General features: G+C 41.9%; 45 protein-coding genes (1 of these 45 running past the window's edge). 39 read left to right on the top strand and 6 right to left on the bottom strand.

All coding sequences use genetic code 11. From position 1 onward, the window contains the following. Window positions 1-1508 carry the 5' portion of a cation-translocating P-type ATPase gene (locus M1G14_RS05905; RefSeq protein ID WP_049523143.1) on the bottom strand. It extends 832 nt beyond the left edge of the window, so only the first 1508 of its 2340 coding nucleotides appear in the window; it begins with the start codon at window positions 1506-1508; its stop codon lies beyond the left edge, outside the window. Between the two features lie 175 nt (window positions 1509-1683). Between M1G14_RS05905 and M1G14_RS05900 the strand changes: the two genes are divergently transcribed. The 14 genes from M1G14_RS05900 to M1G14_RS05835 all read left to right on the top strand — a co-directional run bounded on the left by M1G14_RS05900 (window position 1684) and on the right by M1G14_RS05835 (window position 18106). Next, entirely contained in the window at window positions 1684-2430 is a 747-nt protein-coding gene (locus tag M1G14_RS05900; protein WP_003006324.1) for a lysophospholipid acyltransferase family protein, read from the top strand. Between the two features lie 66 nt (window positions 2431-2496). Next, window positions 2497-3165, top strand: a complete 669-nt coding sequence (locus M1G14_RS05895) for a helix-hairpin-helix domain-containing protein (protein WP_049523142.1) — start codon at window positions 2497-2499, stop codon at window positions 3163-3165. Then, window positions 3146-5392, top strand: a complete 2247-nt coding sequence (locus M1G14_RS05890; protein WP_024056298.1) for a DNA internalization-related competence protein ComEC/Rec2 — start codon at window positions 3146-3148, stop codon at window positions 5390-5392. Before M1G14_RS05895 ends, M1G14_RS05890 begins: the two co-directional genes overlap by 20 nt. 75 nt (window positions 5393-5467) lie before the next feature. Next, window positions 5468-6070 (top strand): DUF805 domain-containing protein, encoded by a 603-nt coding sequence (locus tag M1G14_RS05885; protein WP_024056299.1) that lies wholly within the window; start codon window positions 5468-5470, stop codon window positions 6068-6070. 23 nt (window positions 6071-6093) lie between these two features. Further along, the gene (holA, locus tag M1G14_RS05880) at window positions 6094-7128 is read left to right on the top strand and encodes a DNA polymerase III subunit delta (RefSeq protein WP_247926390.1); all 1035 of its coding nucleotides are present in this window, start codon (window positions 6094-6096) and stop codon (window positions 7126-7128) included. 88 nt (window positions 7129-7216) lie between these two features. Next, on the top strand, window positions 7217-7822 hold the full coding sequence (sodA, locus tag M1G14_RS05875) for a superoxide dismutase SodA (protein ID WP_061455362.1): 606 nt from the start codon (window positions 7217-7219) through the stop codon (window positions 7820-7822). A gap of 210 nt (window positions 7823-8032) precedes the next feature. Next, complete coding sequence (locus tag M1G14_RS05870) at window positions 8033-9505, top strand: helicase HerA-like domain-containing protein (protein WP_061455363.1); 1473 nt, start codon at window positions 8033-8035, stop codon at window positions 9503-9505. Between the two features lie 98 nt (window positions 9506-9603). After that, complete coding sequence (locus M1G14_RS05865; protein WP_061591110.1) at window positions 9604-10671, top strand: serine hydrolase; 1068 nt, start codon at window positions 9604-9606, stop codon at window positions 10669-10671. A gap of 159 nt (window positions 10672-10830) precedes the next feature. Further along, window positions 10831-11520: a Crp/Fnr family transcriptional regulator gene (locus M1G14_RS05860; RefSeq protein WP_024056304.1), complete on the top strand. Its 690-nt coding sequence runs from the start codon at window positions 10831-10833 to the stop codon at window positions 11518-11520. Window positions 11521-11757: 237 nt separating this feature from the next. Then, window positions 11758-12987 carry an arginine deiminase gene (gene arcA / locus M1G14_RS05855; RefSeq protein WP_049486411.1) on the top strand — a complete coding sequence of 410 codons (1230 nt, stop codon included), beginning with the start codon at window positions 11758-11760 and terminating at the stop codon, window positions 12985-12987. 84 nt (window positions 12988-13071) lie between these two features. Then, window positions 13072-14088 (top strand): ornithine carbamoyltransferase, encoded by a 1017-nt coding sequence (gene argF, locus M1G14_RS05850; RefSeq protein WP_049486412.1) that lies wholly within the window; start codon window positions 13072-13074, stop codon window positions 14086-14088. A gap of 85 nt (window positions 14089-14173) precedes the next feature. Next, window positions 14174-15118, top strand: coding sequence for a carbamate kinase (gene arcC / locus M1G14_RS05845; RefSeq protein ID WP_061591112.1), 945 nt, complete (start codon window positions 14174-14176; stop codon window positions 15116-15118). Between the two features lie 124 nt (window positions 15119-15242). Further along, complete coding sequence (locus M1G14_RS05840; RefSeq protein WP_049486413.1) at window positions 15243-16754, top strand: YfcC family protein; 1512 nt, start codon at window positions 15243-15245, stop codon at window positions 16752-16754. 17 nt (window positions 16755-16771) lie between these two features. After that, window positions 16772-18106 carry a dipeptidase gene (locus tag M1G14_RS05835; RefSeq protein WP_061591113.1) on the top strand — a complete coding sequence of 445 codons (1335 nt, stop codon included), beginning with the start codon at window positions 16772-16774 and terminating at the stop codon, window positions 18104-18106. A 479-nt stretch (window positions 18107-18585) separates the two neighbouring features. Here M1G14_RS05835 and M1G14_RS05830 read toward each other — a convergent pair whose 3' ends face one another. Together M1G14_RS05830 and queA are read right to left on the bottom strand one after the other, a co-directional pair. Next, complete coding sequence (locus tag M1G14_RS05830) at window positions 18586-19056, bottom strand: arginine repressor (protein ID WP_061591114.1); 471 nt, start codon at window positions 19054-19056, stop codon at window positions 18586-18588. A gap of 11 nt (window positions 19057-19067) precedes the next feature. Then, the gene (gene queA, locus M1G14_RS05825) at window positions 19068-20096 is read right to left on the bottom strand and encodes a tRNA preQ1(34) S-adenosylmethionine ribosyltransferase-isomerase QueA (protein ID WP_003006367.1); all 1029 of its coding nucleotides are present in this window, start codon (window positions 20094-20096) and stop codon (window positions 19068-19070) included. 307 nt (window positions 20097-20403) lie between these two features. On the opposite strand from queA, the gene M1G14_RS05820 reads away from it, so the two are divergent. From M1G14_RS05820 to alaS, 10 genes are all read left to right on the top strand, one after another. Beyond that, a complete protein-coding gene (locus M1G14_RS05820) occupies window positions 20404-21111 on the top strand; it encodes a glucosamine-6-phosphate deaminase (protein ID WP_045759243.1) in 708 nt (235 codons plus the stop codon). Between the two features lie 188 nt (window positions 21112-21299). Continuing rightward, entirely contained in the window at window positions 21300-22646 is a 1347-nt protein-coding gene (locus M1G14_RS05815; RefSeq protein ID WP_049490513.1) for a DUF1958 domain-containing protein, read from the top strand. 70 nt (window positions 22647-22716) lie between these two features. After that, entirely contained in the window at window positions 22717-23889 is a 1173-nt protein-coding gene (locus M1G14_RS05810) for an MFS transporter (RefSeq protein ID WP_061591115.1), read from the top strand. 175 nt (window positions 23890-24064) lie between these two features. After that, on the top strand, window positions 24065-24637 hold the full coding sequence (locus M1G14_RS05805; RefSeq protein WP_049523685.1) for a hypothetical protein: 573 nt from the start codon (window positions 24065-24067) through the stop codon (window positions 24635-24637). A gap of 73 nt (window positions 24638-24710) precedes the next feature. Beyond that, window positions 24711-25661, top strand: coding sequence for a competence protein CoiA family protein (locus M1G14_RS05800; RefSeq protein WP_049523684.1), 951 nt, complete (start codon window positions 24711-24713; stop codon window positions 25659-25661). A 72-nt stretch (window positions 25662-25733) separates the two neighbouring features. Then, complete coding sequence (gene pepF / locus M1G14_RS05795) at window positions 25734-27536, top strand: oligoendopeptidase F (protein WP_049496751.1); 1803 nt, start codon at window positions 25734-25736, stop codon at window positions 27534-27536. A gap of 1 nt (window position 27537) precedes the next feature. Further along, window positions 27538-28257 carry an O-methyltransferase gene (locus M1G14_RS05790; protein ID WP_049496750.1) on the top strand — a complete coding sequence of 240 codons (720 nt, stop codon included), beginning with the start codon at window positions 27538-27540 and terminating at the stop codon, window positions 28255-28257. Window positions 28258-28329: 72 nt separating this feature from the next. Next, window positions 28330-29274, top strand: a complete 945-nt coding sequence (gene prsA / locus M1G14_RS05785) for a peptidylprolyl isomerase PrsA (protein WP_049496749.1) — start codon at window positions 28330-28332, stop codon at window positions 29272-29274. 253 nt (window positions 29275-29527) lie between these two features. Continuing rightward, a complete protein-coding gene (locus tag M1G14_RS05780) occupies window positions 29528-30013 on the top strand; it encodes an LURP-one-related/scramblase family protein (RefSeq protein WP_247926389.1) in 486 nt (161 codons plus the stop codon). A gap of 24 nt (window positions 30014-30037) precedes the next feature. Then, window positions 30038-32656 carry an alanine--tRNA ligase gene (gene alaS, locus M1G14_RS05775; protein ID WP_247926388.1) on the top strand — a complete coding sequence of 873 codons (2619 nt, stop codon included), beginning with the start codon at window positions 30038-30040 and terminating at the stop codon, window positions 32654-32656. Between the two features lie 110 nt (window positions 32657-32766). Here the strand turns inward: alaS and nrdF are convergent, their stop codons facing one another. The 3 genes from nrdF to nrdH all read right to left on the bottom strand — a co-directional run bounded on the left by nrdF (window position 32767) and on the right by nrdH (window position 36332). After that, window positions 32767-33726: a class 1b ribonucleoside-diphosphate reductase subunit beta gene (gene nrdF, locus M1G14_RS05770; RefSeq protein WP_037608336.1), complete on the bottom strand. Its 960-nt coding sequence runs from the start codon at window positions 33724-33726 to the stop codon at window positions 32767-32769. A 113-nt stretch (window positions 33727-33839) separates the two neighbouring features. Further along, entirely contained in the window at window positions 33840-35999 is a 2160-nt protein-coding gene (gene nrdE / locus M1G14_RS05765) for a class 1b ribonucleoside-diphosphate reductase subunit alpha (protein ID WP_031573442.1), read from the bottom strand. A 114-nt stretch (window positions 36000-36113) separates the two neighbouring features. Then, window positions 36114-36332 (bottom strand): glutaredoxin-like protein NrdH, encoded by a 219-nt coding sequence (gene nrdH, locus M1G14_RS05760; protein ID WP_003006408.1) that lies wholly within the window; start codon window positions 36330-36332, stop codon window positions 36114-36116. A 476-nt stretch (window positions 36333-36808) separates the two neighbouring features. Here nrdH and M1G14_RS05755 point away from each other — a divergent pair, with 476 nt between their 5' ends. The 15 genes from M1G14_RS05755 to M1G14_RS05685 all read left to right on the top strand — a co-directional run bounded on the left by M1G14_RS05755 (window position 36809) and on the right by M1G14_RS05685 (window position 57550). Further along, a complete protein-coding gene (locus tag M1G14_RS05755; RefSeq protein WP_003006411.1) occupies window positions 36809-37072 on the top strand; it encodes a phosphocarrier protein HPr in 264 nt (87 codons plus the stop codon). A 4-nt stretch (window positions 37073-37076) separates the two neighbouring features. Further along, window positions 37077-38810: a phosphoenolpyruvate--protein phosphotransferase gene (gene ptsP, locus M1G14_RS05750; protein ID WP_003006414.1), complete on the top strand. Its 1734-nt coding sequence runs from the start codon at window positions 37077-37079 to the stop codon at window positions 38808-38810. A gap of 328 nt (window positions 38811-39138) precedes the next feature. Next, window positions 39139-41046 (top strand): 1,4-alpha-glucan branching protein GlgB, encoded by a 1908-nt coding sequence (glgB, locus tag M1G14_RS05745; RefSeq protein ID WP_247926387.1) that lies wholly within the window; start codon window positions 39139-39141, stop codon window positions 41044-41046. Between the two features lie 50 nt (window positions 41047-41096). Continuing rightward, on the top strand, window positions 41097-42239 hold the full coding sequence (locus M1G14_RS05740) for a glucose-1-phosphate adenylyltransferase (protein ID WP_049523676.1): 1143 nt from the start codon (window positions 41097-41099) through the stop codon (window positions 42237-42239). Next, window positions 42229-43365, top strand: coding sequence for a glucose-1-phosphate adenylyltransferase subunit GlgD (gene glgD, locus M1G14_RS05735; protein WP_247926386.1), 1137 nt, complete (start codon window positions 42229-42231; stop codon window positions 43363-43365). Before M1G14_RS05740 ends, glgD begins: the two co-directional genes overlap by 11 nt. Continuing rightward, window positions 43365-44792 carry a glycogen synthase GlgA gene (gene glgA / locus M1G14_RS05730; protein WP_003006424.1) on the top strand — a complete coding sequence of 476 codons (1428 nt, stop codon included), beginning with the start codon at window positions 43365-43367 and terminating at the stop codon, window positions 44790-44792. The genes glgD and glgA overlap by 1 nt, the downstream gene beginning before the upstream one ends. Before the next feature lie 233 nt (window positions 44793-45025). After that, complete coding sequence (locus M1G14_RS05725; protein WP_247926385.1) at window positions 45026-50980, top strand: ZmpA/ZmpB/ZmpC family metallo-endopeptidase; 5955 nt, start codon at window positions 45026-45028, stop codon at window positions 50978-50980. Between the two features lie 229 nt (window positions 50981-51209). Beyond that, entirely contained in the window at window positions 51210-51410 is a 201-nt protein-coding gene (locus M1G14_RS05720) for a F0F1 ATP synthase subunit C (protein ID WP_003006433.1), read from the top strand. A gap of 33 nt (window positions 51411-51443) precedes the next feature. Then, on the top strand, window positions 51444-52157 hold the full coding sequence (gene atpB, locus M1G14_RS05715; RefSeq protein ID WP_024055550.1) for a F0F1 ATP synthase subunit A: 714 nt from the start codon (window positions 51444-51446) through the stop codon (window positions 52155-52157). A gap of 19 nt (window positions 52158-52176) precedes the next feature. Next, the gene (gene atpF / locus M1G14_RS05710; RefSeq protein WP_004219970.1) at window positions 52177-52671 is read left to right on the top strand and encodes a F0F1 ATP synthase subunit B; all 495 of its coding nucleotides are present in this window, start codon (window positions 52177-52179) and stop codon (window positions 52669-52671) included. Then, window positions 52671-53207 (top strand): F0F1 ATP synthase subunit delta, encoded by a 537-nt coding sequence (locus M1G14_RS05705; protein WP_013903319.1) that lies wholly within the window; start codon window positions 52671-52673, stop codon window positions 53205-53207. The genes atpF and M1G14_RS05705 overlap by 1 nt, the downstream gene beginning before the upstream one ends. Before the next feature lie 15 nt (window positions 53208-53222). After that, window positions 53223-54728: a F0F1 ATP synthase subunit alpha gene (gene atpA, locus M1G14_RS05700; protein ID WP_003011619.1), complete on the top strand. Its 1506-nt coding sequence runs from the start codon at window positions 53223-53225 to the stop codon at window positions 54726-54728. 15 nt (window positions 54729-54743) lie between these two features. Next, window positions 54744-55625 (top strand): F0F1 ATP synthase subunit gamma, encoded by an 882-nt coding sequence (locus M1G14_RS05695; RefSeq protein WP_003017744.1) that lies wholly within the window; start codon window positions 54744-54746, stop codon window positions 55623-55625. A gap of 85 nt (window positions 55626-55710) precedes the next feature. Continuing rightward, on the top strand, window positions 55711-57117 hold the full coding sequence (gene atpD / locus M1G14_RS05690) for a F0F1 ATP synthase subunit beta (RefSeq protein ID WP_003006453.1): 1407 nt from the start codon (window positions 55711-55713) through the stop codon (window positions 57115-57117). A gap of 13 nt (window positions 57118-57130) precedes the next feature. Next, the gene (locus M1G14_RS05685; protein ID WP_003002471.1) at window positions 57131-57550 is read left to right on the top strand and encodes a F0F1 ATP synthase subunit epsilon; all 420 of its coding nucleotides are present in this window, start codon (window positions 57131-57133) and stop codon (window positions 57548-57550) included. Window positions 57551-57671 lie beyond the last annotated feature (121 nt).

Raw genomic sequence — 57671 nt, 5'->3', positions numbered from 1 at the left:
GTTTCCTCTGCTTGATCCACTAATCGATCATCAGAAATTTTGGAACAATCGATGTAGTTTTCGTAGTTTTTGAAGCCCGCTTGTTGAGCGATATAAGAGACCGTCACAGGGTTATCACCAGAGATGATCTTAAGATCCACGCCTTCAGAGCGAAGATACTCGAGGGTATCAGAAGCCCCTTCACGAATGGGGTCTGTAATCTCAATAACGGCAATTCCTTCAAGATTTTCAGGCAGGTTCAATTCCTGCATGCTGATCTGTTCTGAACTGTGTGCTAAGACGAGAACGCGCGATCCACGGCCTTGTGCTTCGACGACAGCAGTTGGATTTTCTTGAAGGAGCATTTCAGGAGCACCGAGAAAGACGGTGCCAAGATTGGAGAGGTGCATGGCTCCCCATTTCCGATCACTTGAGAAAGGAATAATGTTTTCTGCAGTATAAGCATGCTCCAACTCCCCATAAGCCTTGCGAATAGCTTGAGCAGTAGGATTGGTGTCCTCACTATTTTGCATGTAAGCAGAGAGGATGACCTGGATCGTTTCCTCAGAAAAATGTTCGGATAAGCTATGGAGAGCTTCGACTGTCATCTTCCCTTGAGTGATGGTCCCGGTCTTATCTAGACACAAGGTATCCACACGCGCCAGGGTTTCTACTGAGTACATTTCTTGAACAAGAACCTTGCGCATGCCGAGCTTAATAACCGCCGTCAAGAGAGACGTAACCGTCAGTAGGGCAATTCCTTTTGGCAACATTCCCAAGAGAGCTGTGGAAGAATTCACGACAGAATCCTTGATCGGTAGCATCTTGATCAACAATGCTTCAAAGAAGAGGGCAAGGCCAAATGGGATGATAATTTTCCCAGTAAAGCTAGAGATTTTCGCTAAATTATAGAGAATACGCGAATTGATAGGCTTCAAGGTTTTGGCTTCCATCATCAGTTTGTTGGCATAGTTGTTTGCCCCAACTCGCTTGACCCGGGCATAGACTTGACCACTTGCGATAAAACTTCCAGAAAGCAGTTCATCACCAACTTCTTTTAAGACCAGGTCACTCTCACCAGTCAGCATAGCCTCATTAGCTTCTGCGATACCGGACATGACTTCAGCATCACTAGGGATCTGCTCACCCGAAGACAGAAGCATTAGATCACCTAGGACAAGCTTCTCTGGTGGAATCGCATCTTTTTCCCCGTCACGAATGACAGTCACTAGCTCACGACTCATGAGATTGAGTTTATCAATCATCCGCTTGGCGCGCATCTCGGTCATGATCCCTGTAATGGCATTGAAGCAAATGACTGCAAAAAAGATCATATTGCTCCAGGCCTGTACAGCAGCCAAGGCCACAGCAATCACAAAGTTTAAGGTATTAAACAAGGTGAAGACGTTGCGCTTGATAATTTGCCAGGTACTGGTACTTGTATTCGTTGTAAAATCATTGGTTTGTCCGCGATCCATTTTCTTGCGGACTTCACTGAGGGACAAGCCCTTTAAATCAATAGTTTCCATAGACAATATGATATCATTTTTTTGAGAAAAAGACTATCTAGAATCGGTCCGCTGAGACAATTTTTATCTAAAAAAGGTTTGCGGTCAAAATCAGGATACGGTATAATAAGAAAGAACCTTTTACAGGATGGAATATCTTGTAGAGAGACGAATGAAATGGATTTGAGGAACAACTATGTTTTATACCTATTTACGTGGCCTTGTTGCCTTTATTCTGTGGGTTTTAAATGGGAATGCCCATTACCATCATAAGGACAATATTCCAGATCGGGAAGAGAACTACATCCTGGTATCCCCTCACCGGACTTGGTGGGATCCGGTCTATATGGCCTTTGCAACCAAGCCAAAGCAATTTATCTTTATGGCTAAAAAAGAACTCTTCACCAATCGTATTTTTGGCTGGTGGATTCGTATGTGTGGGGCATTTCCGATCGACCGTGAAAATCCGGGAGCAGAAGCCATTAAGTATCCTGTCAATATGCTGAAAAAGAGCAACCGTTCTTTGATTATGTTCCCAAGTGGAAGCCGTCATTCTCAAGACGTCAAAGGTGGTGTTGCCATCATTGCCAAAATGGCGAAGGTCCGTATCATGCCAGTGACTTATACTGGTCCAAGAGACTTGAAAGGGTTGGCAACAGGTGAACGCATTGATATGAACTTCGGACATCCTATTGATATTTCAGATATTAAAAAGATGAATGACGAAGGAGTGGCAGAAGTTGCCCGCCGTATCCAGGAGGAGTTTGATCGCTTGGATGCGGAAGCACAAGCGATCAACACCCCAACAAAACCTTTTATCTTGATTCGTTTGTTAAAAATCCTTTTGATTCCCCTTGTCTTAGTCGTTGGCATCTTGACCTTGCTCTTTAGTTACCTAGCAAGCTTTGTATGGGATCCAGACAAACATCGGAAAAATAAGTAAAAAAGCTGAGAGTTTTTCTCAGTTTTTTTTATTTTTACGAATAATAAAAGTGAGAGGAGGTTTCTTATGGAGGATATCATCGAAAAAATCAAAGAATATAAGCTCTTTTTAGCTCTTACTGCTATCGGACTCTTACTTGGAGGGTATTTTCTTTTTCATCGATCTCAGTCAAGTGCATCCACCATACCGGATCTTTATCAGTCTTCGAGTTCAACTTCGAGCAAAGAAAAGGTGCAGACCGCTAGTTCCAAAGAAGAAAAGACGGCGACTTCTGTGTCTGATGCACCTGAGATCATTACGGTCGATGTCAAAGGAGCCGTCAAACAACCAGGTGTCTATGAGTTGCGCTCCAATAGCAGAGTCCACGATGCCATTTATAAGGCAGGCGGGATGACAGCAGATGCCAATAGCCAATCGGTCAACTTGGCGCAAAAACTCACCGATGAAGCAGTGATCTATGTTGCTAAAGAAGGGGAGGATGTTCCAGCACTTGGAAGTTCAGAAAGTCCTGCAACTTCGTCAGCGCCAGCAGAAAAAACAGGCAAGGTCCATTTAAATCGAGCAACCGAATCAGATCTCCAGACAGTATCAGGCATTGGCCAGAAACGTGCCCAGGATATTATCGCCTATCGCGAAGCAAATGGTCCTTTTCGATCAGTGGATGATCTGAAGAATGTTTCAGGAATCGGAGAGAAAACACTGGAGAAACTAAGAGATGCTTTCACGGTGGATTAAAGACCTTCCTTTTTCGCTTGTCCATCTCGCCTTTTTGCTCCTATGGCTGTATTTTAGTATCTATCAACCATCTTGGCTTTCAATCATCGGTCTAGTAGTAGTGGGAATTTTAGCGGTTCATCACTATAAAGGGGATCGCTCAAGTTTGCTAGGGCTTGCTTTAGCAACCCTTTGTTTTGCGGCCTTCTTTGTCTTTCAGCGACTACAGGATCATCCAGTACAAGCAGAAAGTCAGCCCCCATCCCACTTACGCCTGATTCCAGATACCATCAAGATCAATGGGGACGCCCTGTCTTTTCGTGCTAAAAATCAGGGAAGAACCTATCAAGTCTTCTACACTTTAAAATCAGAAAAAGAAAAACAGCAGTGGCAAAGTCAAACCCACTTGCTGGAGTTGACATATAAAGGTGTTATAGAAGAACCAGAAGGGCAGCGAAATTTTAGAGGATTCGACTACAGGTCTTATTTGCAAACACAGGGGATTCACTATCAAATAAAAATTGAAGCGATCCAATCTGCTCTCCCTATACAGACTTGGAATGTTTTCGATTGCCTATCTCAATGGAGGCGCCAAGCCATTGTTTGGAGCAAGGAGCACTTTCCACAGCCGATGAACCAGTATATGACCGGCCTTCTTTTTGGTTATTTAGATACGGATTTTGAAGAGATGGATCAGCTTTACACGAGTTTGGGCATCATCCATTTGTTCGCCTTATCTGGGATGCAGGTCGGCTTTTTCATCAATGGGATCCGGAAAGCTCTCTTACGTCTAGGAATCTTGCAAGAGACAGTCGATATCTGGATGCTTCCAATTTCTTTGGTCTATGCTGGCTTGACAGGTTTTTCAGTTTCAGTGGTTCGTAGTCTCTTGCAGAAGATCCTCTCTCAAAAGGGGATCCGAGGGATGGAGAATATGGCGATGACCTTGATGATCTTAATGGTGCTCATGCCCAAGTTTCTTCTGACAGCTGGAGGGGTTTTGAGTTGTGCCTACGCCTTTATTTTGACCTTGGTAGATACCAGTTCTTATTCAGGACTTAAAAAGCTACTAGTGGAAAGTTTCTGGATTAGCCTGGGAATTTTGCCCCTTTTGACCTATTACTTTAGTGTCTTTCAACCGTGGTCACTCCCTTTAACCTTCCTCTTTTCTTTCTTATTTGACCTTGTCCTTCTTCCAGGTTTAACGGTGCTATTTATCTTATCGATTCTAAAGCCCCTTACAATTTTTAACAGTTTCTTTCTTCTCATAGAGGAGTGTATTCGTTGGATTTCAAAGCTCACGTCGCTACCTTTGGTATTTGGTCAGCCGACGGGACCAGCTCTGATTGCTCTCTTCCTTCTTTTAGGAATCTTGTATGATCTTCGAAAGCAAAAAAAACGTCGTTTCCTGTTAATAGGCATGATTCTACTCATCTTTTGTTGGACCAAGCATCCTTTAGAAAATGAGATTACCATGGTGGATATCGGTCAAGGAGACAGTATCTTTTTACGCGATTGGAAAGGAAGAACCATATTGATTGATGTCGGAGGACGTGTCACTTTTAAAAGTGGAGAAAAGTGGCAAGAGCGCAGTCAATCTGCCAATGCGGATCAAACCTTGATTCCCTATCTCAAGAGTCGAGGTGTTGGAAAACTTGATGCTTTGGTCTTGACTCATACAGACCAGGACCATATGGGTGATATGGTGGAGGTTGCCAAACAAATCCCAGTTAAAAAAGTGTATGTCAGTCCAGGTAGTCTAACTAATTCTCAATTTCGAGAGAAATTGCAACAGCTTCATAGTCCGATTAAAGTAGTCCAGAGAGGAGATCAACTACCTATTTTTGATCATCATCTAGAAGTCTTATCCCCTGATGAAGTGGGGGATGGTAAAAATGATGATTCGATTGTCCTCTATGGGCAGTTCTTTCAGAAACGATTTTTGTTCACGGGTGATTTGGAAGAAGCTGGAGAGAAAAAACTATTGAAAAACGATCCACAATTACAAGTAGATGTCTTGAAAGTAGGCCACCACGGTTCTAAAGGTTCCTCTAGTGATGTGTTTTTAGATCAGTTACATCCTCAGTTGGCCTTGATCTCTGTTGGAAAGAAAAATCGCTACCAACATCCCCATAAAGAATTGCTCGATCGTCTAGAGGAACGCTCTATTTCTTATCTTCGTACCGATGAAAGGGGAGCAATTCGCTTGATTGGGTGGGACCATTGGAGGGTAGAAACGGTCCACTAGAGACGAGGAGAGGTTTGCTTTCTATGCTGAAAATTGCTATTATAGAAAGTGAAATCAATGTAAAGGTAGAATCGTATGAACGCATTTAAGCAATTTTGGATACAGTATGCAGATTTTTCAAGTAAGACCAGTCGGGCCCATTTTTGGCTAGCTTTTTTCTGGAATTCCCTGATTTCTTTGCCTCTTTGGGTTTTTTACATCGTGACCTCTTTATCCCATCAAAATGCTCAAGAAACGCTCAATTTTTCAACTGTTCATTCTAAGACAGGTTTATGGGCGCTCGCTTTCTTAGCATTCTTTTACTTCCTCATTTTAGTACCCAGTCAAGCCATTTGTGTACGTCGCTTGCGGGATGCGGGAATCCATTGGTCTTGGATCTTTTTGAACCTTGGACCGGTTCTGCTCTATTTGTTGACGGGGCTAGATATTTTCCTATTTCTTTGGGGGATTACAGTTATTTCTCTCTTGATTCTCATGATGCTTCCAGGGAAAAACACCTTCCCACAACCAGTAGAAACTCCTATGGGAGTGGCTTCTGAACCACAGGTCACAGCGACAGGGGGGAGCTTTGGCGGCAACTCGTTTGAGCAAATTCCAAATTTTGTAGCAGCACCTGATTTGTCTAATGAAAAACCACCATTGGAACAAAAAATGGCTGCTGAACACGAAATCCACTAGACTGATAGAGATAAGAGAGTTTCATGCAAGCAATTACCGACATTAAACATCTGACGGTTCAAACTCTGCCTCCTATTCTTGTCTTGACGGGTGAGGATGTAGGTCAATTTGAATGGTTAAAAAAAGACATTTTAAAAAAAATAGGCTATGATCCCTCAGATTTGAATTATTCTTATTTTGATATGAAGGAAGCCTCCTATGCTGAGGTAGAGCTGGATTTGGTCAGTCTTCCCTTTTTCGCTGATGAAAAAATTGTGATTTTGGATCACTTATTGGATCTGACTACTACCAAAAAACGCTATTTAACAGATGAAGATCTGAAGCAATTTGAAAACTACCTGGAAAATCCTTCTGAATCGACCCGTTTGGTGATCATTGCAGAAGGAAAATTAGATAGTAAGCGTCGCTTGGTCAAACTCCTAAAACGGGATGCCCAAATCATTGAAGCGGCGACTCCTAAAGAGCAAGAGGTAAAGCGCTATTTTGCAAGCCAAGCCCAAGAATTGGGCCTGCAATTTGTGGGCGATTCCTTGGACCAACTACTCTTAAAATCTGGCTATGATTTTGGAGAGTTACAGAAGAATCTCGCTCTTTTGCAGGCTTATAAAGAGGATGGTCAGATTACCCTCCAAGATATCGAGGAGGTTGTTCCCAAAACCTTGCAAGATAATATTTTTGATCTGACCCAAATGATTCTCAAACGCCAAATCGATCAAGCTCGGAATTTGGTGAAAGATCTCCGCTTACAAGGAGAAGATGAAATAAAATTGATTGCTATTCTGTTGGGGCAATTCCGAATGTTTTCTCAAGTAAAAATATTTTCAGAAGAAGGTCAATCCGAAAACCAAATCGTAGCGAGCTTGTCGGACTTGTCAGGACGCAAGGTCAATCCATATCAGGTGAAGTTTGCCTTACGGGATAGCCGTAAGCTTTCCCTGTCCTTTTTGAAGCAGGCCATGATGACCTTCATCGAGACGGATTATGCAATTAAAAGTGGAACGTATGATAAAGACTACTTATTTGATTTGGCACTTTTAAAAGTGGCAAATAGCGTCTAAACATGAATGAAATTGCAAGCAGATTAGTTGAATAATTTAGCTGTTTGCGTTATCATCAAATCAGTAATAAAGAAAAGAGGACCATAAAATGGCTATCATTTTACCAGAATTACCATATGCTTATGATGCATTGGAACCTTATATCGATGAAGAAACCATGCATTTGCACCATGATAAACACCATCAAACATATGTAAACAATGTGAATGCAGCTCTTGAAAAACATCCTGAAATTGGAGAAGACCTTGAAAGCTTGTTAGCTAATGTTGAATCCATTCCAGCTGACATTCGCCAAGCTGTGATCAACAATGGTGGTGGTCATTTGAACCACGCTCTTTTCTGGGAATTGATGACTCCAGAACAAACAGCTCCTTCAGCAGAACTTGCTGCAGCTATTGATGCCACATTTGGTTCATTTGAAGACTTCAAAGCAGCCTTCACAGCAGCAGCAACGACACGTTTTGGTTCTGGCTGGGCATGGTTGGTTGTCAACAAAGAAGGTAAACTTGAAGTCACTTCAACAGCAAACCAAGATACACCAATCTCTGAAGGAAAAACACCAATCCTTGGTTTGGATGTTTGGGAACATGCTTACTACGTGAAATACCGTAACGTACGTCCTGACTACATTAAAGCTTTCTTCTCAGTGATCAACTGGAATAAAGTTAATGACTTGTTTGCAGCAGCAAAATAATAAAATAAAGGAATCTATAAGAGCGACAATTGGCTCTTATAGATTTTTTTGTTTGTATCCGGAAAATCGGAGTATAATTTCTTGCGTTTAGACAGGAAAATGATACACTAGTAGGAGTGTGTCTTACTTATCAGAAGCCCAGTTTGAAGGGCCTAGGCAAGGAAAAGATGACCGTTAAAATGAAAACTGAAACATTCAGGGAGAAACGAAATGACTAGTATTACCATTACCAAAGGAGCAGTTGAGACGCCTATCTATTTACGGATGTTGAATCGTCATGGCTTGATTGCAGGAGCAACAGGGACAGGGAAAACAGTTACCCTCAAGGTCCTCACAGAAAAATTAAGCAAAGAGGGCATTCCGGTCTTTCTAGCTGATATCAAGGGAGATTTATCTGGTTTAGCCAAAGCGGGGCAATGGACTCCAAAACTGGAAGAACGCTACAAACTGCTTGGTCTCACAGATCCGTTTGAGCCGCAAGCCTTCCCTGTTCGATTGTGGGATGTCTTTGGCCAAGCTGGTCATCCTGTTCGTGCGACTGTCGAAGGAATGGGGTCATTGCTTCTTTCTCGTCTACTTGATTTGAATGAAACTCAATCAGGAATTCTTGCAATTGTCTTTAAAGTGGCTCAAGAGAAAGATTGGCCCTTGCTTGATTTGAAGGACCTGCAAAGCCTTTTAAAGGAAGTCTATGAACACAGCTCAGACTATTCTGCCCAATATGGTAATATCACCAAACAATCTGTCGGTGCGATCCAAAGAAGCCTCTTGGTTCTTGAAGAAGAAGGAGCGGATCAGTTTTTCGGAGAGCCTGCACTTGATTTAAATGACTTTATGCAACTCGATGCATCAGGGCGTGGGTATATCAATATTCTTTCGGCTACAAAGCTCTTTCATTCACCAAAATTGTATTCAACCTTTTTAATTTGGATGTTGTCTCGTCTCTTTGAAACACTTCCCGAGGTTGGGGATCCCGAAAAGCCAAAACTGGTTTTCTTCTTTGATGAAGCCCATCTCCTCTTTAAGGATGCAAGCAAGCTCTTTCTTGAGAAGGTCGAGCAAGTCGTGCGCCTGATTCGTTCTAAGGGTGTAGGGATTTACTTTATTACCCAAAATCCTCAAGATCTACCAGAATCTGTTTTGGCACAGCTTGGAAATCGTGTACAACATGCTCTTCGAGCTTATACACCAAAAGAAATGAAGGCCATCAAGGTGGCTGCCCAAAGTTTTCGTCCGAATCCAGACTTTGATACAGAAACAGTGATCACAGAATTAGGGACAGGGGAAGCCTTGGTTTCTTTCCTGAATGAGAAGGGGCAACCTAGTGTGGTTGAGCGTGCTTATATTCTCTCTCCTCAATCGAGTTTTGACCTCTTAAATGAAAGTGAACAATTGGCCTTAATCACGACATCGCCTTTCCATCAAAAGTATGCGACGACGATTGATCGGGAATCTGCCTATGAAAAATTAGCAGCTAAAGCAAGCAAGGAAGCACAAGAAGAGGAGAAAAAAGAAGCAGAAAAAGAACGTGCTACGGCGGAAAAAGCAGAGCAAAAGCGCAGTCCAGGTCGCCCAAGAAAATCCAGTCTTGAAAAAGCTAAGGATTCCTTCTTGAGTTCCTTATTCCGGACGATTGCGCGTGAGATCGCTAAGCTAATTATGGGCTCCTTTAAACGAAAATAAGCCTTTGATGAAAAGAAATAAACTTTTTAAAAAGAAATCGTTTTCTATTTCTGATAATTCTTGTTATTTTCAGTAGAATCTTTTATAATTAATCTCGTATGAAAAAATATTTTAATCTACGCTCGATCATGATTGCGATCAGTATTCTATTGTGCTTAGTGGGAACAAGCGCACTGGGCTACTTGCATATTACGCAACCAACAGCATCAGCAATTGAAAAAAAAGCAAAGAAAACAAAAGAAGCAAAAGAACAAGATATCGAAAAGTCTACCCCTGAGACGAAAAAACCGCGTGTCAAATCTCCTGAAGCTAAGCAAGCAGTAGTAGATGCAGACATGGAAACGATGAGCGCTTATGGCCTTGTCTATGATTATGCTAATAAAGGTTTGGTAGAGGTTGTCCAGGATTTCCTAGCAGAAAGTGGAATTGATCCGTCACAAGTTGCCTTCACGTATCGCAATGCCATTACAGGAGAGCAATTTGCCATGAATGATCTTCAACCAATGACGGCAGGTAGTACCTATAAGCTACCGTTGAACATGTTGGTGGTGGATGAAGTCGCAAAGGGCAAACTCAATTTAACAGACCGGTTTGACATTACCAATACTTACTATGAATATGTAGGAGAGCATGACAATTACGTTGCTGCCTTTGATGGAGCCATGTCTATTCCTGATATGCAGCGCTATTCATTGGTTTACTCTGAAAACACCCCAGCCTATGCTTTGGCAGATCGTTTAGGGGGGATGGAGCAAGCGCGTAAGTTGTTCAGTCGCTATGGTCAATCTCGTTCACCAGAGGTTAAAACCTTTAGCGAAGATAATAAAACGACAACGGATTATTACATCCATGTCTTGGAATATCTTTGGAATCATCAAGAAAAATATGCGGATTTACTAGAACTGATCGGGGAGTCTTTCCCAGGTGAGTACTATAAAAAATTCTTGCCAGATTTGGTGATTCAACAAAAACCAGGATATGTTGCTGAAGCACTTAATGTGGATGCGATTGTCCGTGAATCGACTCCTTATTTGGTTGCTATCTACACTGCAGGACTTGGAGGGACGACTCCAGAAAGTTCTGAAATCAGTGGCGTTGGTCTTTATCAATTGGGACAATTGGCTTATGTTATCAATGAATGGCATCGTGTCAATATGAATGAATAATCGACAGAAGGTCTGAGGGTTGCTCAGGCCTTTTATTCTATCAAAGTAGGATGAAATTCACTTGGTGTTTCGAATTACTTTTCTGTTCTAAAGAGACTTCTTTCCCTTTTCTATAAAAAGTATGTTATACTACTAATAGTAATAAGAGGAAGTATAGACATGATTACAAAGGAAGATTACCAGTTGCTCCGCTCGCATCCAGCCTTTTCTGCGCTACCAGTGGAGCTATTTGATAAATTAGCTGTTGAAATTCATGCCAGGGATATCCCTAAAGGACAAATTTTATTTTATGCAGGAGATAGGCGGGAGCGCATTTTTCTTCTGACAAAAGGCTTTGCTCGTATTGAGCAATTTGATTCGTCTGACCAATTCTCCTATATGGATTATATTAAGAAGGGGGCTCTGTTCCCTTATGGTGGGATGTTCCAGGATGAGCGTTACCACTATACAGCTAGTGCGGTGACGGATTTGCGTTGTTTCGTGATTCCCGTCAACCTCTATGAATTATATGCCCAAGAGAGTAAGGAGCAGTTGCTCTTTATTATGAGAAAGCTCTCCTCCATCCTAGAATTTCAAGAGTTGCGCTTGCGCAATGTCGTGACAGCTAGTGCCAGTGAGCGCGTGATTCAATCCTTAGCCATTCTGTGCAAGGACTATGAAGGTCTAGGAAATCAGCTTCCATTTCCAATTAGTATGAAGGAAATGGCCAAATTAGCAGCCACAACCCGAGAAACCGTCAATCAAGTTTTAAAGAAACTCATTGATTCTCATAAGATCCAGTATGAGAGAAAACAACTAACTTTTCTAGATACAGCCTACTTTTTAAAGAGTTTTGAAGAGATCAACTAATTTGTTGATCTTTTTATATTTTTTACAAAAAAATATATATTCATAAAAATAATATAAAAGACAAAATATGCAAAGAAAACGCTTCATATTGAATAAAATATAGACAACATTCAAAAAAACACAAAATTCTTTGCATTCGAAAAGTAGAATCCTTCGTGAAAGCGGTACCAATAAAGGATATAATAACAATTGTAATAAAGCTTGTGAACAGGCTCAAAGAAAAAAGGAGGATGACAGATGTCAACTAAACCAATTCATGTTTTCTCTGAAATTGGAAAACTGAAAAAAGTAATGTTGCACCGTCCAGGTAAAGAGTTGGAAAACTTGATGCCTGACTATCTAGAGCGTCTTCTTTTTGATGATATTCCATTCTTGGAAGATGCACAAAAAGAACACGACAATTTTGCTCAAGCGCTTCGTAACGAAGGAATCGAAGTACTTTATCTTGAAAAATTGGCAGCTGAGTCATTGACTACTCCAGAAATTCGCGAACAATTCATCGAAGAATATCTTGATGAAGCAAACATTCGTGGACGCCAAACTAAAAACGCTATTCGCGAAATCCTTCGTGGTATTGAAGACAACCAAGAATTGGTTGAAAAAACAATGGCTGGTTTCCAAAAAGCTGAGCTTCCAGAAATTCCAGAAGCTGACAAAGGCTTGACAGACCTTGTTGAATCTGACTACCCATTTGCGATTGATCCAATGCCAAACTTGTACTTCACACGTGACCCATTTGCTACAATTGGGAATGCAGTATCATTGAACCACATGTATGCTGATACACGTAACCGTGAAACTTTGTATGGTAAATACATCTTCAAATACCACCCAGTATATGGTGGTAATGTAGATTTGGTATACAACCGTGAAGAAGATACTCGTATCGAAGGTGGGGACGAATTGGTCCTTTCTAAAGATGTCTTGGCAGTTGGTATCTCACAACGTACAGATGCTGCATCAATCGAAAAATTGTTGGTAAACATCTTCAAGAAGAACGTTGGCTTCAAGAAAGTATTGGCCTTCGAATTTGCAAACAGCCGTAAATTCATGCACTTGGATACAGTATTCACAATGGTGGACTACGATAAATTCACCATCCACCCAGAAATTCAAGGCAACCTTCGCGTCTTCTCTGTAACATATGAAAATGAAGCATTGAAGATTGTTGAAGAAAAAGGTGATTTGGCTGAATTACTTGCTGAAAACCTTGGTGTAGAAAAAGTTACATTGATCCCTTGTGGTGATGGCAATGTGGTTGCAGCTGCTCGTGAACAATGGAACGACGGATCAAATACTCTTACAATCGCACCTGGTGTGGTAGTTGTATACGATCGTAACACAGTCACAAACAAGAAATTAGAAGAATACGGACTTCGTTTGATTAAGATCCGCGGAAGTGAATTGGTTCGCGGTCGTGGTGGACCTCGTTGTATGTCAATGCCATTTGAACGTGAAGAAATCTAATAGAGAAGACCGAGAGCTGGTCGTTGAGGATCAGCTCTTTCTTCTTACTGATCAATACTAGAAAGAAAATAGGAGACAAATAGAATGACAAATTCAGTGTTCCAAGGACGTAGCTTCTTGGCAGAAAAAGACTTTACACGTGCTGAGTTAGAATACCTTATCGGACTTTCAGCTCACTTGAAAGACCTTAAAAAACGCAACATTGAACACCACTATCTTGCTGGTAAAAACATTGCGCTTTTGTTTGAAAAAACTTCAACTCGTACTCGTGCAGCCTTCACTACTGCAGCCATCGACCTTGGTGCTCACCCAGAATACCTTGGTGCAAACGACATCCAACTTGGTAAAAAAGAATCTACAGAAGATACTGCTAAAGTTCTTGGACGTATGTTTGACGGTATTGAATTCCGTGGTTTCAGCCAACGTATGGTTGAAGAATTGGCTGAATTCTCAGGTGTTCCAGTATGGAATGGTTTGACTGACGAATGGCACCCAACTCAAATGCTTGCAGACTACTTGACAGTTCAAGAAAACTTTGGACGTTTGGAAGGTTTGACACTTGTATACTGTGGTGATGGACGTAACAACGTTGCAAACAGCCTTCTTGTAACAGGTGCTATCCTTGGTGTGAACGTACACATCTTCTCACCAAAAGAACTCTTCCCAGAAAAAGAAATCGTTGAATTGGCAGAAGGATTTGCAAAAGAAAGTGGCGCTCATATCTTGATCACTGAAGATGCCGACGAAGCAGTGAAAGGTGCAGACGTACTTTATACTGACGTTTGGGTATCAATGGGTGAAGAAGACAAATTTGCAGAACGTGTTGCCCTTTTGAAACCTTACCAAGTAAACATGGATTTGATTAAGAAAGCTGATAACGAAGACTTGATCTTCTTGCACTGCTTACCAGCCTTCCACGATACAAATACTGTTTACGGTAAAGATGTTGCTGAAAAATTCGGCGTAGAAGAAATGGAAGTTACTGACGAAGTGTTCCGTAGCAAATATGCTCGTCAATTTGACCAAGCTGAAAACCGTATGCACACCATCAAAGCGGTTATGGCAGCTACTCTTGGTAACTTGTACATTCCAAAAGTTTAAGACTTTATAACCGTATACCAACAGCTATAGGGGCTGGACTGCTAGCTTTAGTCCTGCCCCTATTTTTTATAGAAAGGGAAAACTTATGTCAAGAAAAATCGTCGTTGCTTTGGGAGGAAATGCTATTCTCTCATCTGATCCTTCTGCACAAGCTCAACAAGAAGCACTTGTAGAAACAGCAAAACACTTAGTCAAATTAATCAAAAACGGGGATGACTTGATCATCACTCACGGAAATGGTCCTCAAGTAGGGAACCTCTTGCTTCAACACTTAGCTGCAAATTCTGAAAAGAACCCAGCTTTCCCACTTGATTCTTTAGTTGCTATGACCGAAGGAAGCATTGGCTACTGGCTTCAAAATGCTCTTCAAAATGCTCTTCATGAAGAAGGAATCGAAAAAGATGTGGCTTCTGTTGTGACACAAGTCGTTGTTGATAAGAACGACCCAGCTTTCGTTAACCTCAGCAAACCAATCGGTCCTTTCTACTCAGAAGAAGAAGCAAAAGCAGAAGCTGAAAAATCTGGAGCAACCTTCAAAGAAGATGCTGGTCGTGGCTGGCGTAAAGTTGTTGCTTCACCAAAACCAGTGGATATCAAAGAAATCAATACCATTCGTACTTTGTTGAACGACGGTCAAGTCGTTGTGGCAGCCGGTGGTGGCGGTATCCCAGTTGTGAAAGAAGCAGATGGTAGCTTATCTGGTGTTGAAGCGGTCATCGATAAAGACTTCGCCTCTCAACGTTTGGCTGAATTAGTAGAAGCAGACCTCTTCATCGTCTTGACTGGTGTCGATTATGTCTTTGTGAACTACAACAAACCAGACCAAGCAAAATTGGAACATGTTAATGTGGCTCAATTGGAAGAATATATCAAGCAAGACCAATTTGCACCAGGAAGCATGCTTCCTAAAGTAGAAGCTGCCATTGCCTTCGTCAATGGTCGTCCAGAAGGAAAAGCAGTTATTACGTCACTTGAAAACCTTGGCGCTTTGATTGAGTCTGAAAGTGGAACAATTATTCAAAAAGACTAATGAAAGATTAGGAAAAAACTAGTATTTTAAAGCTTATTGTGATAGAATAAATCTATAGGTAAGCGTTTTACAAGATGCTCTTGTAAAACATCACTCACACTTTGTTGCGTTAGGAGGAAGACAAATGAGTGAAAAAACGAAAAAAGGATTTAAGATGCCTTCATCTTTTTCCGTATTGTTAATTATCATTGCTATTATGGCAGTGTTAACTTGGATTATTCCAGCTGGTCAATACAAGGTTGACGATGCAGGTGCTATCATTGCAGGTAGTTATGAATCTGTAAAAGCACATCCTCAAGGAATTTGGGATGTTTTGATGGCCCCAATCAATGCCATGCTTGGTAAAGCACCAACTAGTGCAGCGATTGACGTAGCCTTCTTTATCTTGATGGTCGGTGGTTTCCTTGGAGTTGTGAACGAAACAGGTACCCTTGATGTAGGGATTGCTTCTATCGTTCGTAAATACAAAGGCCGCGAAAAAATGTTGATTTTGATCTTGATGCCATTGTTTGCCCTTGGTGGTACAACTTATGGTATGGGTGAAGAAACCATGGCCTTCTATCCACTTCTTGTACCTGTTATGATGTCCGTTGGTTTTGACAGCTTGACAGGGGTAGCTATTATCCTTTTAGGATCACAAATCGGATGTTTGGCGTCAACATTGAACCCATTTGCGACAGTTATCGCATCTGATACTGCAGGTATCTCAAGTGCTTCAGGTCTCTTACTTCGTGTGATCTTCTGGATCGTATTGACAGGACTTAGCACATACTATGTATACCGTTATGCAGATAAGGTTCAAAAAGACCCAACCAAATCTCTCACCTATGCAACTCGTGAAGAAGATTTGAAACACTTTAATGTTGATAGTGGCGAAGAAATTCCTTCACAAATGAACAAGAAACAAAAACGTGTCTTGGTCGTCTTCATCTCAACATTCGTTATCATGGTTGCTGGATTTATCCCATTCAAAGATTTGGGTATTACATTCTTTAACAACTTTAACGAATCTCTCCATAAAATTCCAGTACTTGGTCAATTGATCGGTAACACAGATGCTCTTGGTACATGGTACTTCCCTCAAACAGCTATGCTCTTTGCCTTCATGGGAATCCTTGTTGGTATCATTTATGGCTTGAAAGAAGATAAAATTATTTCATCCTTCATGAATGGTGCAGCTGACCTCTTGAGTGTTGCTCTTATCGTAGCAGTAGCACGTGGTATCCAAGTCATCATGAACGACGGTATGATCACTGCGACAATTCTTCACTGGGGTGAAGAAGGACTGAAAGGTCTTTCATCTCAATTGTTCATTGTCTTGACTTACATTTTCTACTTGCCAATGTCATTCTTGATCCCATCATCATCTGGTCTTGCCAGCGCAACAATGGGTATCATGGCACCTCTTGGTAAATTCGTCAATGTACCAGGTAGCTTGATTGTCACAGCTTACCAATCTGCATCTGGTGTCTTGAACTTGATCGCACCAACTTCAGGTATCGTAATGGGAGCTCTTGCTCTTGGACGTGTTGACTTGAGTGCATGGTGGAAATTCATGGGTAAATTGGTCGTAGCGATTGTTGTAATCACCATTGCCCTTCTTCTACTAGGAACTGTGGTTCCATTCTTGCAATAGAATAAAGTAGGTGTTTCATGAAAAATAGAATAAAGAACGATGTAAAAGAGCAGTATTTAAACTCGCTTCAAACCATCATTTCTTACCCCTCAGTATTAAACGAAGGGGAAAATGGAACACCGTTTGGACAAGCTATCCAAGATGTCCTAGAAAAAACCTTAGAGCTTGCTCGAGAATTAGGTTTTCAAACATATATAGATCCTGAAGGATACTATGGATATGCAGAGATCGGTCAGGGGGAAGAACTCCTGGCCGTTCTTTGTCACTTGGATGTTGTTCCAGCCGGTGATCTAAAAGATTGGCAAACGCCACCTTTTGAAGCGACCATTGTCGGTGATTATTTAGTAGGTCGTGGTGTGCAGGATGATAAGGGGCCGTCCCTCGCTGCTCTCTATGCAGTTAAGAGTTTGCTGGATGATGGCATCCAGTTTACCAAACGAATCCGCTTTATCTTTGGGACGGATGAAGAAACCTTGTGGCGCTGTATGAACCGCTACAACCAAATCGAAGAACAAGCAGATCTTGGATTTGCACCGGATTCCTCTTTCCCATTAACCTATGCTGAAAAAGGCTTATTACAAGTGAAATTGCATGGTCCAGGTTGGGATGATCTTCCCTTACAGGCTGGACAGGCCCTCAATGTTGTTCCAGACAAGGCGACCTATGCTGGTCATCGTTTGGAGGAGTTGCTTCCTGTTTTGGATCAAAGTGGGGTTCAGTATAGCCAAACAGAAGATTCTGTAACTGTTTTGGGTGTTTCCAAGCACTCTAAAGATGCAGCTGAAGGAGTGAATGCTATTGTCGGTTTAGCGGAAAGTTTATCCCTCATCCAACCCCATCCAGCTTTGCTCTTTATCGCAGATGCTGTTGGTGAGGATGCAACGGGAGAAGCACTGTTTGGCCCTATTTCAGATGAACCAAGTGGGGATCTTTCCTTCAATCTTGCGACCCTTGTGATCGATCAAGAACAATCGGAAATCGGGATTGATATCCGGATCCCCGTCTTAGCAGACAAGGATGCCTTGGTAGCTCGTTTGCAAGAAATTGCAGCCAGCTATCAGTTGGAATATGAAGAGTTTGATTATTTAGCTCCTTTATATGTTCCTTTGGATAGTCCTTTAGTCAGCTCTTTGATGGCCGTCTATCAGGAAGAAACTGGTGATAAGACACCAGCTATGTCTTCTGGTGGTGCGACATTTGCGCGGACCATGGAAAATTGTGTTGCCTTTGGGGCTCTTTTCCCAGGTGCAGAACAGACCGAGCACCAAGCCAATGAACGTGCAAAAATTGACGATCTCTACGCTGCGATGGAAATCTATCGAGAAGCCATTCAACGCTTAGCCACCATATAAAAAAGTTTGGAAACTTGGTTTCCAAACTTTCAGATTGAAGACAAACTTATACTAAAAACTTTCCTTAGGTGAGTACGGACGTCAGCGAACTTCTACGAAGTTCCAAGACTAAATCAAGATACTAAGGGCGTCTGCGGATAAAGTCAAAATAGGAAGTTTGACGCGGAATCTTTCGATTCTAGGAGAACTTATCTTTTTGACACAATCCGCAGCCCGTGTTCAATTTGTATTGAGCCCCCTCGCTCTTTAATTTCTGGGCTCAGGCTAAAACAGTTTCCCAAACTGTTTTACTCTCAATAATTCCGAGTGCCTGAAACAATTTTATTTCAGGCACTTTTCTCACGGCGGAAAGTTTCAGTGTTTTTTTCATTCATTCAAAAAATAAGAACACATTTTAATTTTTTTGCAGAATCGCTCACCTTATTTTAAGATAGTTTGTCTACATTTTAAAAAGTTTGGAAACTTGGTTTCCAAACTTTTTATTTACTAAAGAAGAAGGGTGGGGTGAATTCTTTTAATTTTTCAAAGCAATCCAAAGCTCCTTGATTGTCTTCGCAGATAACCAAACAGACATCGTCTCCACAGATGGTGGCTACAATTTCTTGGAGTTCCAATGCATCTAAGATCGCTCCAAAGGATTGGGCAAGACCTGGAAGAGTTTTTATAACGACCTGGTTTTGAACGGGCCGCAACATGACTAAGGCATCTTCCATATACATACGCAGGCGCTTCTCCCAACGGGAAGGAGCGATGGTATTCATGGCATAGTAGGAACTATCCCCCTCGTTAATTTTTACTAGATTCAAGGATTTGACATCCCGTGAAAGGGTGGACTGGGTAACGAGAACGCCATTGGCTTCAAGGGCCTCTTGGAGTTCTTGTTGGGTATGAATCCTACGCTCAGAAATGATAGAGCGGATCAAGCGGTGGCGGCTTTCAACTTTATTCATGAGAGACTCCTTTACTTGATGAACATAGCATCCCCAAAACTGAAGAACCGGTAGCGTTCTTGAATAGCATGGTGGTATGCTTCGAGGGTTAATTCACGGCCTGCAAAGGCAGAAACCAACATGACCAAAGTTGATTTTGGAAGGTGGAAGTTGGTTGAAAAGGCATCGACGACTTTCCATTCATAACCTGGTTTGATAAAAATATTGGTCCAACCTGAATCGGCCTGGATGTCTCCATCAAATTTGTTACCAATCGTTTCAAGGGTCCGAATAGAAGTCGTTCCGACGGCTACGATACGTTTCCCTGCAGCTTTTACCTGACGAAGGGTAGCAGCAGCTTCTTCAGAAAGTTGGTAAAATTCAGAGTGCATCTCATGGTCTTCAAGATTGTCCACGGATACTGGACGGAAGGTTCCTAGGCCCACATGAAGGGTCAAATAGACCAGGTGAACCCCTTTTGCTTCAATTTTTTGGAGCAATTCTTGGGTGAAATGAAGACCTGCCGTCGGAGCTGCAGCAGAACCATTTTCTTTGGCGTAAACGGTTTGGTAACGCTCGCGGTCAGCCAGTTTTTCATGGATATAGGGAGGAAGTGGCATTTCACCAAGGCTTTCCAAAACTTCTAAAAAGATCCCTTGGTAGTGGAAGCGAACGATACGGCCTCCGTGCTCTAATTCTTCCTCAACGGTTGCGGTCAACCGACCATCTCCGAAGCTGACTGTGGCCCCTACCTTTAAGCGTTTTGCAGGTTTTGCCAAGACTTCCCAACAGTCATCTTGCGTATTTTTAAGGAGAAGGAATTCGACGTGACCACCTGTTTCTGGTTTGACTCCATGAAGGCGGGCTGGTAGAACGCGCGTATTGTTCATGACAAGAGCATCTCCTGGCTCCAATTCATCCAAAATTGCATCAAAATGACGGTCTTGGAATTGCCCTGTTTTTCGATCGAGGATCAAGAGTTTAGAGGCATCTCGTTTTTCAAGAGGGGTTTGAGCAATCAGTTCTTCAGGCAAATCAAAGTCAAAGTCGTTGGTATTCATTAGCGCTCCTTTTATAATAAATTTGTGAGTAGATAGATGGTAGTCCCGACAGCTAAGAGCATCAGGCTGATTCCCATCAAAAAGATCAGGACCTTGAGAATCTTTCTTTGATGAATCAAGAAAGATAATAGAAAGACAAGGAGTCCGATCAAAAAAATGATGAATAATAGTGATACAATCATACCTTTCATTATATCACGAATCGACTTGAAAATGAAAAAAATGCCAGAAAAAGATAGCGGTTTCACTTGACAAAAATTGGTCTATACCATATAATAAAAGCATAGAGAAATAGGAGGTCTATCCAATGAAAATTATTGAAGTAAAGGACCAAATTGAGGGTGGAAAAGTTGCCTTTGATATATTGAAAGAAACTTTAAAGGAAGGTGCTCAAACCTTAGGTCTTGCGACTGGAAGCAGTCCCCTTGAGTTTTATAAACAAATTCGTGAAAGTGATCTGGATCTGTCTAATCTAATCAGTGTGAACTTAGATGAATACGTAGGATTGACGGGAGATGATCCTCAATCTTATCGGTACTTCATGGAGAAAAATCTCTTTGATGCCAAACCGTTCAAAGAAAGCTATCTCCCATCCGGTGTTGAAGAATCTGCCGATCAAGAAGTGATCCGTTATAACAAAATACTCGAAGACCATCCAGTGGACCTTCAAATCTTGGGAATCGGACGCAATGGGCATATCGGTTTTAATGAGCCAGGGACATCCTTTAATAGTCAGACCCACTTAGTTCAGTTGGATGACTCTACCATTGAGGCCAATTCTCGTTTCTTTGATAAGATCGAAGACGTACCAACTCAAGCTATTTCTATGGGGATTGCCAATATCTTAGCTGCGAAATCAATTGTCTTGTTTGCTTATGGGGAATCAAAAGCCCAAGCAATCAAAGGTACAGTAGAGGGTGAAAGGACAGAAAAAGTGCCAGCTAGTGCCCTTCAAGGACATCCAAATGTGACCATTATTGCGGATAAGGAAGCCTTGAGCTTGTTAAGTCGATAAAAAACAGGACCTATCGCCGATTTATTCGGGCCAGATAGGTTTTTTTCTGCTTCAAAATATGGTACAATACAAGTAATTATCTGCTGTGATTAGCTCTTTTCATCTACTGGGAGACAAGAGGAAAGGGCATGAGGGCTAGAAGCTTATTTTAGCCTCCAGCTGATTAGTCTGTTATAAAGGAAAAGTCTATGATAAAAAAATATTTGATCCATATTTGCCTCCTTCTGAGTCTCTTATGCCAGCCAATTCTAGCGAGTGCGGATGAATTGGTGGATATGGCGCAAAAGATGTATCCAAATGACAATGTCCAAGCCATTAACCGTCCACATTCTTCGCTTATTATTGACGGAAATACGGGCAATGTTCTTTGGAAAGACAATATCGATGAAGTCAGAGATCCTGCCAGCATGAGTAAGCTCATGACGCTCTATCTCTTGTTTGAAGATATGGCAAATGGCAAGATCAGTAAGGATACAGTGATCAAGGCGACCGCTTCAGACCAAGCGATCGGAAAGATCTATGAGATCTCCAATAATAATATTGTTGCTGGAGTAGACTACACCATTCCTGAGTTGATTACCATGACAGTGGTTCCATCCTCAAATGTATCAACCCTTATGTTGGCCAATCTCATGTCCAACAATGATCCAGATGCCTTTATCGAGCGCATGAATGCCAAGGCTAAGGAATTAGGGATGACCAATACGGTCTGGAATAACCCGAGTGGAGCGGCCATCTCAACCTTGCAAGGTTACTATCAGGTAAACAATTATCCAAATGATGCGGCTAACCAGACAACTGCGCGTGATTTGGGAATTTTGGTCTATCATTTTATCAATCAATACCCGGATATTTTAAACTATACCAATCAAGCACAAGTCACGGTCAAAAAAGGAACTCCGTATGAGGAAACCTTTGATACCTACAATTATTCATTGCCAGGAGCTAAGTATGCTTTGAAAGGTGTGGATGGTTTAAAAACTGGATCAAGTCCTCGTGGAGCTTTCAACTATATCGCGACCATCAAACGGGGCAATCAGCGCTTAATTGCTGTCATTATGGGCGTAGGAGATTGGGCAGACCAAGATGGGGAATATTACCGTCACCCGTTTGGCAATGCCTTGATCGAAAAAGCTTATAAAGATTTTGGCTATAAAAAATTGTTAGATGCAGGTGTCCAGAAGATTGATGGCAAGACCTATACACTCGAAAAACCCTTCTATGCAACGGTCAAAAAAGGTGCTAAAGAACCGACCCTTGCGGTAAAAGATGGCTATCTGACAGTAGATAATGATCTCTACACCTTGTCTGAAGGTATCCGAGATGATATGAAGGTGGAAGAAGGAGCCAAGCCAGAGCTTGTCAAAGAAACAGCAAGTGGTAAAAAGACAACGGCTAAGCACAGTAAATGGCTTTCGCTGGATCACTTCCTGATTTTGATTCCGATTCTCATTCTTGTCATCATTCTCTCGATTGAAAAACAAAGTCGTGAGAGACGCAAAAAAGAGGCTCAAAAGCGCTATAATAAAGAATAAAATAAAACCTAACTGATTGTCAGTTGGGTTTTGTCATTGTCCCATTCCGATATTTTTAGAAAGGATTTATATGAAAAAATTCCGAAATTCTTATGTGGCTTATATGCTACTCTATAGTTTTTATTTTATGTCCACATCTCTCTTTACGACCCTCATTTCCGTCTATTTGATGGGAAAGCACTATAGTGCAACTCAAGTGTCGACTTTGGTATCGGTTGCCTTTTTCTTATCCATGGTAGCCCAACCCTTCTTTGGGTATATCAATGAGCGATTTGGAATCGTAAAAATGACGACCCTCAGTCTGAGTGTGATCATTGGTGGTGTCTTCGGTTTTCTTTGGGCCCCCAATCTCTTTTGGCTGACTGTTTTTTACGGAATTGTTCTAGTCTGTTTGAATGGGACAGCTCCCATGATGGAAGTTTTTGCAACGCAAAGTCCATACGCTTTTGGGAAGATTCGCGTTTGGGGAACCATTGGCTACTCGGTCGGTGTCCAAATAGCTGGCTGGGTCTATCATCAGTTTAGCCCCCAAGCAGTCTATTATACGGTTTTGATCACCATTGTATTTAGTCTCTTCTGCCTAAGTGCGGTTCGAATGAAGAAAAAAGAGACAGTCGTAGAAAAGGAAAAACACCCTGTCTCTATTCGTCCTCTTCTTCACAATGGACCTTATCTCTTCTTTATTGTGTTGATTGGGTTGGCTTCAGGGGTTGGAAATATTGGTCATACCTATATTCCTGAGTTGCTCATGGATAGTGGTCTACCAGTCCATATTGCCTCTACGGTTGTAGCTGTCTCCGTCGTAGTGGAAGCTCCCTTGATCTTTTTCTCTGATCGATTCATGGACCACTGGCCTTTACGGGTTTTGATTGCTCTTCCAATCGGAATTATTTTCGCTCAATATGCCGTCTACGCTCTTCCAAGTCCTGTCTTCTTAAAAGTGCTTTTGACTCTTATAGCCAAGCATACAACAGGGATGGTTTTGATTATGGTCTCCTTACGGTTTATTGCCCAAAAGGTGAATGGCAAAGACTTGGTTCTTGCCATGGCCATTGTCCAAGGAGCTCGTTATTTAGGAACCATTCTTTTACAACCCCTCGCAGCCCTCTGTATTGAAAGAGGCGGTTACCAAGTCATGAGTTTCTTTTTAGCAGGGGTTGTAGGGATCGTCTTTTTGCTGAGCTTTGCCTTAAAAATGCCCCAAGGGAAGGCTCACGGCCTTTTTGGTGGCAAAGTAGACTAATGAAATTGTTACAATTGTATGACTAATCATCGAGGAGTTGGACAGAAACACTGATTTCACAGTGTTTTGTCCAACTTATTTGCTATTATTAAGAACTAGCGATTAATTTGACAATCAAAGTATTCGGTGGTAGAATGAGGTAAAATTAATATGAAGGAGACCATTTTATGAAAAAATGATCTTATCGACAGCTGCTCTTTTGACGATTGTTTCCCTAGCTGCTTGTTCAAACAAACAAGACACAAAGAAGGAAACTTCAAATAGTCAATCAACTACTAAAGTGACGAGCAAATCTGCCAACACTTTAAAAAGCAAGGATACTTCAACAGATTCAGAAGAGACTTCATCTTCTAGCCTCTTAACAGACGCTGAAATCAGCAAGGCTAAAACAGTTGGAGACTTTAAAAAGTTGTTTGCAAAATTAATGGATCAATCTGTTTCACTTACTGAAGAAGCAGGTACTTCTGTGACAGGTCCTGCAAAAGAACAATACGATGCAATGATTAGTACCTTAAAGCAAGGCTTAGAAAACCAAAAAGATATCTTTAATGAAGGCTTGGAAAGCATCGGTTCAGATAGCACAGTCGTTCCTAAAGAAGACCGTGAAGCTTTGATCGAAATCTTGAAAGATGCTCGTGAAGAGTTGGAAAGTACTCGTAAAGAAATGAAAGATATGCAGAAAGAATTGAGTAAATCTCCTGTTGCAGATGACGACAGTGATGATTCAGATTCAGATTCTGAAGAATAAAAAGAAGAAAAGGTTGGAATTTCCAGCCTTTTTCTTATTTTTTTTCGAATGATATAGATGAGGAGGTGGGCCTATGTTTATTGCCATGGATAACAATCAAAAGCGGTGGAACTGTTTGGAAGAGATCCCAGCTGTGACAGAAGGGCCCTTCTATTGTCTAGCATGTCATAGTCCAGTGCGTCTAAAAAATGGCTCGGTTCTACGGGCTCATTTTGCTCATGTAGAATTACAGCATTGTCCCTATCATCACGAAGCTGAGAGTTTTGAACATCTGGAATTGAAAGCCAGTCTTTATAACTGGGCCTCTAAGGAGTCTAAAACAGAGGTAGAAAGTTATTTAGCAGACTTTCAACAAATTGCCGATCTTTTGGTAGTAGACAAGAACTTAGCTTTGGAAGTGCAGTGCAGCTCTCTATCTTTAGAACGCTTGAAGGAGAGAAGCGATGATTATCGATCCCACGGTTACCAGGTCTATTGGTTACTTGGTAAAAAGTTGTGGCTCAAGAAAAGACTAACAAAGCTGCAGGCTGGCTTTCTTTATTTTAGTCAGAATCGCGGGTTCCATCTTTGGGAATTGGATCTGACAAAGAAAGAGCTACGTCTGCAATACCTCATCCATGAGGATTTACGAGGGCGATTGCATTATCAAACAGAAATTTTCCCTTTTGGCCAAAGGTCTTTACTGGAAGTCTTACGGACCCCTTATCTTTCGCAACCCATGCAGCAAATGGCAGTCGAGCTCGATCGTACATTTTTAACGTATATACAGCAGCAACTCTTTTATCGTCATCCAAAGTGGCTGAAGCTTCAGGAAGAACTCTATATGCAGGGACACCATCTGATGGAACTGGGGCTAGATTTCTTTTATCCTCTTTGTCGTCCGATCCTTTCACAGAACTTGCTCCAAATTAAAGAGGATGTAGAAGGTTACTACCAGCAATTTATGACCTATTATCAGTCGCAAGGAATCCAACCCGTTCAGATCCTTTATCCCCCACGTTTTTATGCTCAACAGAAAAGCTAACTTTCTAAGATAGAAATCCTCCCGAAATGTTCATTTTTATGCTAAAATAGTACCATTGGAGGATTAATCGAAATGGTAAAACAACGTAATGAAATTGATGAAAAATACCAATGGGATTTGTCGACAATTTTTGCGACAGATCAAGCTTGGGAAGAAGAAGCAGCAAGCTTAGCTACAGATATTAAAGCAGCAAGCCACTATGCTGGCCATTTGTTGGATTCAGCGCAAACACTGTTGGATACAACCAATGCATATTTGGAATTGAGTCGTCGTTTAGAAAAGGTCTACGTCTATGCCCATATGAAAAATGACCAAGACACACGAGTGGCTAAATACCAAGAGTACCAATCAAAAGGGATGTCTCTTTATAGCTTGTTAGGTGAAACCTTTGCCTTCTATGAGCCTGAATTCATGGCCATTACGGATGAGCAATACAAAGCCTTTGTGAGTGAAGTTCCAGCCTTGGAACAATATGGTCATTATTTTGATCGTCTGCTAGAGAAAAAAGAACATGTCTTGTCTCAAAAAGAAGAGGAATTACTTGCAGGTGCTGGTGAGATCTTTGCGGCTGGTGGTGAAACTTTTGAAATTTTGGACAATGCAGATATTGTTTTCCCAACTGTGCATGATGACAAGGGCGAAGAAGTTCAATTAACCCATGGAAACTATATTTCTTTGGTAGAATCAAAAGATCGTGCCGTTCGTAAAGAAGCTTACGAAGGCCTCTACAAGGTTTATGAACAGTACCAACATACCTATGCTAAAACCTTACAAACCAATGTGAAAGTTCACAACTTCAATGCCAAAGTTCGCAAATTCTCATCTGCCCGTGAAGCGGCCCTTTCTGAAAACTTTGTACCAGAAAGTGTTTATGATAGCTTGGTAGCAGCGGTGAACAAACATTTGCCACTCTTGCAACGCTATGTGCAATTGCGTTCAAAAATTCTAGGAATCTCAGACTTGAAGATGTACGATATGTATACGCCATTATCCGATACAGACTACAAGTTTACCTATGAAGAATCATTGGCCAAAGCAGAAGAAGTCTTGGCTGTTTTGGGTGAGGACTACCTTTCTCGTGTGAAACGTGCCTTCAGCGAACGGTGGATTGATGTGCATGTCAACCAAGGAAAACGCTCGGGTGCTTATTCAGGTGGTTCTTATGATACCAATGCCTTCATGTTGTTGAACTGGCAAGATACATTGGACAATCTCTTCACCTTGGTGCATGAAACTGGTCACAGTATGCATTCTAGTTATACCCGTGAAACCCAACCTTATGTCTATGGGGACTATTCCATCTTCCTTGCTGAAATCGCATCTACAACCAATGAAAATATCTTGACCGAACGTCTGTTAGAAGAAGTAGAAGACGATGCAACTCGCTTTGCGATTTTGAATCACTTCTTGGATGGCTTCCGTGGAACTGTCTTCCGTCAAACGCAGTTTGCTGAATTTGAGCATGCTATCCATAAAGCAGACCAAGAAGGTACTGTTTTGACTAGTGAGTTCTTAAACAACCTCTATGCAGAGCTCAATGAAAAATACTATGGTCTTTCAAAAGAAGACAACCCTGAGATCCAATATGAATGGGCTCGAATTCCTCACTTCTACTATAACTACTACGTTTTCCAATATTCAACTGGTTTTGCAGCAGCTTCGGCCTTAGCTGAAAAGATTGTTCATGGAACACAAGAAGATCGTGATAAATATATCGACTACTTGAAGGCTGGAAATTCTGACTATCCACTCAATGTCATCCGTAAAGCAGGTGTGGATATGGAAAAAGAAGACTACTTGGACGCAGCCTTTGCGGTCTTTGAACGTCGGTTGAATGAATTTGAAGCCCTAGTAGAAAAATTAGGACTCGCATAAGATGGTAGAGTCTTATAGTAAAAATGCCAACCACAATATGCGCCGGCCAGTGGTTAAAGACGAGATCGTTGACTTTATGCGCACGCGTCAAAAACCGGTAGCAGGTGCCTTGGAGGAGTTAGAAGCATTCGCCCGCAAGGAAAATATTCCGATTATTCCGCATGAAACGGTAGCTTACTTTAGATTACTCCTGCAAGCCCTACAACCAAAGAAAATCCTGGAAATTGGGACAGCAATTGGATTTTCAGCGCTCTTAATGGCTGAAAATGCTCCCGATGCACAAATTACCACTATTGATCGGAATGAAGAGATGATTGGCTTTGCTAAGGAAAATCTGGCTAAATACGATCAGAGAAAACAAATCACCTTGCTTGAAGGAGATGCAGTAGATGTCTTGCAGGATTTGACAGAGACCTATGACTTTGTCTTTATGGACTCTGCTAAGTCTAAGTACATCGTCTTTTTGCCACGAATTCTCGAACTCTTAGAGGTTGGGGGAGTCGTGGTATTGGATGATATTTTCCAAGGAGGAGATGTTGCCAAGGACATCATGGAAGTGCGTCGTGGGCAACGAACCATTTACCGGGGGCTTCAGAACCTCTTTCATGCGACTCTCAATCATCCAGATTTGACCGCTAGTTTGGTGCCACTTGGAGATGGTATTTTGATGATTCGGAAAAATACAGAGACGGTAACCTTGCCAGATCCTAGCTCTTTTTAGATAAATTTAAGGTATTCTCTCTAATTTGTGGTAAAATAGAAGAAGTTTAAAAAGGAACGGAGAATAATTTTCATGAAGAAAAAACTTGTAGCAGGTGCTGTGACCTTGCTATCAGTCGTAACACTAGCAGCGTGTGCCAATGGCACAAACAAAGATATCGTGACCATGAAAGGGGACACGATTACAGTTTCTGATTTCTATAATGAAATCAAAAACAACCAAGGTGCTCAACAAGTTCTTTTCCAAATGACCATCAATAAAGTCTTTGAAAAAGAATATGGATCAAAAGTTTCTGATAAAGAAGTCGATAAAGAATTGGCTAAACAAAAGAAACAATTAGGCAAGCAATTCGATGCTTACTTGGCGCAACAAGGCTTGACGGAAGAAACAGCGAAGAAACAAATCCGTAGCAATATGTTGTTGGAATATGCAGTCAACCAAGCTGCTAAGAAAGATATTAAAGAGTCTGACTACAAGGCGGCTTTTGAATCTTACACACCAGAAGTAACAGCACAAATTATCAAGTTAGATTCAGAAGATAAAGCAAAAGAAGTGTTGGAAGCAGCTAAAGCGGAAGGTGCAGACTTTGCCCAAATCGCCAAAGACAATTCAACAGATACTGCTACAAAAGACAAAGGTGGCGAAGTCAAGTTTGATTCAGGAACAGCAGATATTCCATCTCAAGTCAAAGAAGCTGCCTTTAAGTTGGATGAAAATGGGATTTCAGATGTGATCACAGTTTCAGCAGGTCAAAACTATTCTGCTAGCTACTATATTGTCAAATTGAATAAGAAGACAGAAAAAGGCTCTGACTGGAAGAAATACGAAAAACGTTTGAAAGAGATCATTGTTGATGGTCGTAAGCAAGATACCAACTACATCCGTAGCATTATTGCAAAAGCGATGACCAATGCCAATATCAAGGTCAAAGATGATGCTTTCAAATCAACATTTAACCAATATTTGCAAAATATCGGTGTTCAAACAAGTGATAGCAGCTCATCATCTAAAAAATAGTTGACGGTTCCATTTGGAACTTGTATAATGAAATAGTTGAGAATAAATCATTGTTACTCGGAATCAGAGAAGTGGCGGGGGTGCGAGCCATGGAAGAGAAATGATTTTGCTACTCGGCTGAGACAATTGCATATAAAATGAAGAATGACAAGTTCATTGAATGAAGGTGGTACCGCGGTTTTTCGCCCTTCGTTTAGTGGCTTGTCTTTTGTTTATGGGCAGTTGTCTGGAGCTTTTTAAAGGAGATCAAAAGATGCGAACCTATCAAGTGAAACAAAAATTTCGATTGGGTGGCGAGCGGTTCGATATCAAAGATGAGTTGGGAGATGTTGAATACCAGGTTGAGGGATCTTTTCTTAAGATTCCCAAGACTTTTACCATCTATGATAAGAATGGGAAAGAAGTGAGCCACATTACTAAAAAAACAATCAGCTTTCTTCCCAAGTTTGTGGTTGAGTTGAAGGATGGGGACTGCTTTTTTATCCATAAAAAGCTGACGCTCTTCAGGGATAAGTACGATATCGAAGATTTGGGACTGCGGGTACAAGGAAATATCTGGGACCTAGAATTCAAATTATTCGATGATCGGGATCAAATCGTCGCTGAGATTAGCAAAGAACTCTTTCATCTCACCTCTACCTACCAAGTATCGGTGTATGAGGATGAATACGCTGATTTAGTCATCTCACTTTGTGTCGCCATCGATTATGTCGAAATGTTAGAAGCTGGCGCAAATTAATCTTAAAAAAATTAGGAGACAAATATGAAACAATTATCTAGTGCACAAGTCCGCCAAATGTGGCTTGATTTCTGGGCAAGCAAAGGCCACTCAGTAGAACCATCTGTTAGCTTGGTTCCAGTAAACGATCCAACACTTTTGTGGATCAACTCAGGGGTTGCCACTCTTAAGAAATACTTCGATGGAACCATCAAACCTGAAAACCCGCGGATTACTAATGCTCAAAAAGCCATCCGTACCAATGATATCGAAAACGTAGGGAAGACTGCTCGTCACCATACCATGTTTGAAATGTTGGGGAACTTCTCTATTGGAGATTACTTCCGTGATGAAGCCATTACGTGGGCTTATGAGCTTTTGACAAGTCCGGAATGGTTTGATTTCCCTAAAGACAAACTTTACATGACCTATTACCCTGATGACAAGGATTCATACAACCGTTGGATCGCTGTTGGGGTGGATCCAAGTCACTTGATCCCAATCGAAGACAACTTTTGGGAAATCGGTGCAGGGCCTTCTGGACCAGATACAGAAATCTTCTTTGACCGTGGAGAAGCTTTTGACCCAGAAAACATCGGCCTTCGTCTGCTTGCAGAAGATATCGAAAACGACCGTTACATCGAAATCTGGAACATTGTCTTGTCACAATTTAACGCTGACCCAGCAGTTCCTCGTAGCGAATACAAGGAATTGCCACACAAGAACATTGATACGGGCGCAGGTTTGGAACGTTTGGTAGCCGTTATCCAAGGGGCGAAGACCAACTTTGAAACAGACCTCTTCATGCCAATCATCCGTGAAGTAGAAAAGATGTCTGGTAAAACCTACGATCCAGATGGCGATAACATGAGCTTCAAGGTGATTGCTGACCACATCCGTTCGCTTTCATTTGCGATTGGAGATGGAGCTCTTCCTGGTAATGAAGGACGCGGTTACGTTCTTCGTCGTCTCCTCCGTCGTGCTTCCATGCATGGTCAAAAATTGGGGATCGAAGGAACCTTCTTGTATAAATTGGTTCCAACCGTTGGGAAGATCATGGAAAGCTACTACCCAGAAGTACTTGAAAAACAAGACTTCATCGAAAAAATCATCAAGAGTGAAGAAGAATCATTTGCTCGTACCTTGAACTCTGGTCAACACTTTGCAGAAACTATCGTAGCAGACTTGAAAGAAAAAGGTCAAACGGTTATCGCTGGTCAGGATGTCTTTAAACTCTACGATACTTATGGATTCCCAGTGGAATTGACAGAAGAAATCGCTGAAGAAGCTGGAATGACGGTCGATCGTGACGGTTTTGAAGCGGCTATGAAGGAACAACAAGAACGTGCGCGTGCATCTGCTGTCAAAGGTGGATCTATGGGGATGCAAAATGAAACCCTTCAAAACATTACAGTTGAAAGTAGCTTCAACTACAATGCCAGCCAATTGCCTTCTAAGTTGGTGGCTATCGTAGCAGATAATGCTGAAGTAGAGGCTGTTTCAGAAGGAACTGCATCACTGATCTTTGCAGAAACTCCATTCTACGCTGAAATGGGTGGACAAGTTGCGGACCATGGTCAAATCTTGGATGCTGCAGGAAACGTCGTAGCGACAGTGACAGATGTTCAAAAAGCACCAAATGGACAGCCACTCCATACCGTTGAAGTCCTTGCTCCTCTTGCCTTGAACCAAGAATACACCTTGGCCATTGACACTAATCGTCGTCACCGTGTTATGAAGAACCACACAGCAACTCACTTGCTCCATGCGGCTCTTCACAATATTCTTGGTAACCACGCAACCCAAGCAGGATCTCTCAACGAAGTAGAATTCCTTCGCTTTGACTTTACCCACTTCCAAGCTGTAACTCCTGAAGAATTACGCGCTATTGAGCAACAAGTCAATGAGAAGATCTGGGAAGCCATTGCAGTCAAGACTGTTGAGACTGATATTGATACAGCCAAAGAAATGGGTGCTATGGCCCTCTTTGGTGAGAAATACGGTAAAGAAGTCCGTGTTGTCACCATCGGTGACTACTCAGTGGAACTCTGTGGTGGTACCCATGTAGGCAATACTTCTGAAATCGGTCTCTTCAAGATTGTCAAAGAAGAAGGGATTGGGTCAGGAACTCGTCGTATCTTGGCAGTGACTGGCAAGGAAGCCTTCGAAGCTTATCGTGATCAAGAAGATGCTCTGAAAGCAGTCGCAGCAACCTTAAAAGCCCCTCAACTCAAAGAAGTCCCTCACAAGGTGGAAGGCCTTCAAGAGCAACTCCGTCAATTGCAAAAAGAAAATGCAGAATTGAAGGAAAAAGCAGCGGCTGCAGCAGCAGGTGATGTCTTCAAGAATGTTCAAGAAGCAAACGGACACCGTTACATCGCCAGCCAAGTTTCAGTATCAGATGCAGGTGCCCTTCGTACCTTTGCGGATAACTGGAAACAAAAAGATTACTCTGATGTGCTTGTTCTTGTCGCAGCCATCGGTGACAAGGTCAATGTCCTTGTTGCCAGCAAGACAAAAGAAGTGCATGCAGGCAATGTGATCAAAGAATTGGCTCCAATTGTCGATGGACGTGGTGGTGGTAAACCAGACATGGCCATGGCAGGAGGAAGCAACCAAGCGAAGATCCAAGAATTGTTGGATGCCGTAGCAGGTAAATTGTAATAATAGGAGAGGTTGGATGTTTGTTCAACCTCTTTTTTCAAAAAAGAAGCAGATCCAATTAGAAAAAGATTGCAACAAAAAAACCTTTCCGTCTGGAAAGGGTTTTCTTCTTATAAACCGTAGTTATAATCGTCATCCTGCATGGCTTCTACTTCACCGAGAAGGTAACCATTTCCGACTTGAGAGAAGAAGTCGTGATTAGAAGTACCGGTTGAGATTCCGTTCATGACGATTGGGTTAACGTCATCTGCTGAGTCTGGGAAGAGCGGATCTTGTCCCAAGTTCATGAGGGCTTTATTAGCGTTGTAGCGAAGGAAGGTCTTGACTTCCTCAGTCCAGCCAACACCATCATAGAGGCTCTCTGTGTAGCCTTCTTCATTCTCATAGAGGGTGTAGAGAAGATCATACATCCACTCTTTGAGTTTTTCTTGTTCGTCTTCTGGTAATTCGTTAAAACCAAGTTGGAACTTGTAGCCGATATAGGTTCCGTGAACAGATTCGTCCCGAATGATCAACTTAATGATTTCAGCTACGTTGGCCAATTTGTTGTTTCCAAGATAGTAGAGAGGTGTGAAGAAACCAGAGTAGAAGAGGAAGGTTTCAAGGAAAACGCTGGCGACTTTCTTTTCAAGAGGGGTCCCATTGAGATAGATTTCGTTGATGATTTCTGCCTTCTTTTGAAGGAAAGGATTGGTGTTGGTCCATTCGAAAATCTCTTCGATTTCTGACTTAGTATTCAAAGTAGAAAAGATAGAAGAGTATGACTTAGCATGGACAGATTCCATAAATTGGATGTTGTTAAAGACAGCTTCTTCGTGGGGAGTACGAATATCTGCACGAAGAGCCTGAACACCTGTTTCAGATTGCATGGTATCTAGAAGGGTCAATCCCCCAAAGACTTTACCAACTAGGTCTTTTTCTTTATTCGACAACTTTCTCCAGTCATCCAAGTCGTTTGACAAAGGGATACGTGTATCCAACCAGAATTGCTCTGTCAGTTTTTCCCAGGTCGATTTATCGATGACATCTTCGATCGCATTCCAGTTAATGGCTTTGTAGTATGTTTCCATTTGCATCACTTTCTTTTTCTATTCATTCAATCGTTACTATTCTACCATAAATTGATAGAATACCGCACAAAAAGTCGGCGAACCGACTTTTGATAGCTATCTAGGATAGCGGATTAGATGACACAGCTTTCACATTGGTTGGCGCCAACTTCTCCACCATCATCTGTAAAGGTACGGACGTAGTAGATAGACTTGATACCCTTGTTAAAGGCGTAGTTCCGAAGGATAGACAAGTCACGAGTGGTTTGTTTGTTTTCAGTTTTCCATTCGTAAAGACCCTTTGGAATATCGCTGCGCATAAAGAGAGTCAGTGAAAGACCTTGGTCTACGTGCTCAGTTGCAGCAGCATAGACATCGATGACTTTTCGCATATCCATGTCGTAGGCAGAAGTGTAGTAAGGAATCGTTTCCGTTGACAATCCTGCTGCAGGGTAGTAGATCTTACCGATTTTCTTCTCTTGGCGTTCTTCAATCCGTTGTGTAATTGGGTGGATAGAAGCAGATACGTCATTGATGTAGCTGATAGATCCATTTGGTGCGACAGCTAGGCGGTTTTGGTGGTAAAGACCATCTGCTTGAACTTTAGCACGCAGTTCTGCCCAATCCTCAGCACTTGGGATAAAGATATCTTTAAAGAGTTCTTTGACGCGATCAGATTTTGGTACAAATTCTCCAGTCGTGTACTTATCAAAGTAAGTACCATTGGCATAATCAGATTTTTCGAAGTTGTGGAAGGTAACACCACGTTCGCGCGCAATGTTGTTTGATTCTACGAGAGTCCAGTAGTTCATGAGCATGAAGTAGATGCTCGTAAACTCAATAGACTCCGGTGATCCGTATTCGATCAATTGTTGGGCAAGGTAGCTATGAAGTCCCATGGCTCCAAGACCAAAGGTATGCGCCAGTTTATTTCCGTGGTCAATAGTTGGAACGGCTACGATATGAGAGCTATCTGTAACGAAGGTCAAAGCACGAACCATGGCACGAATCGAACGACCAAAATCAGGTGAAGTCATCATGTTAACTACGTTGGTTGAACCAAGGTTACAGGAGACGTCTGTTCCCATTTGAACAAATTCTTGGGCATCGTTGATCAAGCTTGGTTCTTGAACTTGAAGGATCTCTGAACACAAGTTACTCATGATGATTTTTCCATCAACAGGGTTTGCCCGGTTAGCAGTATCAATGTTGACTACATATGGATAGCCAGATTCTTGTTGCAATTTAGAAATTTCAGTTTCCAAATCACGTGCCTTAATTTTAGTCTTGCGGATATTTGGATTAGCAACCAACTCATCGTATTTTTCAGTGATGTCGATGTAGTTAAATGGTACTCCGTATTCACGTTCCACAGAGTATGGGCTGAAGAGGTACATTTCTTCATTCTTACGCGCCAACTCGTAGAACTTGTCTGGCACGACGACCCCAAGTGAGAGAGTCTTCACCCGAACTTTTTCATCAGCATTTTCTTTCTTAGTTGAAAGGAAGGCGATGATGTCTGGGTGGAAGACGTTGAGGTAAACCACCCCAGCCCCTTGGCGTTGTCCCAATTGGTTAGAGTAAGAGAAGCTATCTTCGAAGAGTTTCATAACTGGAACCACTCCAGAAGCGGCTCCTTCATACCCTTTGATTGGTGCTCCAGCTTCACGAAGGTTGCTGAGAGAAATCCCAACCCCACCACCGATACGAGACAGTTGAAGGGCAGAGTTGATGGAACGTCCGATCGCATTCATATCATCGGTTACTTGGATCAAGAAACATGATACCAATTCCCCACGGCGGGCACGTCCAGCGTTTAAGAAAGAAGGAGTAGCTGGTTGGTAGCGTTGGTGGATAATTTCGTTTGCGATGTCTCGCGCGATAGCTTCATTTCCATCAGCAAAATAGAGAGCATTGAAAAAGACACGGTCTTCCATGCTTTCAAGATAGTATTCTCCATCATTTGTTTTCAAAGCGTATTGGTTATAGAATTTGTAGGCCGCCATGAAGGACTTGAATTGGAAGTTTTGATCTTTGATAAATTGGGCCAATTCCTCTAAAAATTCAGGACGGTATTTCTCGATAAAAGCTCTCTCAATGTAATTGTGCTCGAGAAGGTACTGAATCTTGTCTGTAATCGAGTCAAAGGTTTTAGTATTTGGTACAACATTTTCTTTAAAGAACGCATCCAAAGCTTCTTTATCTTTATGAAGCATGATTTGGCCGTTTACTGGACGGTTGATTTCATTGTTAAGACGAAAATACGTCACATCTTCAAGAGATTTTAATCCCATAATAATCCTTTTCTAGTTCAAAAAAATGAAGAGGAGAAGTCCTCTCTTTCCAAGTAAAAAGTCTAGTGTTAGGTTGCTAACGCTAGACCCTATTTAAGCAAAATACTGTGTTTATTAAGAAAGTTTCTTCAACTTAGCTGGTTGAAAACCAGAAAATACTTCATCCGGTGTTTGAATAACTGGAGCAGCATTGAAGCCAAGGTTCTTAACATGCTCTACAAATTCTGGCTGTTCATCTAAGTTAATTTCGCGGTATTCCACATGATTGCTATCGAGGAATCGCTTGGTCATTTTGCATTGAACACAATTATTTTTTGAATAAATGGTTACCATTTCTTTTTCGTTCTCCTATCGAAATATAAATCTGTAAACAGTATAAACAAAATCCAGCAACTTGTCAACAAAATAAAACTAAATATTGTGCAAAGATATGAAATGGGGTTTTTAAAACACAATATATTGTGGTGAACGGAAATTGAGAAATTCCAAGAAATGGGATAGGAATAGGCTTTAAAGCATCTTTAATTAGTTATAATTTTTTTGTGAATCAATATCCTGTGGTACACTTGCTTCTTTTTATTTGAAAGCGGAGGAAAATGTTACTTATAATATAGTAGAAAATTGAAAAGATTTGTTCTCCATTCTTCAGGTACTTCTTAGAATGTATCTAAATTGGGATTTTTCGCAGTCTTTTTCTGTAAGTCAGTGATAAAAATCTTGAAAAAAATTTCAAAAGATGATATAATACCAAATTGTAAGGGTTATCAAAAGGTAACTCAAAAACTATTTTTTAAAAGGAGAGTCCAATTATGGCTTCTAAAGATTTCCACATCGTGGCAGAAACAGGTATCCACGCACGTCCAGCAACTTTGTTGGTTCAAACTGCTAGCAAATTTGCATCAGACATCACTCTTGAATACAAAGGTAAATCAGTTAACTTGAAATCAATCATGGGTGTTATGAGCCTTGGTGTTGGTCAAGGTGCTGACGTTGTAATCTCTGCAGAAGGTGCTGACGCTGATGATGCTATCGCAGCTATTTCAGAAACAATGACTAAAGAAGGATTGGCTTAAAAATATGACAAAAATGCTAAAAGGAATTGCAGCATCTGACGGTGTTGCCGTTGCTAAGGCATATTTGCTCATTCAACCAGACTTATCATTTGAGACTGTTTCAGTCGAAGATACAAGTGCAGAAGAAGCTCGTTTGGATGCAGCTCTTGAAGCTTCACAAAACGAGCTTTCTCTTATTCGGGAGAATGCAGTAGCAAGCCTTGGTGAAGAAGCAGCGCAAGTTTTTGATGCGCATATGATGGTTCTCGCTGACCCTGAAATGATTGGTCAGATCAAAGAAACGATTCGTACGAAAAAAATCAATGCAGAGGCTGGCTTGAAAGAAGTCACTGACATGTTCATTGCAATCTTTGAAGGAATGGAAGACAATCCTTACATGCAAGAACGTGCAGCAGACATTCGCGACGTTACCAAACGTGTCCTTGCCAACTTGCTTGGTAAGAAATTGCCAAACCCTGCTTCTATCAATGAAGAAGCAATCGTGGTAGCGCATGACTTGACACCATCTGATACAGCTCAGTTGAACAAAAAGTACGTAAAAGCCTTTGTTACTAACATCGGTGGACGTACCAGTCACTCAGCTATCATGGCGCGTACACTTGAAATCGCAGCTGTTTTGGGTACAAATAACATTACAGAACTTGTCAAAGATGGTGATGTTTTGGCTGTTTCAGGGATCACTGGTGAAGTAGTGATCAACCCTACTGAAGAACAAATTGCAGAGTTCAAAGCAGCTGGTGAAGCTTATGCTAAACAAAAAGCTGAATGGGCTCTCCTTAAAGATGCGAAAACAGTGACTGCTGATGGAAAACACTTCGAGTTGGCTGCCAACATCGGTACACCTAAAGACGTTGAAGGTGTGAACGATAATGGTGCAGAAGCTGTTGGTCTCTATCGTACAGAATTCTTGTACATGGATTCTCAAGACTTCCCAACTGAAGATGACCAATATGAAGCCTACAAAGCAGTTCTTGAAGGCATGAATGGTAAACCTGTGGTTGTTCGTACAATGGATATCGGTGGGGATAAAGAACTTCCTTACTTCGACCTTCCTAAAGAAATGAACCCATTCTTAGGTTTCCGTGCTTTGCGTATTTCTATCTCTGAAACTGGTAACCAAATGTTCCGTACACAATTGCGTGCTTTGCTTCGTGCATCTGTTCACGGTAAATTGCGGATCATGTTCCCAATGGTTGCTTTGTTAACTGAGTTCCGTACTGCTAAAGGTATTCTTGAAGAAGAAAAGGCTAAATTGCTTGCGGAAGGTGTTGCTGTTGCAGACGATATCCAAGTAGGGATCATGATTGAAATCCCAGCTGCAGCAATGCTTGCGGATCAATTTGCTAAGGAAGTTGATTTCTTCTCAATTGGTACAAACGACTTGATCCAATACACAATGGCTGCTGACCGTATGAACGAACAAGTTTCATACCTTTACCAGCCATATAACCCATCTATCCTTCGTTTGATCAACAACGTGATCAAAGCGGCTCATGCTGAAGGCAAATGGGCTGGTATGTGTGGTGAAATGGCCGGTGACCAAACTGCCGTTCCACTTCTTGTCGGAATGGGCTTGGATGAGTTCTCTATGTCAGCGACATCTGTCCTTCGTACACGTAGCTTGATGAAGAAACTCGACACAGCTAAAATGCAAGAATACGCTAACCGTGCTCTTACTGAATGTTCAACAATGGAAGAAGTTCTTGAACTTTCAAAAGAATACGTGAACGTAGACTAAGAATTCAACAAGACTAAGACAAATCTGTCTTAGTCTTTTTTTACATTGTTCATAAAAATGTTCATTTTATTCGTAATAAACTAGTTAGTAATAAAAATAGTGATTTAAATGTTCGGTTTTTGTTTGATTTTCCTCGCATATATAGTATAATCGTAAGTAAGATAAGGAGGATGACCAAGGAAGGATAGAAAAGGTTCGGGAAAGAAAATGGAAAAACTTTTCCTGATAATTTTACATGATTTTACAGGAATCAACTTGAAAATTAAGTGATTTTATAGTAAAATAAAAACAAATAGAAAACGCTTTCAAAGAATAAAGAGGTGAGTATATGGATAGAAGCACAGACTTATGGACATTTGGAAGAAGGGATAATTTCCATCTTCAAGAGTACTTAGGAGCTCACAAGGAAACAAGGGGGGAACAAGAAGGCTTTACCTTCCGTGTTTGGGCTCCCAATGCTCAGGCGGTGGATCTGATTGGTGATTTCACTGATTGGGAAGCTCGTAAAATTCCAATGGTTCGTAATGAAGGAGGCGTCTGGGAAGTCTTCTGTTCCGATGCAAAAGAGGGAGATATATACAAGTATTTGGTGACTCGACAAAATGGTCATCAGGTGCAAAAAATCGATCCTCTAGCGTTATGGATGGAAAAGAGACCCAATACAGGATCTATTATTAAGACCATTCCAGAGAAAAACTGGAAAGATGGTCTCTGGAGAGCACGCCGCAAAAAACTTGGTTTTAAGGAACGACCTGTTAATATTTATGAGGTTCACGCAGGATCGTGGAAACGTAATGAGGATCACAGTTCCTATACCTTCAAACAACTAAAGGAAGAATTGATTCCATATTTGGTGGAGATGAACTACACCCACGTGGAATTTATGCCAGTGATGGCTCATCCATTGGGCTTGAGTTGGGGCTATCAGCTCATGGGATATTTTGCACTCGAGCAGACTTATGGTAGCCCAGAAGAGTTTCAAGACTTCGTGGAAGAATGCCACCTCAACAATATCGGAGTGATCGTGGATTGGGTACCAGGACATTTCATTATCAATGATGATGCCTTGGCTTATTATGATGGAACACCAACCTTTGAATACCAGGATGAACATCGTGCTCATAACTACGGATGGGGAGCCTTGAACTTCGATTTAGGGAAGAATCAAGTCCAGTCATTCTTGATTTCTAGTTTGAAGTTTTGGATTGATACCTATCATTTAGATGGGATTCGGGTCGATGCTGTGAGCAATATGCTCTATCTTGACTACGATAGCGGTCCATGGACACCAAATATTGATGGTGGAAACCTCAACTACGAAGGCGTTCATTTCCTTAGACGGTTGAATGCGATTATCAAGAACGAACACCCAGATGTCATGATGATTGCAGAAGAAAGTTCTGCTGGTCAAAAGATCACGGGTCCTGAAGAAGAAGGTGGACTTGGCTTTGACTATAAATGGAATATGGGGTGGATGAATGATATCCTTCGATTCTACGAAGAAGATCCCATCTACCGGAAATTTGACTTTAACCTGGTAACCTTTAGTTTCATGTATGCATTTTCTGAAAACTTCTTACTACCATTTTCACATGATGAAGTGGTGCATGGTAAGAAGAGTTTGATGCATAAGATGTGGGGAGATCGTTACAATCAATTTGCTGGACTCCGTAACCTCTTGACCTATCAGATTTGCCATCCAGGTAAGAAATTACTCTTTATGGGTTCAGAATTTGGTCAATTTTTGGAATGGAAGTCAGAAGAGCAATTGGAATGGGGCAATCTAGAGGATGAAATGAATGCTAAGATGCGTCGTTTTACTTCTCAGCTCAATCATTTCTACAAAGAACACAAGGAATTGTGGGAGATTGATGATAGCTTTGATGGCTTAGAGATTATAGATGCAGATAACCGGGATCAGAGCGTCTTGTCAATGGTTCGGAAAAATCGTAAGGGCGATCTTCTGGTGTGTGTTTTCAATATGGCACCAGTGGAACGCAAGGACTTTACGATTGGTGTGCCTGTATCAGCGGTCTATGAAGAAATTTGGAATACAGAATTAGAAGAATGGGGAGGTGTCTGGAAAGAGCACAATCCGACAGTTCAGTCTCAAGATGGACTGTGGAAGGATTATGAACAAACTTTGACCTTTACTTTGCCGGCTTTAGGGGCTAGCATTTGGAAGGTGAAACGGAAGGTTCGCAAAACGAAATCTAAAACATCAGATAAAAAATGATGATCGGTTGACTCTAAGGGAGTCCAAGCTTTAAAAAGAGGAAGTAGTCAATGAAGAATGAAATGCTCGCTTTAATTCTTGCCGGAGGGCAAGGAACACGTCTTGGAAAATTAACCAAAAACATCGCGAAACCTGCGGTTCAATTTGGTGGGCGCTATCGGATTATCGATTTTGCTCTCTCAAACTGTGCCAACTCAGGAATTCACAATGTTGGTGTGATTACACAGTATCAACCACTTGCCCTTAACAGCCATATTGGGAATGGTTCCAGCTGGGGCTTGGATGGAATCAATACGGGTGTGTCTATTCTCCAACCTTATTCAGCTAGTGAAGGAAATCGGTGGTTCGAAGGAACTAGTCATGCGATTCTCCAAAACATCGACTATATCGATAGCATCAATCCGGAATATGTCTTGATTCTATCTGGGGATCATATCTACAAGATGGATTACGATGACATGCTTCAAGCACACAAGGATAATAATGCGAGCTTGACTGTTGCCGTCCTAGATGTTCCTTTGAAGGAAGCAAGCCGTTTTGGAATCATGAATACAGATGCCAATAATCGGATTGTCGAATTTGAAGAAAAACCAGCTGAACCAAAATCTACCAAGGCTTCCATGGGGATTTACATCTTTGACTGGGCTCGTCTGCGCAATATGTTAGTTGCTGCTGAGAAGAGCGATATCGATATGTCAGACTTCGGTAAAAATGTCATTCCTACGTATCTAGAATCAGGCGAAAGTGTTTATGCTTATGAATTCAATGGTTATTGGAAAGACGTTGGTACGATTGAGTCTCTTTGGGAAGCCAATATGGAATATATCGATCCAAATAATGCCTTGGATAGTCGCGATCGTCACTGGAAAATCTATTCACGCAACCTTATTTCACCACCAAACTTCTTTGGGGAACATGCTCACATCGAAGATTCTCTTGTAGTCGATGGTTGTTCGGTAGACGGTACAGTCAAACACTCCATCTTATCAACAGAAGCTCAAGTTCGTGAAGGAGCAGTTGTCGAAGATGCTGTCGTGATGAGCAATGCCATTATCGGTAAAGGAGCTGTCGTGAAACGCGCGATCATCGGAGAAGGCGCAGTCATTGCAGAAGGTGTCGTGATTGATGGAACAGAGGAAGTACAAGTTGTCGGTTACAATGAAAAAGTGGGGGTAGCAACAGATGAAGATTGATAAATATTCAGCCATTTTAGGAAATACAGTTGGGTATCATGATATGTCCACTTTGACCAGCCATCGTCCGGTAGCCTCCCTACCGTTTGATGGGAAATACCGCTTGATTGACTTCCCATTGTCTAGCCTTGCGAATGCTGGTATTCGTAGTGTTTTTGGGATTTTCCAACAAGAAAATATTAGTTCGGTCTTTGACCATATTCGTTCAGGTCGTGAGTGGGGCTTGTCTACTTTATTGAGCCACTATTACCTTGGAATCTATAATACTCCAGTTGAAAATACAACGGTAGGGCCAGAATACTACCAACAATTATTGACCTATTTGAAACGGTCTGGTTCCAACCAAACAGTTGCTTTAAACTGTGATGTTTTGATGAATATTGACCTCAATCAAGTTTTCCACTTGCATAATAGCGTTGACCGTCCGATTACAGTTGTTTACAAAAAGTTGCATCCTCAAAATATCTCTGAAGTGAATGCGATTCTACAGATTGATGAGACAGACCATGTTACGGAGCAAAAACTGTTTGACAGCAAGTCTCCTGATGAAGTCTACAACATGTCAACAGATGTCTTTATTGTGGATACCCCTTGGTTGATTGAAAAAATTGAAGAAGAAGCCAAGAAAGAATACCCACAAAAATTGCGCTATATCTTGCGTGATTTGGCGGTGGAATACAATGCTTTTGCCTTTGAATATACAGGTTACTTAGCCAATATTCATTCAGTTGAATCATACTACCATGCAAACTTGGATATGTTGGAAAACCAAAAATTCATGAAGCTCTTTTCACCAAACCAAAAGGTGTATACGAAAGTGAAGAATGAAGAACCAACGTATTATTCCAAGACTTCACATATTAAAACGTCTCAATTTGCTTCGGGTAGTATTGTAGAAGGAACCGTTGAACGTTCCATTGTTTCACGTCGGGTACGCCTTTATGAAGGTTCAGAAGTACGCAGTAGCCTTCTCTTCCCTGGTGTTGTGATTCATGAAAATGCAATCGTCGAACATGCCATTCTGGATAAGGGTGTTGAAGTGGCTGCTGGTGTGACGATTCGTGGGACAGAAGAAGCACCTGTCGTGGTTAAAAAAGGAACGATTGTTACAGAGGATATTGTCTAATGAAACTATTATTTGTTGCAGCTGAAGGAGCACCGTTTTCTAAAACAGGTGGTTTGGGAGACGTTATTGGCGCTCTTCCTAAATCCTTAGCGAAAAGTGGTCATGATGTGCGCGTGATCCTCCCTTACTATGATATGGTAGAGGCTAAGTTTGGAGATCAAATCGAAGATGTCTTGCATTTTGAGACCAAGGTTGGCTGGAGAAGTCAATATGTTGGTGTGAAACGCATTGTGCGCGATGGAGTCACCTTTTACTTTATTGATAACCAACATTATTTCTTTAGAGGTCATGTGTATGGTGACTTCGATGATGGCGAACGCTTTGCCTTCTTCCAGCTCGCGGCCTTAGAAACGATGGAACGAGTTGACTTCATTCCAGATGTTCTTCATGCCCATGATTACCATACGGCGATGATTCCTTTCTTGCTGAAGGAAAAATACCGTTGGATTCAAGCTTATCATGGAATTAAGACAGTATTGACCATCCATAATTTGGAATTCCAAGGTCAGTTCGACCCAGGAATGTTGTGGGATCTTTTCGGAGTTGGATTTGAACGCTATGCAGATGGAACACTTCGATGGAATGATTGCCTGAACTGGATGAAAGCCGGCATTCTATATGCTGACCGTGTGACAACTGTTTCTCCTAGCTATGCGCATGAGATTATGACTGCTGAATATGGTTGTGGCTTGGATCAGATCCTTCGGATGGAGTCTGGCAAGGTGACCGGAATTGTTAACGGGATTGATGCAGATCTGTATAATCCTGAAACGGATCCACTCTTGACGTATCACTTCAGTCTCTCAGATCTTTCAGGTAAAGCAGCTAGTAAACGAGCTCTTCAAGAACGTGTCGGTCTACCTGTTCGCGATGATGTTCCTTTGTTTGGGATCGTCTCTCGTTTGACACGTCAAAAAGGCTTTGACGTGGTGGTAGAAGAGTTGCATCAACTCTTGCAAAAGGATATTCAGATTGTCTTGCTCGGTACAGGAGATCCTGGATTTGAAAATGCCTTTGCTTGGTTTGGTCAAGCCTACCCAGATAAACTTTCAGCGAATATCACATTTGATGTCCAATTGGCCCAAGAAATCTATGCAGCGTCGGATGTCTTCTTGATGCCAAGCCGTTTTGAACCGTGTGGTCTTTCTCAAATGATGGCCATGCGTTATGGAACCCTTCCTTTAGTGCATGAAGTCGGCGGACTTCGAGATACGGTCCAACCGTATAATGCTGTTGATGGAAGTGGAACAGGCTTTAGTTTCAATAATTTGTCTGGCTATTGGTTTAACTGGGCAGTTGATGAAGCCTTGGCTGTCTACTACAATGACAAACAGGCTTGGTATGGTCTCCAAGAGCAAGCTATGACGCGTGACTTCTCATGGGATACGGCTAGTCAACGATACAATGATTTGTACCAATCCTTATAAATAGATCTATAATACAAACGCCTTTCGAGGCGTTTTTTGTGTTGCTTTCTTCCTATAAAGAAAACGGTTTATTTTTTTGAGTTTTAGAGCTTGCTAAAATAGAAGAAAAAAGATAAGATAGGTAAAGGTAAAAAATCCCGGGAAGGTTCTTATTTCTGGAAAGGATCCCATCCTCTCTAAAAATAATCAGGTCCCTGCTCGAGGGTTAAATATTACTATATAGGAATTTTAGGATGAAAAAAGCGAAACAAACGTTTGAAAAAATGACCAAATATTCGATTCGGAAATTAACTGTCGGTGTTGGTCCGGTGGCCATTGGAGCCTTTTTATTAGGAGGAAGCTTGTTAGGAGCTCGTCCTGTCCAAGCTGATCAGATGACTCTACCTGCTCATGTTCACTTAGGATATGTGACAGAAGAAGAGCTGACTGCTGAAGAAAAAGCACAGGTGATTCATGCAATCCCTGAAGAGTATCAAAATGAAGATACTTTCTATCTCGTCTATAAGAAGAAGGAAGCAATTCAGTCGGTTCTTCCTCAAACAGGAAGTCAGGAAGTCGCCCTTTTTGGGCTAAGTCTAGCCACAGCTTCTTTTGCGGTCCTCTTACTCTCTAAAAAGCACCGGAAGAAGGTCATGGGCGTCCTTTTGATTGGAGCCATGGGACAAAGTCTTCTACTTCCAGTTGAAGTCGCAGCCCTACAAAATCAAGTTTTGCGCGCCTATAATCAGGATCTTGCGATCGCATCGAGCAAAGATCTTGCAAATGGCGTGATTCAAATTGACGGTTATGACTATATTGGTTATCTGCGCTACCCGTCAGTCCAAAAGACGAGCTTACGAGAGCCAAAGGCTATGCAGGAAACGAAACCTTCTGTAGAAGGAACGATCAAAACAAGTACAGGTATTCCACAAGTGGAAGCACAAGCTCGTGTGACCCCAGAAGTCTCTCCAGCCTTTCCTCAAGTTGAAAAACCAAGCCTGGAAGTCTCTACTGAGCCTGTGCCATTTGAAACTGTCAAACAAGCTGATCCTACATTACCTAAAGGGCAAACCAAGGTGCTGACTGCTGGTCAAAATGGGGAGCGGACCCTATTGACAGAAGTGAGTGTGGTAGATGGACAAGAAGTTCGCAGAGTCGTTGAAAGCAAGGTCACTAAAGAACCAGTTTCACAAATTCTTGCTGTTGGGACAAAAGAAGATGCCCAACCAACCCCTCAACCCAATCCTTCTCCAGTTGTAACGGCTAAGGGGACACAAGAAGAAGGTCATGTCGGTGAAGCTCCTGTTCAACCGGAGAAGCCAACCTATACAGGTGTGGTGGAAGATAAAGGAACACAGGAAGAAGGCCATATCGGCGAAGCTCCTGTTCAACCAGAGAACCCAGCCTATACAGGTGTGGTGGAAGCTAAGGGAACACAGGAAGAAGGCCATGTCGGCGAAGCTCCTGTTCAACCGGAGAACCCAACCTATACAGGTGTAGTAGAATCCAAGGGAACACAGGAAGAAGGCCATGTCGGCGAAGCCCCTGTTCAACCAGAGAACCCAGCCTATACAGGTGTGGTGGAAGCTAAAGGGACACAAGAAGAAGGCCATGTCGGCGAAGCCCCTATTCAACCGGAGAACCCAACCTATCAAGTAACGGAAGGGACGGTAACAGAGACAGAAACGGTAATCCTTCCATATGAAACAGAGTATGTAACGGACGCCAATCGTTACACCGATGAAGAAAGCCTCCTTCAGAAAGGCGAGGCTGGTAGCCAGGAGATTCGTCGAGTTTATAAGACGGTCAATGGTGAGAAGATTGGCGAGCCTCTCAGTACGACCACTGAAACGGTAAAAGCTCCTGTGACAGAAAAAATTAGTCGTGGGACTAAGGCGATTGAAGGCCAAACAGAGGATGTTTCGTTTGAAGAAATTCCATTTAAGACGGTAACCGAACAAGATGTTACCTTGCTAAAAGGAACCGAAAGGGTTTCTCAAGTCGGTAAAAATGGGAAGAAAAAAATCACCAAGGTCTATAAGACCATTAAAGGTGTCAAAACAACGGATGCTCCTACAATTTCTGAAGAAGTAGTAGAACAAGCCCAAGATCAGATCATTCAACAAGGGACCAAAGAACTTGATAAGCCTACCTTAACTTTGACCCAGGTCGATAAGGAAGAATTGAAGCGCAGTGCTAAAGCTACTTATCATTTGGATAAACCAGACGGTGTGACCATCAAGTCCATCCAGGCTGTATTGAAGAAGGGTGATCAAGTGGTGAAAACCCTGACCCTTTCAGAGACGGACTTGGCAGCTGCTTTAGCGGACTTGGACTACTACAAGGATTATACGCTCGCAACGACCATGGTGTATGACCGTGGAAATGGGGATGAAGAAGAAGTTCTCAAGGAAAAACCACTGAGAATTGATCTTAAAAAAGTTGAAATCAAAAACATCAAGGAAACCAGTCTGATTAGCGTGGATGACCAAGGTCTTGAGACCGATAGCAGCCTCTTGTCTGAAACACCATCAGATGTGAAGCCTTACTACTTAAAGGTCACTACCTATGATAATAAGGTTACAAAACTAGCCGTTGATAAAATTGAAGAAGTAACGGTAGATGGCGTGACCCTCTACAAAGTAACAGCCAAAGCTCCTGATCTCATTCAACGGACTGCGGACAACCAGTTTAGTGAGGACTATGTCCACTATATTGCAAAACCCAAAGCTCATGAAGGGGATGTCTACTACAATTTCAACGAACTTGTAAAAGCTATGCAAGCCAATCCGACTGGTACCTTTAAACTGGGTAGCAATATGAATGCGACTAATGTCCAGCCAGTAGGGAAATCCTATGTGACCAATGCCTTCAAGGGAATTTTGGAAAGTACGAATGGAAATAAATTTGCCATCCATAACATTACAAGACCATTATTTGGGAACATCGAAGGTGGCTCGGTTAAGAATCTCTTGCTTGAAAATGTCAATATTGACCTACCTGGGACAGATCGAGTAGCCCCAATAGCAGGTGTTATCAAAAATAATGCAACTGTCGAGAATGTTAAAGTAACAGGAAGTGTTGTTGGGAACAATGACGTAGCAGGGATCGTCAATAAAATTGATGGCAGTGGGAAAGTAAGTAATGTCGCCTTTATCGGGAAACTGCACGCTGCTGGGAACAAAGGTGGCTATCTAGCGGGTGTTGTTGGTGAGAACTGGAAGGGTGTCGTAGAAAAAGCTTACGTTGATGCTGAAATCACTGGGAATAAAGCCAAAGCTGCAGGTTTGGCTTATTCCTCTCAAAATGGTGGAAATAACCACACAGTAGGTAAAGAAGGGGTTCTCAGAAATTCAGTTGCTAAAGGTTCAATTGAACTGAAAGAAGCTGTTCAATCTGGTGGGTTACTGGGGACCAACTGGGCCTTGGGTGCTATTGAAGACAACATCACCATGATGAAAGTCAAAACTGGTGAGATGGTCTTCGGACACTCGGATATCGACGCAGATGATTATTTCACCTATTCAAGAACCAAGCGCAATTACAGTGTGGAAGGCGTGAGTGAAGGGAAGAAAACCTTTAACAACTCCCGTAAAATCCCTAGCATCTCGCTGGCAGAAGCTGAGCAGAAGATTGAAGCAATGGGAATCACTGCTGATAAATTCACCAGCAGGAAACCAATTGAAGATACGCTCAATCACCTTGTTAGCAAAGACGATCAATACAAGGCTATCACTGCTTACGATGCGACTCGTGAGCTAGCTTACCGCAATATTGCTAAATTGCAACCATTCTACAACAAAGAATGGATTGTCGACCAAGGGAATAAATTGGCTGCAACGAGTCCTCTCTTGACCAAGGAAGTCTTGTCTGTGACTGCTATGAAGGGCAATGATTTTGTTACTGAACTAGCTGATGCTGATCACATCCTGATCCATTATGCCGATAAGACAAAAGATATCTTTAGCATTTCACCGAAAGAGTCTAAAGTCAAACAAGTCAAAGAGTACAGTGTGGCGGAGCTCGGTGAAGTGGTCTATACGCCAAATATGGTGGACAAAGACCGGAGCGATCTCATTGGTGCGATCGTTGAAAAATTAAGCCCTGTCGAATTACAATCAGATCCAATCTACACACATCTTGGTCGAACAGGTCCTAACAAAGTCAATGCCATTAAGAACCTTTACCTTGAAGAAAGCTTCCAAGCAGTCAAGGATAATCTGACTCACTTTGTCAAACAACTAGTTGAAAACCAAGATCATCAATTAAATACAGATGAGGCTGCCAAACGGGCCCTTATCAAGAAAGTTGATGACAACAAGGCCGCTGTTCTTCTTGGTTTGTCATACCTCAATCGCTATTATGGAGTGAAGTTCGATGATGTCAATCTCAAACAGCTCATGTTGTTCAAGCCAGATTTCTATGGGAAGAATGTTGATGTCTTAGACCGCTTGATTGAAATTGGTTCAAAAGAAGACTACATCAAAGGGACTCGTACCCACGATGCCTTCCGAGAAGTCGTGGCTAAATCGACTCTTTCTGGGAACCTAAATGACTTCTTGAAGTACAATATGGACCTCTTTACAACTGATACAGACTTGAATGATTGGTTCATCAAAGCAACCAAAGACAATGTCTATATTGTGGAGCCTGAGACGACCAATCCAGCTTTCGCATCTGCTAAGCATAGAGCCTATGAGGGCTTAAACAATGATGTTCACGGTAAAATGATCTTGCCACTCTTGAACTTAAAAGATGCTCATATGTTCTTGATTTCAACTTACAACACTATGGCCTATAGTTCCTTCGAGAAATATGGCAAGAACACGGAAGCAGAACGCAATGCCTTCAAAGCCGAAATTGATAAGGTGGCTAAAGGACAACAGAATTACCTAGATTTCTGGTCACGTCTAGCAACGGATAAGGTACGCAATCAACTCTTGAAGAGCAATAATATGGTGCCGACCCCTGTCCTTGATAACCAAAACTACAAGGGCATTAGTACAGACCGTTATGGCCACACCAACAGTGGCAAAGATGTCGCTCCAATTCGGGAGTTGTATGGTCCAACCGATCGTTACCATGCGACAGATTGGCGGATGGGAGCAGTGGCGCGAATTTACGGAAATCCATATAAAGACGACTCTGTCTTCTTCATGGTGACCGATATGATTAGTGACTTTGGGGTCTCTGCCTTTACCCACGAAACGACGCACGTCAATGACCGTATGGTTTACTTAGGTGGTTGGAGACACCGTGAAGGAACCGATATCGAAGCCTTTGCCCAAGGCATGTTACAAACGCCATCTGTATCCAATCCAAATGGGGAATACAAGGCCTTAGGTCTCAATATGGCCTATGAACGTCCTAACGATGGAAACCAATGGTACAATACCAATCCAAATGATTTGAAGTCACGTGACGAAATTGATCGGTATATGAAAGGCTATAATGACACTCTCATGCTTCTGGATTACCTAGAAGGAGAAGCCGTCCTCAATAAAGGCAGTCAAGACTTGAACAATGCATGGTTCAAGAAGGTTGATAAACAATACCGAGGGGCTAATACCAAGAATCAATTTGATAAGGTGCGTCCTTTGAGTGATGAGGAAAAAGCGATCACCTTACATTCAGTAGATGATCTCATCACCAACAACTTCATGACCAATCGTGGTCCTGGAAATGGTGTCTATAATCCATCGGACTTTGGTTCAGCCTATGTGACGGTACCGATGATGACAGGGATCTATGGTGGAAACACCAGTGAAGGGGCTCCTGGAGCCATGTCCTTCAAACACAATACCTTCAGACTCTGGGGTTACTATGGCTATGAAAAAGGCTTCTTAGGCTATGCTTCAAACAAGTATAAACAAGAATCCAAACAAGCAGGTCATGCGACTCTAGGGGATGATTACATCATTCAAAAGATTTCTGATGGGAAATTCAGTACCCTTGAAGACTGGAAGAAAGCCTACTTCAATGAAGTGGTAACCAGTGCCAAAAATGGACTTCAGGCTATTGAAGTGGATGGGACTACTTATAGCTCTTATGAGGACTTAAAACAAGCCTTTGCAACTGCGGTTGAAAAAGATCAGGCCAGTTTGAAGAATGGTTCTGTCAAATTTGACAATACCCTTGCCTTGAAAGAAAAAATCTTTAAGAAATTACTGCAACAAACAGACAGTTTCAAAACGTCTATCTTTAAATAATCGAATTCTCTCATCTGCTGAGCAGGTGAGAGTTTTTTAGAAGAAAAAATGAATAGAGGTGGACAAAGCGTCTAAAAATTAAAAGAAATCAATCGTAGATAGGAAAAATTATCATATTAAAAAAATAACGTAATTTCACTAAAACGCTTACTTTTATAGGAAATATTTGACTATTATATCTTTTAGGAGTAAACTAAGGAGGTAAAATTTTATAAAAGGAGAATTCATCATGAATTTAACATTTTTAGGTCTTTGTTTAGCCTGTTTTGGTGTATCACTGGCAGAAGGTTTGATGATGAGTAGCTTATTGAAATCTGCGTCTCGTCAACCAGAAATTATCGGTCAATTGCGTAGCCTCTTGATTCTTGGTGTTGCCTTTGTCGAAGGTACTTTCTTCGTAACCTTGGTTATGGCCTTTATTATCAAATAGACGCTTCTATTTTAGAAAAGGAGGTGTCAAACCTTGGAAGAAAGTATCAATCCAACGATTACTCTTGGACCTGTATCTTTTAATTTGACCCTACTTGCTATGACCCTGATTTCTGTTTTCGCCGTTTTTGGCTTCATTTATTGGGCCAGTCGAAAAATGTCGATCCGACCAAAAGGCAAACAAAATGTGCTGGAATACGCATATGACTTTGTCGTAGGCTTTACAAAAGGAAATATTGGGGAACATTACATAAAGGACTATTCCTTGTTCTTGTTTGTTCTTTTCCTCTTTCTTTTAGTAGCCAATAACATTGGATTGATGGCTAAAATCGAAACGACCAATGGTTACAATTTGTGGACATCACCAACCGCTAACCTGGGTTATGACTTTGCCTTTTCATTTTTGATCACCTTAATCGCCCATGTAGAAGGAATTCGCAGACGTGGTGTGAAGGAATATTTAAAGGCTTTTGTGACACCCGGATTTATGACCCCCATGAATATTTTGGAAGAATTAACGAACTTTGCCTCCTTGGCACTTCGGATCTTCGGAAATATCTTTGCGGGTGAGGTACTAGCAAGCTTGCTTGTGACTTTGTCGCATCAAGCTGTTTATTGGTATCCATTTGCCTTTATTGGAAGCATGGCGTGGACAGCGTTTTCGATTTTCATTTCATGTATCCAAGCCTATGTGTTTACCATGTTGTCATCAATTTATATTGGTAAGAAAATTAATGGTGAAGAGTAAGTAGAGGAGGAGTAGAAGAATGCATGTATCAATGAGTGAAATTATTGGTAACTTTATTCTCATTGCTGGTTCCTTCCTATTATTAATCTTTTTAATAAAGAAATTTGCATGGAACAATATCAATGGAATTTTAGAAGCGCGTGCCAAAAAGATTACAGATGATATTGATGGAGCAGAATCAGCTCGTCAAAAAGCTGAGGAACTAGCAAGTAAACGTGAAGAAGAGTTGGCAGGTAGCCGCAAAGAAGCTGCGTCTATTGTCGAAAATGCAAAGGAAACTGCAGAAAAGAACAAATCTCAGATCCTTTCAGAAGCCACTCAAGAAGCAGTACGTTTGAAAGAAAAAGCGCAACAAGAAATTGCGCATAACAAAGAAGAAGCATTGAACAGTATCAAAGGCGATGTGGCAGATCTCACTGTCAATCTTGCCAGCAAATTGTTGAGTCAACAGCTGGATGCTGAAGGTCAACGCCAACTGATCGATCGCTATCTTGATGAATTAGGAGAAGCCTAATGGACAAAAAGCAACTGATGGTGATTGAGAAATATACCCAGCCTTTTGTTCAATTGGTCTTTGAAAAAGGAGAACAAGATCTTGTCTTTGAAAAATTGACCCAAATCAAGGGCATTTTTGAGGAGACTGGACTTGCTAACTTCTTAGCTCATATCGGTGTAGAGGATGAAGAGAAAGCAAAAAGTCTAAGACTTTTTCAACCCTCTGATTCACAATTACTCGACCATTTGATTGAAGTGGTTATTCTCAATCATCGTGAAGCCTTATTTTATGACATTGTAACGATTTGTTTGGATCAGATTCAACTGTTGAGCAACGCATTTGTCGTCACTGTTACGACAGTTGCTGGTTTGGATCCTGTTCAAGAGCAAAAGCTAGTACCCATTATCGAAAGAAAATTTGGGATTCAAGTTCGCTCGATCCAACAAAAGATCGATCCAGATTTAATTGGTGGCTTTGTCGTGACAGCCAATCATAAAACGTTGGATACCAGTCTCAAACACCAATTGCAAGTTATAAAATCTAAATTGAAATAGAAAGTGGTGTGAATTTTGGCGATTAACGCACAAGAAATCAGCGCTTTAATTAAGCAACAAATTGAAAATTTCAAGCCAAACTTTGACGTCACTGAGACAGGTGTTGTAACCTACATTGGTGACGGGATTGCCCGCGCTCATGGGCTTGAAAATGCCATGAGTGGTGAGTTGTTAATCTTTGAAAATGGCTCATACGGGATGGCCCAAAACTTAGAAACAACGGATGTTGGGATCATCATCTTGGGTGATTTCACGGATATTCGTGAAGGAGACTCTGTCCGTCGTACAGGTAAAATCATGGAAGTCCCTGCAGGGGATGCCTTGATTGGTCGGGTTGTCAACCCACTGGGCCAACCAGTAGATGGTTTGGGTGAGATTGTGACAGATAAATTCCGTCCAGTTGAAACACCAGCTCCTGGCGTTATGCAACGGAAATCTGTCTCAGAACCCCTACAAACTGGTTTGAAAGCCATTGATGCCCTTGTTCCAATCGGACGTGGCCAACGGGAATTGATTATCGGGGACCGTCAAACAGGGAAAACTTCGATTGCCATCGATACCATCTTGAACCAAAAGGGTCAAGACATGATCTGTATCTATGTGGCGATTGGTCAAAAAGAATCAACAGTTCGTACGCAAGTAGAAACTCTTCGTAAATACGGAGCCATGGATTATACGATTGTGGTAACCGCTTCGGCTTCCCAACCGTCTCCATTGCTCTACTTGGCACCTTATGCCGGGGTTGCCATGGCAGAAGAGTTCATGTATAACGGTAAACACGTTTTGATCGTCTATGATGATTTGTCAAAACAAGCCGTAGCCTACCGTGAATTGTCCCTTCTTCTTCGTCGTCCACCAGGACGTGAAGCCTTCCCAGGGGATGTCTTCTATCTCCACAGCCGTTTGTTGGAACGTTCAGCTAAAGTTTCAGATGAATTGGGTGGTGGCTCTATTACAGCTCTTCCAATCATTGAAACCCAAGCAGGAGATATTTCTGCTTATATCGCAACCAACGTGATTTCGATCACAGATGGACAAATCTTCTTGCAAGATAGTTTGTTCAATGCTGGTATTCGTCCGGCCATTGATGCAGGTTCTTCTGTATCCCGTGTAGGGGGAGCTGCCCAAATCAAGGCTATGAAGAAAGTTGCGGGTACCCTTCGTATCGACCTTGCTTCATACCGTGAATTGGAAGCCTTCACGAAATTTGGTAGTGACTTGGATGCTGCGACTCAAGCGAAATTGAACCGTGGTCGCCGAACAGTTGAAGTCTTGAAACAACCTGTTCATGAACCATTGACAGTTGAAAAACAAGTCGTGATCTTGTACGCCTTGACTCATGGTTTCTTAGATAGTGTTCCAGTAGACGACATTCTTCGTTTCCAAGAAGAGTTGTTTGATTACTTTGAAGCACATTATGATCAAATCTTTGAGACGATTCGTTCAACACATGATCTTCCAGCAGAAGAAGAACTGGATGCAGCCCTTACAGAATTTGTCAACCAGTCAAATTTCAAATAGAAATAGGAGTGGAAGATGGCAGTTTCATTAAATGATATAAAAAATAAAATTGCATCCACTAAAAATACCAGTCAAATTACCAATGCCATGCAGATGGTGTCTGCTGCTAAACTCGGAAAATCGGAGCAAGCAGCCAAGGATTTTCAGGTTTATGCTGCTAAGGTACGTAAGTTACTAACAGACTTGCTCCATGGACATGAAACAGAAAATGCTAAGTCCCATCCCATGTTGGTGAGTCGGCCGGTAAAAAAGACAGCTTATATCGTGATTACATCCGATCGTGGTTTGGTCGGAGGCTACAATGCCTCCATCCTTAAAACCATGATGGAAATGAAGGCAGAATACCATCCAACTGGAGATGACTTTGAAGTGATCTGTATTGGAAGTGTCGGGGCGGATTTCTTCCGTGCCCGTGGGATTCAGCCGGTTTATGAATTGCGTGGTTTGCCTGATCAACCTAGCTTTAAGGAAGTTCGTACGATCATTTCGAAAACAGTCCAAATGTATCAGGAAGGCTTGTTTGATGAGTTGTACGTCTGTTACAACCATCACGTCAACAGTTTGACTAGCCAAATGCGGGTGGAACAGATGCTTCCAATTATTGATTTGGACCCCAATGAAGCAGATGAGGATTATGTATTGAATCTAGAATTGGAATCTAGTCGAGATGCTATTTTGGATCAATTGCTCCCTCAATTTGCTGAAAGCATGATCTATGGTGCCATTATTGATGCTAAAACAGCTGAAAATGCTGCGGGGATGATGGCCATGCAAACTGCAACAGACAATGCCAAGAAAGTCATTGATGAATTAACGATTCAATACAACCGTGCTCGTCAAGCAGCGATTACGCAAGAAATTACCGAAATCGTTGCTGGTGCTAGTGCCCTTGAATAGTTGTCGGATACAATTTTATATACAAAAACAGATGCTCGAAAAAGAACTTTTGAGCAGTAGAAATTACTTAGAATAGGAGAATGACATGAGTTTAGGCAAAATTTCTCAGGTCGTAGGTCCCGTCGTAGACGTTGCCTTTTCCGTTGGAGATAAACTTCCTGAGATCAATAATGCGCTTGTAGTCTATAAAAATGACCAACAAAAATCAAAAGTCGTTCTTGAAGTAGCTTTGGAACTTGGTGATGGGGTCGTACGGACCATTGCCATGGAATCAACTGATGGTTTAACACGTGGAATGGAAGTCTTGGACACTGGTCGTCCAATCTCTGTTCCTGTCGGAAAAGAAACCTTGGGACGTGTCTTCAATGTTCTTGGAGATACCATTGACTTGGATCAACCTTTTGCTGAGGATGCTCCTCGTGACTCCATCCACAAAAAAGCTCCATCCTTTGACGAGCTCTCTACTTCAGAAGAAATTCTTGAAACAGGGATCAAGGTTATTGACCTCTTAGCCCCTTATTTGAAAGGTGGGAAGGTCGGACTCTTCGGTGGTGCCGGAGTTGGGAAGACTGTCTTGATTCAAGAATTAATCCATAATATTGCCCAAGAACACGGTGGTATTTCTGTATTTACCGGTGTTGGGGAACGGACACGTGAAGGGAATGACCTTTACTGGGAAATGAAAGAATCTGGCGTTATTGAAAAAACAGCCATGGTCTTTGGACAAATGAATGAGCCACCTGGAGCACGGATGCGTGTTGCTTTGACTGGTTTGACCATTGCGGAATACTTCCGTGATGTTGAAGGTCAGGACGTTCTCTTGTTTATCGACAATATCTTCCGTTTCACCCAAGCCGGATCTGAAGTATCAGCCCTTTTGGGACGGATGCCATCAGCCGTTGGTTACCAACCTACTTTGGCAACTGAAATGGGTCAATTGCAAGAACGGATTACGTCAACGAAGAAAGGTTCTGTTACATCCATCCAAGCCATCTATGTGCCAGCCGATGACTATACAGACCCAGCGCCAGCAACCGCTTTTGCCCACTTGGATTCAACCACCAACTTGGAACGTAAATTGGTACAATTGGGGATCTACCCTGCGGTGGATCCATTGGCATCAAGCTCGCGTGCCCTTTCTCCAGAAATCGTAGGAGAAGAACACTATGCAGTAGCTTCTGAAGTCAAACGCGTCCTTCAACGTTACCATGAATTGCAAGATATCATTGCTATCTTGGGGATGGATGAATTGTCTGACGAAGAAAAGACCTTGGTTGCTCGTGCTCGCCGGATCCAATTCTTCTTGTCACAAAACTTCAACGTTGCGGAACAATTTACAGGTCAACCTGGTTCTTATGTCCCAGTTGGAGAAACTGTTCGTGGCTTTAAAGAAATTTTGGACGGAAAATATGACCATCTTCCTGAAGATGCCTTCCGTGGTGTTGGATCGATCGAAGATGTGATCGCCAAAGCTGAAAAAATGGGATTCTAAGAAGAGGTGAAAGATGAGTCAAATGAACGTCCAAATCGTTACACCGGATGGACTGGTTTATGATCATCATGCCGCATTTGTATCTGTCAAGACAATTGATGGTGAATTAGGGATTTTACCTCATCATATCAATACCATTGCGGTTTTGGCTGTAGACCAAGTAAAGGTTCGTCGTGTCGACGATGACAAACATATTGATTGGATTGCAGTCAATGGTGGGATTATCGAAGTAGCTGATAATGTCATTACCATTGTTGCCGATTCTGCCGAACGTGCTCGAGATATCGACATTAGTCGTGCAGAACGTGCCAAACTGCGAGCTGAAAAAGCGATTGAAGAAGCCAAAGATCAGCATTCGGTTGATATGGAACGTCGTGCTAAAATTGCTCTTCAACGCGCCATTAACCGGATTAATGTCGGAAATCGTTTATAAGATATTAAAAATAAGGTGGAGGTTTTGTCCTCACCTTATTTTTGTGGTTCTTTGTCAACTGTAGTGGGTGACGAAAAGCTAACATCTAGAGAGGACCTGATAGGTCTTCTCTTTTTGTATG

It is taken from the genome of Streptococcus parasanguinis (genome assembly GCF_023109675.1).
Classification (GTDB): domain Bacteria; phylum Bacillota; class Bacilli; order Lactobacillales; family Streptococcaceae; genus Streptococcus; species Streptococcus parasanguinis_I.
This window is presented reverse-complemented; position numbering and strand designations above follow the sequence as displayed.

Bases quoted from the DNA above. Each gene is read 5' to 3' on its own strand.
- M1G14_RS05740 (WP_049523676.1), top strand. From the start codon at position 41,097: ATGAAGAATGAAATGCTCGCTTTAATTCTTGCCGGAGGGCAAGGAACA.
- M1G14_RS05805 (WP_049523685.1), top strand. From the start codon at position 24,065: ATGATCTTATCGACAGCTGCTCTTTTGACGATTGTTTCCCTAGCTGCT.
- M1G14_RS05835 (WP_061591113.1), top strand. From the start codon at position 16,772: ATGAAAAATAGAATAAAGAACGATGTAAAAGAGCAGTATTTAAACTCG.
- atpD (WP_003006453.1), top strand. From the start codon at position 55,711: ATGAGTTTAGGCAAAATTTCTCAGGTCGTAGGTCCCGTCGTAGACGTT.
- argF (WP_049486412.1), top strand. From the start codon at position 13,072: ATGACAAATTCAGTGTTCCAAGGACGTAGCTTCTTGGCAGAAAAAGAC.
- M1G14_RS05755 (WP_003006411.1), top strand. From the start codon at position 36,809: ATGGCTTCTAAAGATTTCCACATCGTGGCAGAAACAGGTATCCACGCA.
- M1G14_RS05830 (WP_061591114.1), bottom strand. From the start codon at position 19,056: ATGAATAAAGTTGAAAGCCGCCACCGCTTGATCCGCTCTATCATTTCT.
- nrdH (WP_003006408.1), bottom strand. From the start codon at position 36,332: ATGGTAACCATTTATTCAAAAAATAATTGTGTTCAATGCAAAATGACC.
- M1G14_RS05870 (WP_061455363.1), top strand. From the start codon at position 8,033: ATGACTAGTATTACCATTACCAAAGGAGCAGTTGAGACGCCTATCTAT.
- M1G14_RS05695 (WP_003017744.1), top strand. From the start codon at position 54,744: ATGGCAGTTTCATTAAATGATATAAAAAATAAAATTGCATCCACTAAA.
- arcA (WP_049486411.1), top strand. From the start codon at position 11,758: ATGTCAACTAAACCAATTCATGTTTTCTCTGAAATTGGAAAACTGAAA.
- M1G14_RS05810 (WP_061591115.1), top strand. From the start codon at position 22,717: ATGAAAAAATTCCGAAATTCTTATGTGGCTTATATGCTACTCTATAGT.
- M1G14_RS05685 (WP_003002471.1), top strand. From the start codon at position 57,131: ATGAGTCAAATGAACGTCCAAATCGTTACACCGGATGGACTGGTTTAT.
- sodA (WP_061455362.1), top strand. From the start codon at position 7,217: ATGGCTATCATTTTACCAGAATTACCATATGCTTATGATGCATTGGAA.
- ptsP (WP_003006414.1), top strand. From the start codon at position 37,077: ATGACAAAAATGCTAAAAGGAATTGCAGCATCTGACGGTGTTGCCGTT.
- glgD (WP_247926386.1), top strand. From the start codon at position 42,229: ATGAAGATTGATAAATATTCAGCCATTTTAGGAAATACAGTTGGGTAT.
- alaS (WP_247926388.1), top strand. From the start codon at position 30,038: ATGAAACAATTATCTAGTGCACAAGTCCGCCAAATGTGGCTTGATTTC.
- M1G14_RS05865 (WP_061591110.1), top strand. From the start codon at position 9,604: ATGAAAAAATATTTTAATCTACGCTCGATCATGATTGCGATCAGTATT.
- M1G14_RS05890 (WP_024056298.1), top strand. From the start codon at position 3,146: ATGCTTTCACGGTGGATTAAAGACCTTCCTTTTTCGCTTGTCCATCTC.
- pepF (WP_049496751.1), top strand. From the start codon at position 25,734: ATGGTAAAACAACGTAATGAAATTGATGAAAAATACCAATGGGATTTG.
- glgA (WP_003006424.1), top strand. From the start codon at position 43,365: ATGAAACTATTATTTGTTGCAGCTGAAGGAGCACCGTTTTCTAAAACA.
- M1G14_RS05720 (WP_003006433.1), top strand. From the start codon at position 51,210: ATGAATTTAACATTTTTAGGTCTTTGTTTAGCCTGTTTTGGTGTATCA.
- M1G14_RS05800 (WP_049523684.1), top strand. From the start codon at position 24,711: ATGTTTATTGCCATGGATAACAATCAAAAGCGGTGGAACTGTTTGGAA.
- M1G14_RS05725 (WP_247926385.1), top strand. From the start codon at position 45,026: ATGAAAAAAGCGAAACAAACGTTTGAAAAAATGACCAAATATTCGATT.
- prsA (WP_049496749.1), top strand. From the start codon at position 28,330: ATGAAGAAAAAACTTGTAGCAGGTGCTGTGACCTTGCTATCAGTCGTA.
- M1G14_RS05895 (WP_049523142.1), top strand. From the start codon at position 2,497: ATGGAGGATATCATCGAAAAAATCAAAGAATATAAGCTCTTTTTAGCT.
- M1G14_RS05705 (WP_013903319.1), top strand. From the start codon at position 52,671: ATGGACAAAAAGCAACTGATGGTGATTGAGAAATATACCCAGCCTTTT.
- M1G14_RS05900 (WP_003006324.1), top strand. From the start codon at position 1,684: ATGTTTTATACCTATTTACGTGGCCTTGTTGCCTTTATTCTGTGGGTT.
- glgB (WP_247926387.1), top strand. From the start codon at position 39,139: ATGGATAGAAGCACAGACTTATGGACATTTGGAAGAAGGGATAATTTC.
- arcC (WP_061591112.1), top strand. From the start codon at position 14,174: ATGTCAAGAAAAATCGTCGTTGCTTTGGGAGGAAATGCTATTCTCTCA.
- nrdF (WP_037608336.1), bottom strand. From the start codon at position 33,726: ATGGAAACATACTACAAAGCCATTAACTGGAATGCGATCGAAGATGTC.
- M1G14_RS05885 (WP_024056299.1), top strand. From the start codon at position 5,468: ATGAACGCATTTAAGCAATTTTGGATACAGTATGCAGATTTTTCAAGT.
- M1G14_RS05840 (WP_049486413.1), top strand. From the start codon at position 15,243: ATGAGTGAAAAAACGAAAAAAGGATTTAAGATGCCTTCATCTTTTTCC.
- nrdE (WP_031573442.1), bottom strand. From the start codon at position 35,999: ATGGGATTAAAATCTCTTGAAGATGTGACGTATTTTCGTCTTAACAAT.
- atpF (WP_004219970.1), top strand. From the start codon at position 52,177: ATGCATGTATCAATGAGTGAAATTATTGGTAACTTTATTCTCATTGCT.
- holA (WP_247926390.1), top strand. From the start codon at position 6,094: ATGCAAGCAATTACCGACATTAAACATCTGACGGTTCAAACTCTGCCT.
- M1G14_RS05815 (WP_049490513.1), top strand. From the start codon at position 21,300: ATGATAAAAAAATATTTGATCCATATTTGCCTCCTTCTGAGTCTCTTA.
- queA (WP_003006367.1), bottom strand. From the start codon at position 20,096: ATGAATACCAACGACTTTGACTTTGATTTGCCTGAAGAACTGATTGCT.
- M1G14_RS05790 (WP_049496750.1), top strand. From the start codon at position 27,538: ATGGTAGAGTCTTATAGTAAAAATGCCAACCACAATATGCGCCGGCCA.
- M1G14_RS05820 (WP_045759243.1), top strand. From the start codon at position 20,404: ATGAAAATTATTGAAGTAAAGGACCAAATTGAGGGTGGAAAAGTTGCC.
- M1G14_RS05780 (WP_247926389.1), top strand. From the start codon at position 29,528: ATGCGAACCTATCAAGTGAAACAAAAATTTCGATTGGGTGGCGAGCGG.
- M1G14_RS05860 (WP_024056304.1), top strand. From the start codon at position 10,831: ATGATTACAAAGGAAGATTACCAGTTGCTCCGCTCGCATCCAGCCTTT.